We start from the raw sequence: 56,796 nt of genomic DNA on the forward strand, positions 1-56,796 counted from the left end.
CTTCGAAGACCGTGACGCGGTTGTGCTCGGTGGTTCGACCGACAACGAGTTCTGCAAGCTGGCATGGCGCCGTGACCATGCCGACCTGAACAAGCTGCCGCAGTGGTCGTTCGCCGACAATGGTGGCGTGTTTGCCCGCTCGCTGGGTGTGCTCGACACCAACGCCCACGTCGCCCTGCGCGCCACCTTCATCGTCGATCCGGACAATGTGGTTCAGCACGTCACCGTCAATGGCCTGAATGTCGGCCGCTCGCCGCAGGAAACCCTGCGCGTCCTCGATGGCCTGCAAACCGACGAACTGTGCGCCTGCAACCGTCCTCTGGGTGGCGCTACGTTGTAGCTTTAATAGAGCTCTCCGTTTAGCGGAGTATTTGGAGAAGGCGGCGCGGGTATTCCTCCCCGACCTGCGCCGCCTTTTTCATGCATAAAAGGAAAAGACTATGTCCATCGACACCCTGCGCGACCTGATCCCGGCCTATGCCAAGGACCTGTCGCTGAACCTGTCCACCCTGGTCAACGAAACCACGCTGAGCGATCAGCAAAAGTGGGGCACGCTGGTCGCCACCGCCTACGCCGTCGGCATTCCCGAAGTGGTGCAGAACCTGGAAGCCGCCGCGTCGTCTCTGACGCCGGAAGCCCTGACCGCCGCTAAGGCTGCCGCCGCCATCATGGGCATGAACAATGTCTATTATCGCGCCCTGCATCTGATGCATAACAAGGAGTATGAGACCCTGCGCGCCGGCCTGCGGATGAACATCCTGGCCAATCCGGGCGTCGACAAGGTCGATTTCGAGTTGTGGTCGCTGGCGGTATCGGCCGTGAACGGCTGCGGCCTGTGCCTCGACAGCCACGAAAAGGTCCTGCGCTCGCACAATGTCACCAATGTGCAGGTTCAGGCGGCCCTGCGTATCGCGGCAACCGTCAACGCGATCTCGGCGGTCATCCGCGGTGAAAAGGCGAGCAAAGCCTGAAGCCGTACGATCGAAGTTGCGCAGGCCTATTCACTCGGCGACGACACCGTGTATCCATGTGCCCGTAACCGTTCCAAGGCGCCACCCTGACGTAGCAACACAGCCAGCGGCACGACCACCAGGGTCTTGCCGGGTGTCTTCAACGCTGTCTCTACCGCCGTTACCGTGTCGTTGACACTGCGCTCGGCCAGGGCCGCGCCCTTGCCCGAACCGTTCAGGCATTTGACCAGGGCGGACCCCTGATAATTGGCGCGAACGCCTGCCAGATCACCCACCGCCCACGCCGTGGCCGCCCGGGCTGCCCGGTCGATATCGAAGTCGATGTCGTCCAGGGTATAGCCGAGACAGGTCTGTGCCGCCTTATCGCTCATTGCGTTGACGTCCTTGATAATCCGTCCCATGTCGTAGCGGCCGGCTGCCCGTATCGGCACGCCGGCGCGTCGCGCCAGGCGTTTGACGGTGTCGACCGGTTCATCGTCGCTCAGTCCACGCTTTTGCAGAACTTCACGACGCAGTCGCACGCCGGCCCAGACCGGCTTGTCATGCTCGAAATCCTTTACCGACACACCGGCGCGGGCAGCAGCGGCTATGTAGCGCTGGTAAAGGGCCGGTGGCACAACAGCCTTCAGGGTCTTGCCGCCGGCCAAGCCCTTGCGCATCACCAGGCTGGCGGTATCGCCGGCGCCCATCTGGCTGGCGGCCGGGGTGATCAGCGCGCGTGCGCCGTGCAAGGCATTTTCGGTCCGCTTGGTGTTCCAGGCCTGGCGCTTCGGGAAGACGGGGAGGGTGCCCAGTATGACCACCTGGGACTGGCCCTTTTCAATGCGCCACATGGCAGGGCCCGGCGGCAGGCGTCCCTTGACCACCACCTCGGTCCAGTCTTCAGCCTGGGCAGACGCAGCTATTGGGTTGCAGACCAGAAGGCCGATGGCAAGGACAACAGCGAGCCGGGCGAATAAGCCACGCATCATGAAACGTCTCACAGGGAGGGACGCTCAGGCTTACAGATGCTCCGTGACAGTTATTTTACAGCGGCCGCTACGGCGTCACGAGTGTCGATGGCGGAAAAGGTCAGGGGCGCACCCCAGAAGGCCTCGATCAGCGCCGATTGCGATTTCGGGGCGCCGGTGGTGAGAAACACCCGTCCACCAGACATGCCGACGTCATAGTCCGTATGACGCTCGACATAGTCGCCCAGGGCCTTGGCGACGGCTGCCGGCTGATGGATGATCGGCGTGCCGGCCGGCAGGTGCTCGCGAAACAGGTCGGCGACCAGTTCATAATGGGTGCAGCCCAGTATAGCGCGGTCGGGATAGCGACCGATGCGCGTCTTCAGGGCCTCGACATGACCCTTGATCTTGGCCGACAGGGTATCGCGGTCGGCGCCCTGCTCGATCATGTCGGCCAGGCCCGAACAGGCTTCGGTGAAGACGGCCAGATCCTGGCGGCGCTTGTCGATTTCGATCTCGTAGACGCGTGAACGCGCCGTCGCCGCCGTCGAAAATATGCCGATGACGTCGAGCTTCTCGATCTTCGGCCCACGGCGCTCGGCCTCGTGCTCCCACGGCAGGCCGGTCGCCGCCTCGATGGTCGGCACAATAATGCCCAGGACATTGACCGGACGCTTGTAGGTCTTGCGGAACCCGGCCAGCCAGGTCGATTGCAGGCGGCGCAGGGCGACGGCGGAGGCGGTGTTGCAAGCCAGGACGACCAGGGATGCACCGGCTTCGAACAGGGCTTCGCAGCCAGCCCGGGTCAAATCGACAATTTCTTCGCCCGGACGGTCGCCATAGGGGGTGTTCTTCTGGTCGGCGAGATAGATGAAATCGGCGGATGGCAGGCGGTTGACGAGCGCATGATGGATACTGAGACCGCCGACACCCGAATCGAAAACGCCGATGGCCATGAAACTGAGTTCCCTGCTACGAAAGCTTTTAAAGTTGCGAAAGTTACGAAAACTTAATTTGGCCGCTTTGAAAGCGACTTATAGTGTTCCGCAATTACGCCTTTTGCCACCGCCCGTAAACGGGTGAGTGGTGACGGTGGCAACAATTTTCGCGCTCGCGAGCGCCGGAGTTTTCTATGTCCGAATCCACATCTCGTCGTACAGTCCTGGGCCTGATGACCGGGACGGCGATCGCCGCCGTGAGTGTTCCCGCCATGGTCTTTGCGCAATCCCCTGTGAAAGGCGACTACATGATCAAGCCATGGACCGGCCCCTATGGCGGCGTACCGCCTTTCGACAAGGTGAAGATCGAGGATTTCGAGCCCGCCCAGATGGCGGCCATGGACGCGCAGCGCGCCGAGATCAAGGCCATCACCACCAAGCGGTCGGCGCCGACCTTTGCCTCGATCAGCGAAGCCTATGAATATTCCGGGCGCGAATATGACCGGTTCAGCTCGATCTATGGTGTGTGGGATTCCAATCTGTCGAACGAAGCCTTCCAGGCTGTGTCGGGTAAGCTGTCGCCGATGCAGGCGGCCTTCGGCGATGAGATCAAGCAGAATCCCGATCTCTTCCAGCGCATTGAGACCGTCTATAACAACCGCGCCCAGTTCAACCTCAATCCGCAACAGGACCGCCTGTTGTGGAAGCAGTACCGGTCCTTTGTCCGTGCAGGCGCCAAGCTGAACGCCGAGCAAAAGGCGCGCGTCGCCGAGATCAATCAGCAACTGGCCACCCTGTTCGATACCTTCTCGAAGAATCTCAAGCACGACGAGGCGCAGGCGACCATTATCGGCAAGGACGATCTGGCCGGCCTGCCCGACAACTTCGTCACCGCCCTGGCCGCCAAGGCGACCAGCCTGGGCCGTGATGGCGAATATGCCGTCCAGAACACGCGTTCGGCGATGGAACCGTTCCTGACCTACTCGACCAACCGGCCGCTGCGCGAAAAGATCTGGACTGCCTATATCATGCGCGGCGACAATAACGACGCCTGGGACACCAAGCAGATCGGCGCGCAGATCCTGAAGCTGCGGGCCGAGCGCGCCCTGCTGTACGGCTATCCGACCCATGCCCACTGGCGCCTCGAAGTTGCCATGGCCAAGACGCCGGAAAACGCCATGTCGCTGATGGAGGCTGTGTGGGGACCGGCGGTGCAGCGCGTCCACGAAGAAGTGGCCGACATGCAGAAGATTGCGGATGGCGAGGGCGCCGGAATAGTGATCGCACCTTGGGACTATCGCTACTATGCCGAAAAGGTGCGCAAGGCGCGTTACGACCTCGACGAGTCGGAGATCAAGCCGTACCTGCAGCTCGACAATATCCAGGCGGCGATGTTCTATTGCGCCAACAAGATGTACGGCTTCTCGTTCGAACAGGTCAACGATGTGCCGGTCTTCCATCCCGACGTATCGACCTACAAGGTTATGCGCGCCGGCAAGCAGGTCGGCGTGTGGTACTACGACCCCTATGCCCGTGAAGGCAAGTCGTCGGGCGCCTGGGAGACCGAATATCAGTCGCAGGCCCGGTTCGGTGGCGATCGCCTATGCATCGTTTCCAACAACTGCAACTTCATCAAGGCGCAGCCGGGGCAGCCGATCCTGATTTCGTGGGATGACGCCACGACCATGTTCCACGAATTCGGCCATGCGATTCATGCCCTGTCGTCGAACGCCTGGTATGCGTCTCAGGCCGGGACCAATACGGCGCGCGATTTCGTCGAATTCCCGTCGCAGCTCAACGAACACTGGCTGCCGGTGCCGGAAGTGCTGGCCAAGTTCGCCATCCACCATGAGACGGGCCAGTCCATGCCGCAGGCCTTGCAAGACAAGCTGAACGCGGCGTCCAAGTTCAACCAGGGCTTTGACACGGTCGAATACCTGGCCTGCGCCCTGATCGACATGAAGTATCACCTGGCGGGTAATGTCGATGTCGATATCGCGCAGTTCGAAAAGGAGGAACTGGCCAAGCTGGGTATGCCGAAGGAGATCGTCATGCGTCATCGTCCGACGCAGTTTGCCCATATCTTCTCCGGCGACGGCTACAGCGCCGGCTATTACAGCTATCTGTGGTCGGATGCCCTGGTCGCCGATGCCCACGAAAAGTTTGTGTCGGAAGGCGGGCCCTTCGGTCCGGTGGCCCAGCAGTATTTCGACAAGATCATCAGCGTCGGCGATACCATCCCGCAGGACGAGGCCTTCCGCAACTTCATGGGCCGTGACGTCAATCGCGATGCCCTGATGCGCCAGCGCGGCTTTGCCTGAGCCGCGCGCAGCGCATTCCATCATGGCCGTTACCGTTCGAGCGCATGCTGATCAACGCGCTCGAACGTTCGTGCTTTTCTGCTTTTAGTGCTTTTCGTGATCCAAGATTCCACTATCAGTGACGTGAGAACTTCGGCAAAGCGAAAGAGATTTCTGGTCGCGCAACGCAGTGACGGCACGTCTTCGACCGTGGAATTTTGGATCACGAAAAGCACTAAAAGCAGAAAAGCACGAATGGGCGCCTGCTGAACATGTGGCGCGAAGTGGTGTACCTTTTGTCTTGTGGCCGCGGAAATTAATGCCCTTCGGGCGAGAAGTCAGTTCGGCGCATGCCGACTGTATTATTTTTACTGAAAATCCTACAATTACCGGGATTTTCCTCTATATAGCCCAGTTATGAGCCGTCCGTTTCTCAAGATGAACGGGCTCGGCAATGACTTTATCGTCGTCGATGCCCGTGACCGTGATTTCAAGCCCGCACCGGACCAGATCCGCGCGTGGAGCGACCGCGCGTCCGGCATAGGCTTCGACCAGCTGATCAGTATCGAAGGCTCGAACGACGGCGACGCCTTTATGCGGGTATGGAACAGCGACGGTGGTGGGGTCGAAACCTGCGGCAATGCGCTGCGCTGCGTCGCCTGGTATCTCAACCAGGACGCCGCCGACAAGACCCTGAAGATCGATACCCTGGGCGGCTTGACGCGGGCACGGGTGCTGCGCGCCGACGCGAAGACCGGGACGGCCAGCGTCGATATGGGCAAGCCCGGTCTCGACTGGCGCGATATTCCGTTGTCGGAAGAGATGAATACCGCCAGGCTGGAACTGAAGATCGGGCCCTATGATGCGCCGCTGTATCACACGCCGGGCGCCGTCAATATGGGCAACCCGCACTGCGTCTTCTTTGTCGACGATATAGCAACCGTCGACGTCAAGGGCGCCGGCAGCCTGATCGAGCACCATCCCCTGTTCCCTGAAAGCGTCAATGTCGAGTTCGCCCAGATCCTCGACAAGGACAACATCCGCATGCGCGTCTGGGAACGTGGCGCCGGCATTACCCGGGCCTGCGGCACCGGCGCCTGCGCCACCCTGGTGGCCGCATCGCGCCGTGGCCTGACAGGACGCGCGGCGACAGTCCACATGGACGGCGGACCGCTGCATATTGCCTGGGCGGAAAACGATCATGTCATCATGACCGGCCCGGTCGAGGTTGAATTCGCCGGTGAACTGCCCGGAGTGTTGGTGTGAGCGTTGATGTCGTCACCTTCGGCTGCCGCCTGAACAGTTATGAGAGCGAGGTCATCCGCAAGACCGCCGCCGATGACGGGCTCAGCGACGCCATCATTTTCAACACCTGCGCCGTGACGGGCGAGGCGGTGCGCCAGGCGCGCCAGGCCATTCGTCGCGCGCGCAAGGAAAATCCGGACAAGCGACTGATCGTCACCGGCTGCGCCGCCCAGACCGACCCCGACACCTTCGCCGCCATGACAGAGGTCGATTTCATCATCGGCAATGCCGACAAGCAGAAGGCCGGCGCCTATCGCCTGACGCCCGACAGCCCCCGCGTCGTGGTCAATGATGTGTTCAGCGTGCGCGAAACGGCCGGTCACCTGATCGACGGCCTGAAGGACCGGGCGCGCGCCTTTGTCGAGGTGCAGAATGGCTGCGACCATCGCTGTACCTTCTGCATCATCCCCTACGGGCGCGGCAATTCGCGCTCGGCCGCCGCGGGTGATGTGGTGGCCCAGACCCAGCGCCTGGTCGCGGAAGGCTATAACGAGATCGTCCTGACCGGCGTCGACCTGACGTCCTGGGGCACGGACCTGCCCGGCACGCCGCAACTGGGCAACCTGGTCACCCGTATCCTCAAGCTGGTGCCGGACCTGAAGCGCCTGCGCCTGTCGTCGATCGACGCCGCCGAAATCGACGATGTCCTGCTGCGCGCCTTTGCCGAGGAAGAGCGCCTGGCGCCTTATCTGCACCTCAGTCTTCAGCATGGCGACGATTTGATCCTGAAGCGGATGAAGCGCCGCCACCTGCGCGCCGACGCCGTCAGGCTGGTCGAGACCGTACGGACGATCCGCCCGGACATCGCGTTCGGCGCCGATATGATCGCCGGCTTTCCGACGGAAACCGAAGAGCATTTCGACAATGCCGTGTCGCTGGTCGATGCTTGCGACCTGTCCTTCGTCCACGTCTTCCCCTACAGCCCACGTCCGCAAACGCCGGCGGCCAAGATGCCGCAACTGCCACGCACAGTGATCAAGGAGCGCGCCGCCCGCCTGCGCGCCAAGGCGGCCGATGCCCTGCTGCGCCATCTCGACCGCCAGGTCGGTCGGACGCTGAGCTGTGTCGTCGAGAAGCCCGGCTTCGCCCGCGCCGCCGACTTTACCGAGGTCGTCTTCACCGGGGACGCCGCGGTTGGCGGCATCAGCGACATCCAAATCACCGGTCACGACGGTAAACACGTCACGGGTTATGTCGCGGGTTATGACTCTGGCCACCTTGCTATTGCGCCGCAAACCGCGTTACAGCCCGCCTCATGAGTGAAACTCCGAAAAAAGGCTGGTTTCAGCGCCTGACAGACGGTTTGTCGCGGACGTCGCAGAACCTGACGGAACAGGTGGCGCAGGTCTTCGGTCAGAAGGAGGCGCTGGACGATGCGGCGCTGGAGGAACTGGAGGACCTGCTGATCGAAAGCGATCTGGGTCCGCAGATCTCGGCCACCATCGCCGCCAAGATGGCGGCGGCGCGGTTCAATTCGGCCAAGGACCCGAAGGCGGTACGCGAGGCCCTGGCCTCCGCCCTGGCCGACGAACTGGTCAATCACGAAGGCACTTTCGAACCGCTGGGCGGACCCAAGCCCTATATCGTCCTGTTTGTCGGGGTGAATGGCTCGGGCAAGACGACGACGCTCGGCAAGATCGCCGCCTCCCTGACCGCCAGGGGTGCGCGTGTGCTGATCGTCGCCGGCGATACCTTCCGGGCGGCCGCGGTCGAGCAACTGAAGATCTGGGCCGAGCGCGCCAAGGCGGATTTCATGGGCCGCAAGACGGGCGCCGATGCGGCGGGCCTGGCTTTCGATTCGGTGACCAAGGCCAGGGAAGAGGGCTATGACGTCGTCCTGATCGATACGGCCGGCCGTTTGCAGAACAAACAGGCGCTTATGGACGAACTGCTGAAGATCGTCCGTGTCATCAAGCGTATCGATCCGGACGCCCCACATGAGACCCTGCTGGTATTGGATGCCACGGTTGGGCGCAATGCGCTGAGCCAGGAACAGATCTTCGGGCGCCAGGCTTTTGTCTCGGGCCTGGTCATGACCAAGCTTGACGGGACGGCGCGCGGTGGCATCCTGATCCCGATCGCCAAGGCCTCCGACGCGCCCATCAAGCTGATCGGTGTCGGCGAGGACATCGAAGACCTGCATGCCTTCAAGGCACGCGATTTTGCCCGCTCCATGGTGGGACTGGAACCCGAAGCATGACAGACGACAAGCTGCCGCCGGATAACGTGCCAGACACCGTACCGGACAATGTACCGGAGACGGTCATTACGACGGCGATTGAGGCTGACCCCGATGCGGGTTTTGCACCCGGCGAGGTCAAGCAGAATTACGTCAAGATGGTCATCGATTTCGGCGCACCGATCGCCTTCGGCCTGACCTATCTGGCATGTATCAAGCTCTACAAATTTGCCGACCACAACATGCCGTTGCTGATCGCCACGGGGGTTCTGGTCGCGGCATCGGCGCTGGCACTGCTGGCGGGTCTTATCTTTGAAAAGCGCGTCGCGTGGATGCCGCTGATCATCGGCCTGTTCGCCCTGCTGTTCGGCGGCCTGACCCTCTATACCCACGATACGCGCTTCATCAAGATGAAGCTGACCTTCCTCAACCTGGCCTTCGGCATTGCCTTGCTGGGCGGCCTGGTCCTGAAGAAACAGCCCCTGAAAGCCCTGCTGGGCGACGCTCTGCCGCTGAAAGAAAAGGCGTGGCCGACACTGACCTTCTTTTACGGCCTGTTCTTCCTGGCGGTCGGCGTGACCAATGAGATCATCTGGCGGACCCAGCCGGAAGGTTTCTGGGTGGCGTTCAAATCGTCGCTGTTCGTTGTCACCCTGGCCTTTTCGCTTCTGCTGACACCATTCCTGATGAAGAACATGAACCTGCCGGTCAAGGACAAGGCGGCGCCGTAATCCTCCGCATACGGAAGGTTGTCGCAAATCTGCCATATAGTCGTGGCATATAGTCGTCCGCATATATGCAGACAGGCATGATCCATGAAAAAGTCAAAACACCACGACGCACCGGCCCGTTCGGTCCTCGAAGACTCGCCGTCGCACCTCCTGCATCGCGTCCTGCAGATCGCGCTCGACATCTATAATGAAACGGCCGGCGAGAATGCCCTGACTCAGCGCCAGTATGCGGTGCTTCAGGCTCTGGACGGTACGGACGGTTTGAGCCAGACCGACCTGGTCAAGGTGACAGGGATCGACCGTTCGACCCTGGCCGACCTGGTCGCCCGGATGATAACCAAGGACCTGCTGGTCCGTGAACGCTCGGCGACAGATGCCCGCGCCAATCTGGTGCAGTTGGCGCCGGCCGGAAAGACGGCGCTGGACGATATGCAGCCGCGCGTCCTGGCGGCGGACGAAAAGATTCTGAGCCTGCTGTCGCCGCCCAAGCGCGACAGCTTTGTCAAGCTGCTGCGCAAGATTACCAGCGTGCGTGAAGGCGGTGGCGCTGTTGAAACGGTCGCGGCCAAACCGGCGAAGCCCAAGGCTGATAAGGACGACAAGAAGGACGACAAGAAACGGAAGGTCAAGAAGCACAAGGTCAGCGCCAAGAAGCTGAAAAAGCTGCCCATGCCGCCCTTGTCGGAAGGTATATCGGATGCCGCGAAGACCGAAGAACTGGTCCATGCGCCGGTCGTGCCGGAGACCGTCTAGCGACGGATTAAATCACAATATTGAGATAAGAACCCGGACGTTTTAACGCCTGAGCGGGATCAGCCGCCGTCGGTGCTGCCGCGGCGGTGGTAGTGGGCGCCGGGCTGGCGGGCTGAGCCGAACGGGTGGCCTGCGCGATATCGGCGGCCGTGTAGTTGGCTGGAGCTATTTTCGGCTGGGTGATCTGCTGAAAAAAGGCCTTTTGCGCCGTGACGGCGGCGGTGAACCCTCCGGCCTGTGGCGTGGCTTGCGCAGCCGGGCGGGCAGGGGCGGCGGTCTGCGGGTTCAGCATCTGGGCCAGCGAAGGGCGAATCGGCGTTGTCATGCCGATATTTGAGCAAATTCAGGTATGTAAATGGTTAATGCCGATTAAGTTTCCCGGCTTCCCCACAACTTTTACCGGCCATCCGTCCGTAAAAGACAAACGGCCCTCCTTGGGGGGCAAGGAGGGCCGCGCATGCCGCCGGTTTCGAGGGGGGGGATGATCCCGGCGACGAACTTGTCAGCTATTGTATGATGGCATCAATCTGATGACGACTCATTGGCTACGATAGCAGTGAACTCTTAACTAATACTTTACGCGGAAAATGGAAGGGGTCAGCGAAATTTTTTTGCATAGCAATGTAACATTTCGTTGATCATCTTTGCACTGTCCGTGATCAGACGAACAGTTTCGCCCACCGCGGCTTTTCACGGCCCTGCCAGGCGCCGCGATGATAGGCGTCCGAGCCGATCAGCGGCACGACCGTGGTGGCTTCGGCGAAGACCATCTGTTCGTAGGTGGTCGAGACCTTGCCCCACGATGCGGCTTCCTTGAGCGTCGACGACGAACAGGCGCCGTCACGCACGTCGGCAACGGTGATCTGGACGGCGTACTTGTGCACTTCAGCGTCGACGCCGAGGATTTCGGCACAGACCACAGTGTCCTGGGCAAAGTTCTTGGGCACGCCGCCGCCGACCATGAACAGGCCGGTGGTGCCGGCAGCGATCTTGATGTCGGTCAGTTCGCGGAAATCGGCGACAGCATCGATCATCATGTAGGGCTGCTTGGCCGCCATGCGTTCCTTCTGGTGCTTGACCAGGCCGAAGCCGGCGGAGCTGTCGACAAAGGCCGGACAGAAGATCGGCACGCCTTCTTCGTAGGCGGTCTGGATCAGCGAGCCTTCCTTCTTGGCATTGCCTTCCGCCAGCCACTTGCCCATCTCATGGATGAACTCGCGCGAGGAATAGCCGCGCGGGTCGAGGCGGTTGGCGATTTCGAGGATCGTATGGTCGCAGGCCTGCAGTTCTTCTTCGTCGATATAGGTGTCGTAGATGCGGTCGATATAGTTCTCACGCAGGACATTGTCGTCGACGGGACCGGCGGCTTGATAGTGCTTGTAACCAAGCGCCTCGAAGAAATCCATGTCGACGATCGAAGCGCCGGTGGCGATGATGGCGTCGATCATGCCGAACTTCACCATGTCGCGATAGACGTGCATGCAGCCGCCGGCCGAGGTCGAACCGGCCAGGATCAGCCAGGTCGAGCAACCCTTGTCGGCGAGAGCCATGTTGAAGATGTCGGCAGCGCGTGCCGTGTCGCGCGACGAGAACGACATCTTGCGCATCGAGTCGATGATCGGGCGCGCGTCATAGGAGGTGATGTCGACGTGCTCGACGGTTTCCGCGAGCAACTGCGCTTTCATATTGGAAGCGGGGATATTGGAGTGGGGGGTATCAGCGTTCATCTCTTGATCCTTTGGTAGAGAGGAGAAGGTGGACGCCCGTCATTGGCCCTTGATCCCCCAGACGGTGCGATGGGGAGGGAAGCTTTTGCGCGGTCGCTATAGCGGATAGGGGGGCGGCTGGCAATGCCCAATTGCCGCTATGCAGCAAAAGCCGTGCTGTGCGGGTAGCCACGCCTTAGTCACAAAATCGCCAAGGTCTTCCAATATACGTACGCGTATTATTGAGCGCATTTTGGACGAACGCGCCTTATTTATGGATAATTTAGAAAACTGTTTGTAGAAATGAATTAGTTTGATCGCTGATATATTTTATTTTGTGGATTGTTTGCTTGAGTAAATCGTTTTTTTCGTATTTCGGATATCGGTGTTCATTAGCGGATATCGCTTCTCTTTAAGGGTATAACCTTTTGATTTACTTCCGTATCCGCTCGTTTGACTGGGATGATTCCCTGTGCCGAGTGATTAACGGTGGTTGGGAATAGAGGTATGGAAAGCAATACGCTGGATTCCGTTGAAACCTGGCAGTGTGTCGGAGACAGCTTCGACAAGTTTCAGACGATCATCTGCAGCTTTTTCGACTGGAACTGCCAACGCGGTGATGTGGGCGAAAGCCATGGGCCTGACTTCAATTGGCAAATGAACCTGGGCGTCCTGAAATCCCAGGACAGCCGAGGCGCCACGCGCGTTTTGATGGCACGCCTGATGTCGTCGCACGGATTCCTGCAGGTCCAGGCGGGGGTAACCAGCGACGTCGTCATCATCATGCCGGTAAAAGGAACCTTGCGGCTGGAGCGTGACGGACATACCCAGGCCATCGCGCCGGGCGCCGCCACCATCTATCAACCACACAGCCCGACCCGCATCTATCACCAGGCTGACGGCCAGGCCTGCGAGGCCTATATCGTCAAGCTGAACTTCGATTGGGTGCAGCGGTTCCTCTACGAGATTCTGCAATTGCCCGTCGAACCGGATTTGCATCTGGGGCCGGTCGTCGACATGACGGCGCCGAAGGTCAAGGCTTTGGCGCGTTTGATCTCAACCCTGTGTTCTGACGCCTTCACCTTCCAGAGCCGCCATCTGTCTACCTCGCTCCAGCAGCGTCTGGCCGAGGCCTTCGGTCATCTGTTGCTCGAAAGTATCCCGCACCGCTACAGCGAGCGCATGCGTGCGCCCAAGGCCGGGCCGGTGCCCAACTATCTGCGACTGGCGCGCGACTTCATGCACCGTGAGGCGCGCAAGAACCCGACGATGGTGGAGGTGGCCAAGGCGGCCAATATCAGCGTGCGGACGCTGGAGACCAGCTTTCGCAGCCATCTCGACGTGACACCCCATACCTATCTGCGCACGATACGTTTGCAGATGGCGCATCAGGCGCTGAAGGATGCGCGCGAAAGCCGGCCGATCGCCGATATCGCCAACGACCATGGCTTTCCGCACGCCGGCCGGTTCGCGCAATACTATGCCAACCTGTTCGGCGAGGCGCCGTCGGATACACGGCGCAAGGGGCCGGCGAAGTAGGTTTGTTCGAACGTGTTGGGCGGGCGCAAATCAGCGAGTGAGCGTCTTCCACAGTGGAATTTTTCAACGCGGAAAGCGCCGAAAAAGCGGACAAGACGCGGAAATCTCGGGTGCAATCGCTCCCGCGCGACGCGCCTTCTTTTCATGAGCGTTGACACAGGTGTGGCATGAAGGCCCTTCGGGCAAGAAGACCACTCTTCTTTTTTCTGCGCCTGTCCGCTTTTTCGGCGCTTTCCGCGTTGAAAATTACTGTAAATTCAGAATTTTATTGAGATGTGTAGCCGAACGCCGACAGGCTGCCACTACCTACGCCTTGGCCTTGACCCGCTTCTTGCCACGTTTACCGCCCTTGGGACGGTTCAGGCGCACGACCTTGTTGTCTTCGACGTCCATAATCGAACGCGGATTGGTCAGGCTGCGCGGTCCGAGGCCGAACAGGGATGCCATCGGTGCGTCATCGAGGAAGACGGTTTCCGTCTCGCCATAGCCGTTGAAGCGCGTGCCCATGGTGACGCCATAGGCGCCCAGCATGCCAATCTCGACATAGTCGCCCTCATCGACGTCGGCCGGCAGCCAGAACGGTCCGGGCATCGAATCGATGGAGTCGCAGGTCGGGCCGTAGAAGCGGAACGGCTTCGGCGTGTCGCTCTCGGCCTCGTCCTGGCGATGCAGACGGACCGGGAAGGGCCACTTGGCGTGGGTGGCGTCGAACAGGTTGCCGTAGGAGCCATCATTCAGATAGAGCGCGTCGCCCTTGCGCAGTTCGACCTTGGTCAGGACCGAGGTCGACTCGGCGACCAGGGCGCGGCCGGGCTCAGCCCACAGCTGGGTTTCTTCGTGGACCTTCATTTCGTCGAAGGCGCGGTTGATGACGTCCATATATTCCGACAGGGCCGGTGGCACCATGCCGGGATAGACCGACGGGAAACCGCCGCCGACATCGACAACGTCGGCAAAGACGCCGGCACGGACCAGGGCGCGCGAGGCGGAGGCCATGGCGGCAGCATAGGCCGTCGGACGCATGCATTGCGAACCGACATGGAAGGAAACGCCCATCAGGTCCTGGGTCGCCTGGCGCGCCGCGAGCAGCAATGACGGGGCATCATGCGCCTGGACGCCGAACTTGTTGGTCAGCGGCAGGTTAGAGCCTTCGCCCGAGGTCGCCAGGCGGACGATCAGGTTGAGGTCGCGCGCACCGCCGGTGGCGTCGAGAATCTTGCGCAGCTCTTCATGCGTATCGAGGCTGAAGGTGCGGACACCGAAATCGAAATAGGCGCGGGCGATCGAGACACGGCTCTTGACCGGGTGCATGAAGGCCAGGCGTGCGGCCGGCAGGGTCGAGCGGACGAGTTCGACTTCGTTCAGCGACGCGACATCAAAGGAGCGCACACCAGCCGCCCAAAGGGTTTCCAGCACCCACGGCGACGGGTTGGCCTTGACGGCATAAAAGATATCGCCTTTGAAATTGGCCTGAAACCAGTGCGCGGCAGTGGTGACGGGACGACGGCGCACAAGGGCGACGGGGCGTTCCGGTGGCTGCTCACGGACCAGGTCCAGGGCTGATTGGTAGTGATCCACCAGACAAACCCTTAGAGAAAAGACCATGACGCGCTCTGTGCGACATGACCCAAAATGTTAAACCCAGACCGGCGTTAGCAGCGTTACATAGCCTCATGCCAAAAAGTGTGTGCGTGTATTGGGCACTTTTTGGATAGACATGAGGCGACCAACATGAACTCTAGGGGTCCGCCGGAAGAAGCCGCATATATAGAGAAATAGGCTTCCCTGTAAAGAGGCTTGGCATGTATTAATTTTTGCCCGGTCGAATGGGCGAAGTCTTTATTCTAAATCGCAAATCTGTCGAATTTCCGACCCTGCACAAAAGCCGGATTTTCGGGGCTTGCGAGCGGGTTTTTTGTTCTGCATCGCAACAATATTGCTGTAGGTGGCACTTTCCCCCATTGCCCTGTCATCAAATCGTTAATATGACTGTCTAACGGTTATCGTCCGCGTCTGCGGACATCCAGCATGTGTCCGGAATAGCGACCAAGGGTAGGGTCAAGGGTTAAGTATGACGGCGCCGCTTGTCGAAGTGAAATCCATCAGCAAGACCTATACCCGCAAAGCTTCCGCCGCGGGTGGTTCAGCGACTCACAAGGCGCTGGACGGTGTTTCCTTTATAATGACGCGGCCGGAACGCGTGGCTTTGATCGGCCCCTCCGGTTCAGGCAAGTCGACCCTCCTGCGCTCGATTTCCGGTCTGCACACTATCGACCGCGGCGCCGGCACCGTTTCGGTGCTGGGCCAGCCCGTCCAGGTCAATGGTCGTCTGGCGCCCGATGTCCGCGCCACGCGTACGCGCCTTGGCATGATTGCCCAGCAGTTCAACCTGGTCGGCCGCCTGTCGTTGTTCACCAATGTCGCCCTGGGTTTCCTGGGAAAGATTTCCGGCCTGCGCGGTTTTCTGGGCCTGTGGACGCGCGAAGAAAAAAACACGGTGATGAAGGCGCTCGACCATGTCGGCGTCGCCGCCATGGCCGGTCAACGCGCCAACACGCTTTCGGGTGGCCAGCAGCAGCGTGGCGCTATCGCCCGCGCCATCGTCCAGGGGGCGCAGATCATTCTGGCGGATGAGCCGGTGGCCTCGCTCGATCCGGTGACGGCACGCAAGGTGATGAAGCTGCTGGTCGATCTCAACGAAACCGACGGGGTCGGGGTTGTCGTTACCCTGCACCAGGTCGACTATGCCAAGACCTATTGCGATCGGATCCTGGCGCTGAAGGACGGCAAGGTCGTCTATGACGGCCCGAGCTCCGGCCTGGACGACGAAACACTCAGGGACATTTATGGCGCCGAAATCGAAGACGCCTATTGGGGGGAAACCCATGCATAAGTATATCAGGACCGCTGTCGTGGCATTAGCGACACTTACCTTAGGTGTCGCATCGTGCGAGAAAAAGGCCGCTGCGACGGGGCCCCGCAGTGAAATTACGTTCGCTGTACTGGCGGTCGAGAAATCGCAGAATCTCGACAAGCTGTGGGCGCCGATTATCGCCGACATGGAAAAGCAGACGGGGCTGAAGGTGAAGCCCTTCTACAGTTCGTCCTATACAGCGCTGATCGAGGCGATGCGGTTCGATCAAGTCCAGGCAGCCTGGTTTTCCAACGCGTCCGGTCTCGAGGCGGTGAAGCGCGCCAAGGGCGAGGTGTTTGCCCACACAAGCTATCCTGATGGCCAGGAAGGTTATTACAGCATCGTCATCGCACCCAAGGATTCGAAGCTTAACAATGCCGACGACCTGCTGAAGTGCGACAAGAGCCTCAATTTCGGCATGGGTGACGTCAAGTCGACCTCCGGTACCGTGGCCCCCAAGGCCTATCTGTTCCTGCCGCGCAAGGTCGATCCCAATACATGTTTCAAGAATGTGAAATCGGCCTCGCACGGCGTCAATATCGAAGGTGTGGTGGCCGGCGTGCTGGACGCCGCGACCAACAATTCGACGGCTCTTATGGAGCTGAACGACACGCCAGAGGGCAAGGCCAAGCTGGCGAAGATCAAGATCATCTGGCAATCACCGCTTCTGCCGACCGATGTCGTCGAATATCGTTCCGATCTCGATCCGGCGACCAAGGAAAAGCTGCGCAGCTTCTTCCTGTCCTACGGCGTCGGCACGGGGCCTGAGGCCGAGCAGCAGCGCGCCAATCTGCGCGCCGTGCAATGGGGACCGCTGAAGCCTGACGACAACAACCACTTCCTGCCAGAACGCCTGATGGAAGCCAGTGTCGCGCTTCAGGAGGCCCAGCAGTCCGGCGACAAGGCCGCCGAAGCCAAGGCCCAGGCCGAGATCGATGCGGTCAAGGCCGAACAGGCCAAGCTGGCGGCGACCACGGCGCCGCAGGCGCCAGCCGACGCGCCGGCTTCGCAGTAAGGGTATTTCATGGCTGACGCCGCGAACAAAATGATCGATTTGACGCCGCCGACGACCGGCCTGGCGACACGAATGCTGAACTGGCTTTTGCTGTTGGTTGTGGTCGCCTTGCTGGCGGTCAGTTTTCGCGGCGCCCATATCAACGAACTGCACAAGCTGATCGACAATTCGGCCAATACCGGCGATTACCTCAAAGACTATTTGCAGCCGGATTTCGGAACAGCACAGAATTTCAAGAGCCTGGACGGTTTCTGGACCTCGCATCTGTGGGTTTACATCAAGGGCATGTGGCAGACGATCGAGATCGCCCTATGGGCCACCGTCCTGTCGATTGTCCTGGCCGTGCCGCTCAGCTTTCTGTGCTCGCGCAATATTGCGCCGCCCTGGGTGGTCCAGCCGATGCGCGCCCTGATCGCCCTGTTGCGGGCCTTTCCAGATATTGTGCTGGGTACGGCATTTCTGGTGGCGGTGGGCCTCGGACCCTTGGCCGGTGTGCTGGCCCTGACGGTCAGCAATACCGGCACCCTGGCCAAGCTGTTTTCGGAAGCGGTCGAAAATATCGAATCAGCGCCGGTTGAAGGGGTGCGGGCGACGGGCGGCAATCGGCTGCATGAGATCATCTGGGGCGTGATACCCCAGGTGGCGGCTTTGTGGACGTCGTTTGCCCTGTATCGCTTCGAATCCAATGCCCGTTCGGCGACCGTGCTGGGCCTGATCGGCGCCGGCGGTATCGGCCAGCTGCTGTTCGATAACCTCAACAGCTTCGATTATCGCGCGACCTCGGCGATCGCCGTGGTGATTGTGGTGGCTGTGACCTTGATCGACATCCTGTCGCAGCAGATCCGAAAGCGATTGCTGTAAGCGAGACGGGAAGTCATGGGGTCGCGGACCCCATACCCCATAATCGGTTCAGGATTTGACCTCTTGCAGCGCATAAAAATGGGGCCCGTAGCGGTCCCATTTTTATGCGCTATCAGAAGCCCAAACTCGGACACGTTACGGGGTATGGGGCCTGCGGCCCCATGACTTTACTTCTTCTTACCAACACGCCGGCGCGTCAGATGCCGCAGCCGGTTCCACAGCTTGGTCTTGGCCGGTTCCGGATAAGGTTCGAGATTGCGGATAAATTCTTCGGCACAGGCTTGCCACGAGAACTTCTCCGCGTAGGCGCGGACGGCCTTGCGGTCGAGTTTCAGGGCTTCCTGGATCGCTACGGCCAGGTCGTCATTGATCGCGCCGGCGCCTGAGCCCGGAATGATGTCGATCGGACCATGCGCCGGGAAGGCGGCGACCGGGGTCCCCGTCGCCATGGCTTCGGTGATCACCAGCCCGAAGGTGTCGGTCAGGGACGGAAACACAAAGACGTCGGAATCGCAGTAATGGCGCGCCAGTTCGTCACCGAAGCGCGGGCCGGTAAACACGGCCGCGGGGTATTTGGCCTTGAGCTCGTCGACCTGCGGTCCGCCACCGACAATGACCTTGGTGCCCGGCAAATCCAGCTTAAGAAAGGCCTCTATGTTCTTCTCAACCGCCACACGGCCGACATAGGTCATGATCGGTCGCGCCAGGCCGTCATTGATCGGCGCCAGGCCCGGCCGGAAGGTCTGGGTATCGACGCCGCGCGTCCATGGCGAGATGTTGATGAAGCCGCGCGCTTCAAGATCCTTCTGCAAGGTCGGCGTCGCCACCATGACCCGCCCGGAAGGGCGGTGGAACCAGCGCATGAAGGCATAGCCCCAACTGACCGGGATCGGCAGGCGGGCCGAGACATATTCCGGGAACTTGGTGTGATAGCTGGTGGTGAAGGGCAGTTTCCATTCCTGGCACACGCGCCGCGCCGCCAGGCCGACAAAGCCTTCAGTCGCGATATGAATCGCGTCGGGCTCATAGTCCTGGATGATCTCGCGGACTTCTTCGTAACAGCCCAGGGCCAGCTTGACCTCGGGATAGTCCGGCCACGACACGGTCTTGAACTGATTATATTCGATGACGTGGAACTCGTGACCCAGTTTCTCACATTCTTCCATGGTGCGTCTCAGCGTCGTCACCACCCCATTGACCTGGGGTTCCCACGCGTCGGTAGCCAGCAAGATACGCACGTCGAATGTCCTTAAGGGAATTATCGTTCGCACCTCCATGCCCATTTCGCAGGAACTTGGCAAGGGCGTGCGAATTTTGGCTCTTCCCTGATTTTGCTGCGCACAAAATGCCGACTGTGGTAAAATGCATCCGAATAACACCGGTTACGGCTTGCCTAAGTCGGAAAAAGTCTTATTTTTAAAGCGGGGAGCCAGTATTCAGGCCGCCGAAGGATAACGGCGGTGAAAGTGTTCAATGCGCGATCGTGAAAAGACAGAGCAGGTGCGGGATAAGGCTGTTCGGGGGGATTCACCTCCCGCAGTGGCCAAGGACTCGCCTGCCCGCGATACCCCCAAATCACGTCGCACCCGTATCCAGATCCTGGAAACCGCCATGCGGCTGTTTGCCGAACTGGGCTATTTTCGCGCCGGCAACGCCGCCATCGCCGAGGCCTGCGGCCTGACACGCGGCGCCATGCTATACCATTTTCCAACCCGCGAAGCCCTGGTCGAAGCCGCCGCCTGGCATATCCATGCCGCGCGCGAGGCCGCCTTCGAGGTCGAGGCCAAGAAGCTCAAACCCGATCAGGACGCGCTGGACGGCGCCATCGAAGCCTATTGGCGCCTGCTCAGTTCTGTGCCGTTTGCCGCCTTTCTGGCGCTGGAACGCGCCGGGCGCCAGGATCCGGAAGTCGCCAAAGCCATCACACCGGCCCAGGAAGCCTTCGACAAGGCGGCCATGGGACGTGCGACGCCGGGCTTTATCATGGCCGGCGCCGATGCCCGCTTCCAGGCCAGCCGTGACCTGGCCCGTTTCGCCCTGGACGGCATGCATCGCGCCGCCTTGACCTATGACAACGACGCGCGAATCGAAAACCTGCTGACCGTGATCAAACGCGCCGTCCATATGCTTAACCGCAAGGGCGACGTGACCGAGTTGTGGACGGAATAGGTTAAGGGTAACCGACGCGATCGGGCGACGCAGATACGCCCTGACAATCCTCTTCAAGAAAATCCATGCGCCATCTTCTCCGCTCTAAAATCCATAACGCCTATGTCACCGAGGCCAACCTGGCCTATATCGGATCGATCACCATCGACCACACCCTGATGGAGGCCGTCGGTCTGTGGGAAGGCGAACGCGTCATGGTTGTTTCCAACACCTCCGGCGCGCGGCTCGAAACCTACGTCATCAAGGGCGACCCTGATTCGGGAATCATCGCCATCAACGGCGCCGCCGCGCACCTGATCAAAACCGGCGAGCAGGTCATCATCATGGGATTCGAGCTGACCGACGCCCCGATTATCCCCAGTGTCGTGCTGGTTGACAGCAATAATCGACTTGACCGCTACCTGTCGGAAACGCAGGCGCAAACCGTGTCATGATTCTTTCACAGAAATCGTGATCGACGGGAATTTTCATTAACCTTTGGCAAGCCCTTGTGCCTCTTGAAAAAAGCCAGAATTTAAGACCTCATTAACGAAAAAGTTCGCCCAAACAGCGTCTTGGCCGCTTGACGGATTCACCAACTTAATCCCCATATATCGACATGTTGGGCGGCTTAGACACTAGATGTAGTTGTTAATGCGCTTTAACCGTTCGCCATACCGGCGAATATCTGGACGGGTTTTACAAGGGTTTTTGCGACTATGTCATCGAGTGAAGCAGTTAAGCGTGAAGTGTCGGTCCCGTTCAAGGCGAATATGGTGGTGCGCCCCAAGGCACGCCCTGCGTTCAAGCTGCATAAGCATGTAGTCACCGATCCCTCGCGCGACGCCCTCCTGACCGATTTCGGCAAGACGACCCTCGACGACCGCTACCTGATGCCCGGCGAATCCTACCAGGACATGTTTGCCCGCGTCGCCACCACCTATGCCGATGATTCGGAACACGCCCAACGCATCTACGACTATATCTCGCGCCTGTGGTTCATGCCGGCGACCCCGGTCCTGTCGAACGGCGGCGCGTCGCGCGGCCTGCCGATCTCGTGCTTCCTCAATGCCGTCCCCGACAGCCTGGAAGGCATTGTCGGCACATGGAACGAAAACGTCGCCCTGGCCTCGAACGGCGGCGGCATCGGTACCTATTGGGGCCGTGTTCGCTCGATCGGTGAAAAGGTCAAGGGCGCCGGCCAGACTTCCGGCATCATCCCCTTCATCCGCGTTATGGATTCGCTGACCCTGGCCATTTCGCAAGGCTCCCTGCGCCGCGGTTCGGCCGCCGTCTATATCGATTGCTTCCACCCCGAGATCGAAGAGTTCCTCGAAATCCGCAAGCCGTCGGGCGACTTCAATCGCAAGTCCCTGAACCTGCACCACGGAATCGGTATCACCGACGAATTCATGGAAGCCGTCCGCGACGGCACGCCGTTCGGCCTGCGCTCGCCGAAGAACGACGAGGTCGTCCGCTTTATCGATGCGCGTTCGCTGTGGCAGAAGATCCTCGAAATCCGACTGCAAACCGGCGAGCCCTACCTTATCTTCAACGACACCATCAACCGCGCCATGCCGCAGCATCAGCGCGAACTGGGCTTGAAGGTCACGCAGTCGAACCTGTGCTCGGAAATCATGCTGCACACCGGCCCCGACCATCGCGGCAAGGATCGCACCGCCGTCTGCTGCCTGTCGTCGGTCAATGCTGAAACCTTCCTGGAATGGCGCGACCAGCCGGGCTTTGTCGAAGACGTCATGCGCTTCCTCGACAATGTCCTCGAAGACTTCATCCAGTGCGCGCCGTCGTCGATGGACGCCGCCGTCTATTCGGCGATCTGCGAACGCTCGGTCGGCCTGGGCCTGATGGGTTTCCACTCCTTCCTGCAGCGCCAGAACGTCGCCTTCGAATCGGCCATGGCCAAGTCGTGGAACATGCGCCTGTTCAAGCACCTGCGCCGCGAAGCCGACAAGGCGTCGGTCAAGCTGGCCCAGGAACGCGGACCGTGCGCCGATGCCGAAGAGCGTGGCGTCATGGAACGCTTCTCGCACAAGCTGGCCATCGCGCCGACCGCCTCGATCTCGATCATCTGCGGCGGCACCTCGGCCGGCATTGAGCCGATCCCGGCCAATATCTATACCCACAAGACCCTGTCGGGCTCGTTCGCCGTCAAGAATCCGTACCTCGTCGAACTGCTCGAGGAAAAGGGCCTGAACACCTCGGAAGTGTGGGACAAGATCGTCGAGCACGAAGGCTCTGTCCAGCATCTCGACGAACTGTCGGCCGATGAAAAGGACGTGTTCAAGACGGCCTTCGAAATCGACCAGCGCTGGGTGGTTGAGTTGGCCGCCGACCGCACGCCGGAAATCTGCCAGTCGCAATCGCTGAACCTGTTCTTGCCGGGCGATGTCGATAAGTGGGACCTGCACATGCTGCACTGGACGGCGTGGGAGCAGGGCCTGAAATCGCTCTACTATCTGCGTTCCAAGTCGGTCCAGCGCGCCGCCCATGCCGGCAGCGAAGTCAAGGAAGCCGTTGAAAAGATGGCCACCCCGCGCACCGACTATGAGGAATGCCTGGCCTGCCAATAGGGCCGAGTTCGAGCTTCGATATTTCGCTTTACGACCGTTTCATGTTAGGATGGAACGGCCGTAATTCCTTGGACTCAGTCGATGCTCAAAGCCACTGTCGCCTTTAATGATCCCACGCCAGAGGGTGCCGCTTTTCGCTCCCAGCAGGCCATGGTCGACGCTGATATTGCGGGTCTCGCGCGTGATCCAGCGACGGAGAAATTTGTTGACGAAATGAGACGTGAAGGCTTGTCGGTTGAGGAACAGATCGGCCGACTGACCGTGTATTTCCGACAATTCGGTGGCAAATAGGATCGTTAGCCGAGCCGATCCTGTCTCGAATGTTACGACTTTGATCCGGCACAGTATTCCCAAAGTCCTTACTCGCGAATCCGGTTGCTGAATAACCGTCATATCTGTAGATGGGCGCATGGCTGAACGGATTTATCTCTACGACTCGACCTTGCGCGACGGCGCGCAGGCCCAGGGCATCGATTTCTCGGTGGCGGACAAGCAGGCGATTGCCTCAGCACTCGACTCATTCGGCATTGACTATATCGAAGGTGGCTGGCCCGGCGCCAATCCGACCGACGACGCTTTTTTTGCCGCCCCGCCGGCGATGAAATACGCCCGCCTGTCTGCCTTTGGCATGACGCGCCGTTCGGGACGCTCCGCCTCCAACGATCCGGGCTTGCAGGATCTGCTCAACGTCAATACGCCCAGTATCTGCCTGGTCGGCAAGAGCTGGGACTGGCAGGTCGAGACTGCGCTTAAGGTGTCCAAGGCCGAGAACCTGCGCATGATTGCCGACTCCCTGGCCCATGTCGTTGCCAACAAGCGCGAAGCCCATTTTGACGCCGAGCATTTCTTCGATGGCTTCAAGGCCAATCCCGTCTATGCCCTGGAAGTCCTGAAAGCCGCGCATGATGCCGGCGCCGGCTGGCTGATCCTGTGCGACACCAATGGCGGCACCCTGCCGACCGAGGTCAAACGCATTGTCGCCGCGGTCAAAAACGCCCTGCCGGACGTCCATCTCGGAATCCATTGCCACAATGATACCGAACAGGCGGTCGCCAATTCCCTGGCCGCGGTCGAAGAAGGCGTGCGCCAGGTCCAGGGTACGATCAACGGTATCGGCGAACGTTGTGGTAACGCCAATCTGATCGCCATTATCCCGACCCTGATCCTGAAGATGGGTTACGATACAGGCATCACGCCGGAGAAGCTGACGCAAATCGGCCAGTTGTCGCGCCTGGTCGACGACCGTCTCAACCGCACGCCCTTCCGCTACGCCGCCTATGTTGGGTCCAGCGCCTTTGCGCACAAGGGCGGCCTGCACGTCAGCGCCATGACCAAGGACAGCCGATCCTACGAACATATCGACCCGGCCCTGGTCGGCAACAGCCGGCTGGTCCTGGTGTCGGACAAGGCCGGCCGTGCCAATGTCCTGAACCGCCTGCACCAGATGGGCATCGCGGTCGCCGATGACGACGAACATGTCTCCGAACTGGTTCGCGCGGTCAAGGAGCGCGAGGCCCTGGGCTATGCATATGAAGACGCCAGCGCCAGCTTCGAGCTGATGGCGCGCCAGCGTCTGGGTATCCTGCCGCGCTACTACGACCTGCAAAGCTTCCGCACGCTCAACGAAAGCCGCACCGATGCCAAGGGCCGGCACTTCACCCTGTCCGAAGCCACTGTCAAACTGGCGGTGCGCGGTGACGTGATCATGACGGTCGCCGAAGGCAATGGTCCGGTCAATGCCCTGGATGCCGCCCTGCGTAAGGCGCTCTTGCCGCACTATCCGCAGCTCAATGCTATGCACCTCAACGACTACAAGGTGCGCATTCTCACACCTTCCGAAGCCACAGCCGCCTTGACGCGCGTCATGATCGAGAGCCGCGACGACGAAGGTCGGACGTGGAACACCATCGGGGTCAGCCACAATGTCATCGACGCGTCCTACAATGCGCTGTTCGATGCCGTGACCTATCATCTGATGAAGCGCAATGCGCCGGCGGATGCCTCTTGACTTAGGTCCGACAAAGCGGTTGCATTCCGCCTGATGATCTGGCCATTATGGTGAATAGGTCAGACCAATAAGCCGGTAGCAGGCGATCAGGAGGAACCATGACACAGCCCGACGCCGCACGGCGCGAATTCCTGATGGCTGCGGGTCTGGGACCCGCCGCGATGATGGCGGCTATGGCGCCGGCGGCGTCGGCCGCCGAAACCGGCGCCGTTGTGCCGGAAACCCTGCCGGTCCCGATCGAGGAAAAGCCCAAATATCATATCCGCTTTTCGGTCTGCGGCATCAGCCACGACCATATCCACGGCATGATCGCCGCCATCCAGCGCGGTGGTGGCGAACTGGTCTCGGCCTGGGGGCTGGAGCCTGACAAACTGGCGGTTTTCACCAAGCGTTATCCCGACGTGAAGATGGCGGCGACCCAAGATGAGATTATCGGTGATTCTACGATTCAACTGATCCTCAGCTCACACATCGCCAATGAACGCGCCGGCATCGGAGTTCGCGCCATGAAGGCCGGCAAGGACTTCCTGGCCGACAAGCCCGGCATCACCACGCTCGATGACCTGGCTCTGGTTCGCAAGACGATTGCGGAAACCGGCCGCATCTACGGTATTCTGTATTCCGAGCGTCTTGAGGTTCGCGCCGCGGTCCATGCCGGGGAGCTGATCAAGCAGGGCGCCATCGGCAAGGTGATCCAGACCGTCAACCTGGCGCCGCACCAGATCATCCAGGGTGGCGGCGACGCCGGTGGTGGCAGCGGTCGGCCGGAGTGGTTCTGGCACGAAAAGCAGTTCGGCGGCATATTGTGCGACATCGGCTCGCACCAGGTCGACCAGTTCCTCTACTATACCGGTTCGACCCAGGCCGAAATCGTCGCCTCGCAGGTCGCCAATTTGCGCCACCCGGACAAGCCGGAATTCCAGGACTTCGGCGATATGATGCTGCGCGGCGACCAGGGTTTCGGCTATGTTCGCCTCGACTGGTTCACGCCAAAGGGCCTCGGTACCTGGGGCGATGGCCGGCTGTTTATCCTCGGCACCGAAGGCTATATGGAGCTGCGCAAATACACCAATGTCGCCGTCTCGAAACAGGGCAACAACCTGTTCGTCGTCGACGGCAAGAGCGCGCGGTACATCGACTGTTCCAATGGTCCGCTGCCGTTCGGTCCGCAGTTCGTCGCCGATATCGTCAACCGTACCCAAACCGCCCAGGACCAGACTCAGGCCCTGCTGGCCGCTGAGCTATCCATTAAAGCTCAACTGAACGCTAAACGCATTATGGGAGGCTGATATGAAAACGACCAAACGCGATCTGCTGAAGGCTGGCCTGGCGACCGCCGTCGTAGCGGGCTTTCCGGCCATCGTTCCGTCTTCGGTGTTCGGCCAGTATGCACCGTCCAAGCGCATCAATATCGCTGCCATCGGCAATGGCCGCATTTCGCGGGGTCACGATATGCCGGGCGTCATGCAGTACGACCGGGCGCGGCTGATGGCGGTGTGCGATATCGACGCTCACCGTCTCGAGGAAGCCAAACAGCTGGTCAACAGCACCTATGCCGAGAAGACCGGCAAGCCCTATGATGGCGTGACCACCTATTCGAATTACCATGATGTCCTGGCAAACAAGGACATCGACGCGGTCATTGTCTCGACGCCCGATCACTGGCACGCCATCATCGCCACCCACGCCGTCCAGACCGGCAAGGATGTCTATCTGCAGAAGCCGGCGTCCCTGACCATCGCCGAAGGCCGAACCCTCAGCAACGCCGTCCAGGCTTCGGGGCGCATCCTGCAGATCGGCAGCCAGCAGCGGTCGACGGCGCAGTTCCGTTATGCCGCCGAACTGGTGCGCAATGGCCGCATCGGCGACCTGCAACGGGTGGAGATTGGCCTGCCGGGTGATCCGGCGGGTGGCGATCCGACGCCCCAGCCGATTCCGGACGGGCTGAACTACGATATGTGGCTGGGCAGTACGCCCTATGTGCCCTATACGCTGGATCGTGTTCATCCGCGTATCGGCTACGATCGGCCGGGCTGGTTGCGCCTGCGGCAGTTCGGTGCCGGCATGATTACCGGCTGGGGCTCGCACCACGTCGACAGCGCCCACTGGGGCATGAACACCGAATATACCGGTCCGGTCGAGGTATGGGGCGATGCCGAATATCCGACGGCGGGCCTGTGGGACGTCCATGGCAAGTTCAAGACCGAGGCCCTGTATGCCAACGGCGTGCAGATGAGCATTAGTGGCGACTATACCAACGGCATCAAATATTACGGCTCGAACGGATGGATCTTCGTGTCGCGCGGCAATGAGCAGGTGACCAAGTCCGATCCGGTGGCCAAGCTCAACGACGCGACGGCTCTGGCGGCGTCGGACCCGAAGATCATCAAATCGGTCATCGGGCCCGACGAGATTCACCTGTACGAAAGCAAGGAGCAGCACGGCAACTGGCTGGATTGCATCGTCAGCCGCAAGCAGCCGATCTCGCCGGCCGAACTGGGCCATCGCGCCTGTTCGACCTGCCTGGTCCACGATATCGCCATGATGCTGAAGCGCAAGGTCCATTGGGATCCCGTGCACGAGCGTTTCCACGATGACGATGCGGCCAATGCCATGCTGTCGCGGCCGATGCGCGCCCCCTATAGCTTCGCCTGAGGAGCCTGGAATGATCACGAAGCGCGATATTGTCGTGGCGGTGACAGCGGTGACCGTAACGCTTGGAGTCATCGGCGCCACATCCTTTGCCCAGACCCATCCGCCGACGGGCCCTATCCTGGGACCCATGACCTTCGACTGGGACAAGATGGCGGTGGCCAAGACCGATGTCGGCGAGGTGCGCTCGCTATACCGCGGGCCGACGGCGACCCTGGATGAGCTGGAAATGCACATCACGACGCTTAATCCGGGCACGACGTCCCATCCACCGCATCAGCACCTCAATGAAGAGCTGGTGATTATCCGCGAGGGTACAGTCGAGACCCTGTCGGACGGCAAGTGGATCCGGTTGGGACCGGGCTCTGTCATCTTCAATGCGTCGAACAGCCTGCACGGCCTGCGCAATGTCGGGACGACACCGGCGACGTACCATGTGGTGAACTGGAGCCCGAATAAGGCAGGGCAGAAAGAATAAGTCGCGGGGTCGCGGACCCCGCACCCCATAACCCTTGAGGGCGTGGCCTCTTATAAGCGCATAAAAAATGGGACCCAGAGCGGTCCCATTTTTTATGCGCTATAGAAAGATCAAACTCTGATGGTTACGGGGTGTGGGGCCCGAGGCCCCACGACCTTTACTTCTGCGCTTCCTTCTGCGCCGCTTCCGCGCCGCCCTTCTTGTTCGCCGCCTGCAGGTCGATGACCTTCAGCGCCGCCGGTCCCAGAATGACCACGAACAGCACCGGCAGGAAGAAGACGATCATCGGCACGGTCAGCTGGGCGGGCAGGGCCGCTGCCTTCTTTTCGGCCGCCGACAGACGCATCTCGCGATTTTCCTTGGCCATGACGCGCAGCGCGGTGCCCAGCGGCGTGCCGTATTTTTCCGCCTGGATCATAGCCGTACAGACCGACTTGATACCCGGGTGGCCGGTCCGTTTCGATAGGCCCTCATAGGCGTTGCGGCGTTCCGGCAGGTAGGACAGTTCGGCGACCAGCAAAGACAGCTCTTCGGCCAGCTCGATCGACGTTCCGCCGATTTCACCGCTGACCTTTTGCAGCGCGGTTTCGATCGACATACCCGCCTCGACGCAGATCAGCAGCAGGTCCAGCGCGTCCGGAAAGGCCTGGACGATCGACATGCGGCGCTTCGAGGCCTTGTTGGAGATATAGATGTTGGGCGCGTAATAGCCGGCGACGAACGCCCCGACCGAGACCAGGACCTTCATCTGCAGGTGCTGGAAGTGGCCGATATCGACGACAAACACTTCGAACGCCCCGAAAGCGCCCAGGACGAACGGCATCAGCATGCGGAAGAAGTAGAAGGTCGACACCGGCTTGGGGCCACGATAACCGGCCATGGCCAGGTTCTCGACCACCTTGGGGTCTTCCAGCAGTTTTTTCAGGTTGAAGCGCTCGACGATATTGCGCGCCATGCCCTCGTCCTTGTGACGCAGGCCGCCAGACGCGTCCTTGACAATCGTCGCCCGCGACTGGCGGCGCAGTTCGTCGCGGCGCAGCGCCACGGCTTTCATGCGCTTTTCCAGCTGATCGCCCGAGGTCAGGCTCTTGCTCAGGGTGATAATGGTGAAAAACACCAGGGCGGCGACAGCCAGCGCAATCAGGTTGCTGGGCGTCATGATGAAGGCGGCAAAATCGGTCATCTGTGCCTGCCTAAAATTTGAAGTTGATCATCTTGCGCATCATGAAGATGCCCAGCGCCATCCAGAAGGCGCCGCCGGCCAGCATCATCTGGCCGCGCGGATCGACGAACATGCCGCCGATATATTCCGGCCGCGTGATCGAGATCATGATGCCGACGCCCGGCGGCAGGACACCGATGATCGAGGCCGAGGCAATGGCTTCCGACGACAGCGCCTTGATCTTCTCGCGCATCATCTTCCGGGCGCGCAGAACGCTCGACAGGTTGTTCAGCGCTTCGGCGAGGTTACCGCCGGTCTTGGCCTGGATGGCGATAACGATGGTGAAGAAGCGCAGTTCCGGTGACGGTACGCGCTCGCTCATCTTTTCCAGGGCGCCTTCCAGCGACATGCCGACACCGACGTTTTCGACGGCACGCTGGAATTCCGGACCCAGGGGCAGATGGCATTCCTTGGCAATGATCTTCAGCCCGTCATGGACCGGCAGGCCCGACTTGATGCCGCGGACCAGAATGTCCATGGCGTTGGGGAATTCTTCGGTAAACTTTTTCATCCTGCCGCCGGCCATGAAACCCAGGACCCAGCGCGGCAGGCCATACGAGGCCGCGAACGCCGCGCCGGCAGCGACCGCCAGGCGGATCAGCAGGTCCATCTTGCCCAGGACAAGCAATGGAACGAAAAAGGCGACAGCGCCCAGTATGGCGCTGAAAATCCAGAAGCGGGTGACATTGGGCGTCAGGCCGGCGTGCAGCATCCGCGAGCGCAGCGTCAAACGCGCCTTGCGTTCGCGCTTTTCCGCTTCCTTGAGCTGCTCTGTGATCTGCTTGCGGCGTTCTTCGGGGGTCTTGGCCGCCGACTTGGCGTTGCGCTTGGTGCGCATATTGCTGCCGAGCCCGATCGTCTGGGCGCGTTTGGTCAAGGTGGCGGAGGAATTTCCACCGCCGCCGTTGGTAATGACAAAACCAACGCTGGCAATGATCACGAAGCCAAGAACAGCGATAACAAGGGTCATAATCATGGCTGTATACCCTTACTCGGAAGCATCGAGAGCTTCGGCCAATTCGCGCTCAAGGCCGTAATATTTGGCGCGGTCCCAGAAGCGAGGACGGCCGATGCCGGTCGACCGGTGGCGGCCGATGATCTTGCCCTGCTTGTCTTCACCCTCGATTTCGTAAAGGAACAGGTCCTGGGTGACGATGACATCGCCTTCCAGGCCCAGCACCTCGGTGACGTGGGTGATGCGGCGCGAACCGTCGCGCAGGCGGGCGGCCTGGATGATCAGGTCGATGGAGCCGACGATCATTTCCCGGATGGTCCGCGAGGGCAGGCCGTAGCCGCCCATGGTGATCATCGATTCGAGACGCGACACGGCTTCGCGCGGGGAGTTGGCGTGCAGCGTGCCCATGGAACCGTCGTGGCCGGTGTTCATGGCCTGGAGGAGGTCGAACGCCTCCGGGCCCCGGACTTCGCCGACGATGATGCGTTCAGGACGCATCCGCAGACAGTTCTTGACCAGATCGCGCATGCTGATCGTGCCCTGGCCTTCAAGGTTCGGCGGCCGTGTTTCCAGGCGCACCACGTGCGGCTGCTGCAGTTGCAGTTCGGCGGCGTCTTCGCAGGTCACGACGCGTTCGGTCGGATCGATGAAGGCCGTCATGGTGTTGAGCAGGGTCGTCTTGCCGGAACCGGTACCGCCGGAGATCAGGACGTTGCAGCGCGAGGCGCCGATGACGCCCAGGACGCGCGCCCCTTCCGGACTGATGGAGCCGAACTCCACCAGGTTGCGCATGGTCAGCTTGTCTTTTTTGAACTTCCGGATGGTGAGCGTCGGGCCGTCCAGCGCCAAAGGCGGCGCAATGACGTTGACCCGGGAACCGTCGGGGAGACGGGCGTCGCAGATCGGCGAACTTTCGTCGACACGGCGGCCGACCTGGCTGACGATACGCTGACAGATGTTCATCAGCTGCTGATTGTCGCGGAAACGGACATTGGTCAGCTGGACCTTGCCGCCGACTTCGATAAAGACCCGCTGGGCGCCATTGACCATGATGTCGGCGATGTCGTCGCGCGCCAGCAGGGGCTCAAGAGGTCCGTAACCCAGGACGTCGTTGATAATGTCCTGGACCAGGTTGTCCTGTTCAGCGACCGACATCGAGACGTTCTTGATCGCCACCAGTTCGGCGACGATATCGCGGATTTCCTCCGACGCCGCCTTGTGATCCAGCTGGGCGAGCTGGCTCAGGTCGATCGTGTTGAGCAGGGCGTTGAAGATCGCCGTCTTGGTGGCATGGTAATAGTCGGACTGCTCGCGGACGATCTCGGTGACCGCCTGCGCCTTGTGCATCTGATCCAGGCCCTGCTGCAGCTTGGGCTTGGCGGCGGCGCCCGCCTTGGCGTCACCGCCGGCGGCGCGCTTTTCCTGGTTCAGTTCAGGCAGGGGCGCTCCCCCGGCCGAAGCTTCCTTGCGCGGCCGGTTTTCCTGGATCTGGGGACGCGTGGCAATGTCCGAAGCGCTGGTCGCGGCCGGTGGCGGCGCACCGCCGCCGACCTTGCTCAGGGCCTGCGGACGGGCCTCGACGGGCGCAGCCGGTGCCGGCTTCGCCACGACGCGGTTGGTACCGGCATTGCCTGTGGGGGATGCCCCCCCATGTTCGCTCGGACGTTTGCCAAACACTGCGTTTTGCTCACTTCTTGAAGAGGTTGCCGAGGAAGGATGAAGAGGCCTTCTTGGCCTTGACCTCCGGCGCACGGCCGGTGACCGACGCGGTAAGGTGACCCAGGGCCTCGGCTGCCTTGGTGGCCGGTCCGACTTCGGCAATCATCTGGCCGTTGTTGGAAGCCTGGCCGAACAGCTTGGCATCGAACGGAATAAGGGCACAGGGTTCGACGCCCAGGGCGGCCGTGAAGTCCTTGACCGGAATTTCCGGACGGCCCGGCATGTCCATCTGGTTGAGGACCAGACGCGGGGCCGCGTCATTGGGTCGGCTGTGCTTGAGCAGGTCTATGATGTTCTTGGCATTGCGCAGGCTTGCCAGATCGGGCGTGGCGACAATGATCACGTCATCGGCGGCGATCAGGTTCTGGCGCAGCCACGGCGTCCAGACGTGCGGCAGGTCCATGACGATGAAGGGCGCGACCGAACGGATCTTGCGCGTGACCTCGTCATAGGCGTCGGCATCGGCCGTATAGTCCTGGTCCAAAGCGGCCGGCGACGAGAACAACGACAGCCGTTCCGTGCACTTGGTCAGCATGCGGTCCAGCAGAACCGAGTCAACGCGGTCGGGTTCGTTCAGCGCATCGGCCAAGCCGTGCAGCGGGTCCTGGTTGAAATCGAGTCCGGCGGTGCCGAAAGGCAGGTCGTAGTCGACAATGACCGTATTGGCCGACATCGCTTCGGACAGGTTATAGGCGAAGTTGTGGGCGATCGACGATGAACCGGCGCCGCCGCGGGCGCCGACAAAGGCGATGGTCCGCCCGACGAACGGGGTTTCCGGATCGTTGTACAGGCCGGCAATGGTCTTGATCAAAGCCAGCGGCTGGACCGGCGAGACCATGTATTCCGACACGCCCTGGCGGATCAGTTCGCGGTACAGCGAGATGTCATTATGGGCGCCGATAACGACGACCTTGGTGCTGGCGTCGCATACCTCGGCCAACTGGCCCAGCTGGTCCAGCAGGTCGCGGCCGCGCGCCGGGCTTTCGACGAAGATCAGCGACGGAGTCGGTTCGTGGCGATAGGTGTCGATCGCCTCAAAGATACCGCCGCGCTTGACCGTGCACTGGGCGCGGCTCATGCGACGATCGATGGCCGCTGTGTCGCAGGCCTGGACCGAGGCTTCGCTGTCGGCAAAGAAGTGGATGGCGATGCGCGGAATGGCGATGGCGCCGATATCGTCCTGCTGCCCGGCCATGACACCTTGCGCCGTCTGCGGTTCGCGCAGGCCCAGGGTCGACGAGAAGGCCTGGCGCTGAACCGGTGAAGGATTGCGGTCCTGCGGGTTGTAGTCGTCGTCGAACGGGTCGGCGCCGGCTTGCGGGGCATAGCGTTCGGACTCGCCCAGATCAAAGTCGTCCGACGCGTCCAGCTTGGCGCGGTAATCCACGAACTCGTCATCGAGATCGTCGAGATTGTCGAACGGATCGGCGTGGCCGGAAAGTTTCGCCTGGGGCATGGGGTTCGTCTCTCTGAGTCCGTTTATGGCTAAGTCCGTTTTCCTGGGTCCGTCATCCGGCCAGGATCAGGCATAGCCAATTTTACTTGATAGCTTGCGATATGGCGCCGTTGCTCTGGTCGTCCTTGGTCGCCGAGGTGACTTCGCCTTTGCGGTATTTGTCGAGAATCACCGACTTGCGCGAGGCGTCGGTCGAGGTGGCGGTGGCCGGGCCGTTGAGATCGCGCGGATCGGCGATCTGGGCGGCCAGGTTCGACGTCACGGCACAGCCGAAATTCTTGTACGGCGTATTGTTGCGCGTCGCCGCCAGGTTTTCCCAGCTCTGGTTGCAGGCATAGGTACGCGCCCGGTAGTTGACGATATTGACCGTGATGATATCGGCGGGTTGGTCCTGGACGCTGAAGGTGCTGACCGAGTCCCCGGGAACATCGCGGCCGACCAGATAGCCGGCGACCGACTGACCGGCCGCCATGGCGTTGGGATCGCCGCTGGTGATGATCTGGATATCGGCCGGCTCACCGCTGGTCCAGGATGCCCGCGAGGCGACCTGATCCAGCGCACGGGCCTGGTTGGCCGAGATGCCGGTTGGATTGATGCGCAGGTTGATGGCGTCGACCTGAGCCTGGGCCGTCAGGGCGTATTGCTCCGTCGGCGTGACCGGGTCCGGCCGGTCCATACGGGCCTGCGAACCGGTGGTCGCACAGGCGGACAACGAGGCCGCAGCCAGCAGGGCCGAGGTCAGCAGCGCGAATCGGGGTGTGAAAACCTGGGTCATGGCGTTTCCTATTCGATCACATAGCCGATGGGGGCCGAGTAGGGCCCGGTCGGCGCGGCTACGGGGCTGCCGGAGGTTTCGGCGCCGGCGGCGATCACCTTGTTGATGCGGCCCAGGAAGACGTCGGCGGCGTCGCTGCCGGGCTCCAGGTTGTCGGCCGGGGTCTGCATCTGGTCGGGATGGGTCGGATCGACAATGTACGGCGTCACGATGACGACCAGCTCTGTCTCGTCATTGAGGAAGTCACGCGAACGGAACAGGGCGCCCAGGACCGGCAGCGAGGTCAGGCCCGGCAGAGAGTCGATCGACTGCTTGTACTTGGATTGCAGCAGTCCGGCGATCATCAGTGACGAGCCCGACTGCATTTCGACCGTCGTTTCGGCGCGCCGGACGCTCAGCGCCGGGATGGTGAAGTTGCTGTTCAGGGCAAAGGAACCGGTATTGGTCAGTTCCGACACTTCGGTCGACAGCTTCATCGAGATGCGACCGCCCGACAGAACGACCGGGGTGAAGCCCAGGCCGACACCGAAGGGCTTGAATTCGACGGTGATGCGGCCCTGGCTGTCCTGGGCCACCGGGACGGGGAATTCGCCGCCGGCCAGGAACTTGGCGGCTTCACCCGACACGGCGGTCAGGTTGGGCTCGGCCAGGGTGCGGATCAGGCCGACGCGTTCGAAGGCCTGCAGACAGGACAGATTGTTCATGCCGCGCAGTCTGTCGAAAGTCGAGGTAAATGCGTCGGTCAGGGTGCCGGTCACGCCGGTATTCGGATCATTGATCGGTGTCGTGATCGAATCATCAACTGTGGTCGTCGTCTTGACCGTATTGTTCTGATTGTAGCACATGCCCTTTCCACCCTGGAAAGTGCCGGTGGCGCCATAGGAATTGGCGCGGCCGAAGGCATAGGATTGCGTGCCGTTATTATAGACGACGTCGGTCGCCAGCCCCAGTTGCTTGATCACCGAACGCTCGACCTCGACGATCCGCACCTTCAGCGTGACCTGGTCCTTGCCGGCAATGCTCATCAGGTTGATGACGTCTTCGGGCTTGGCGGCGTAGCTGGCTGCCAGATGCAGGATCTGGTCGGCCTGGCCGTCCGACTGCGCCAGACCGGACAGGATGATGCGACCGTTCAGGCTCTGGACGTCGACATGGCTGTTGGGGAACAGGCGGTGGACCGTGTCACCCAGCTCGTCGGTCGCCGCTTCGACGCGGATCGACAGGTTGAGGATCTGGCGGCCCATGCCGTCAAAGAAGATGGCGTCGCTCTGTCCGCCTTCCACGCCTAGCACAAAGATGCGACGCGGCGTACGCAGCACGGCGTCGGCCACGGCCGGGTTGGAGACGAAGACGTCGGCGGCGTCGACCGGCAGGTCGATGACGGCTGAACGGCCCTTGGGCAGCCGCAGGACCTGCGTCTTGACCGGAGCGGACTGGGTCTGCACGGTCATGCCGCCTCCGGCATTGCCATTTCCGGACAGCGACCGGTAGGGCACGGGTTCCGCGTGGGCGGCGACCGTGAGAAGGGCGCCCAGGGCGGTGGCGGTTGTCACCGCCGGCAGCGCCTTAACGAAGGACTTCATGAAAGAGCTCATCGGGATACCGTCACCTCTGTGGCTTGGCCATTACGATAGACGCGGACCGGCTGGTCATCATTGCTGCCGGTGGGCGCCATGGTCACCGCGCCCGAAGGTCCGGCGGCGTCAGCGTAGGAACGCAACATCAGCGACAGGGTGCCGGAAGCCTTGGCCAGGGTCACAACCTGACCGTCCTGGGGCGTAACCTCGAGGGTCGCCGTGGCGCCGATGACGCTTTGCTTGTCTTTTTCGGTGGTTACCTGCTGGTCGATGGCCAGCACGCGGATATTGCGCAGAACGGGCTGGACACTGTCGATCGTCCCGCCGCCGCCGCCCTGGCGCTGAAGCTGGTGCGTGACCAGGATGTCGACGCGGTCGCCTGGCAGGATGAAGCCGCCGGCCGTATTGTCGACGCTGACTGGAACGGCGAGGGCGCGCATGCCGGGTTGCAGCATGACGGCCATGAAGCCACCTTCATCAGCGCGGACGATCTTGGCATCGATGATCGGTTCATTGGCCAGGATGTCCTCGCGGGCGACGCCGCCGACATAGGCTTCCTTGCTGGCCGAGGGTGCAACCTTGTCAGCAACGGCCTGGACGACATCACCGGCCTTGCCGGCGACACCGGTCTTGGCTTCCTTGGTCACGACGGGCGCGGCGGGTGCGCCTTCAGCGCCGGCGGCAGCACCATCGGCCGTAGCTGCGGCGGTCACCGAGGCGGGCATGCCGCCATCGACAATATAGGCAGGGTTGAGCGAGTTGACCGGCCAGTCCTGCCAGGTCAGGTCGGCTTCCGTGATGCGTGTGCCGGCCTTGATCTCATGAACGGCAATCAGGACGCGGGCCATCTGTTGCGCCGGCGGTGCTTCAACGGAGGCCTTGGCTTCATGCGAGCCCTTGCCCGAAATCATGCCGCGGACCAGAAAGGCGAGGAGTATGGCGGCGACGGCCGCGACTCCCATTACGACGTAGCGTGACGTCTTCATGCCCGGAACTTCCCTTTTATCGTGACCGGCGCGCAATAGCGCAGCCAGGTCGGCTTGCTTGCAGATTGGGGAAAGCTTGGCTTAAGGTTAGTTAACACTCACCTAAAGAAACCAGAACGCGTGTCGTTTTCCTGAAAAACGGCGCATTTTTTGCTGGGGTGTGCCGAAATGACCCACGCGATGGTTAATCAATCCTGCTAAACGTGCATCAGCAAGGCCAAGATATCGCCCTTCGGCATGGCCAGCAATCCACCGGCGCAGATGGCCAGGCCGTACGGAATTTTGCCTTTCGGATCGAAATGCTGTGCCACCCAGGGCGGCAATTTCGACGCTACGCCCCAGAAGAATTTGCGCATAACCACCAGGCCCAGTGTGAGGGCGCCGCCGGCCAGGGCGGTATAGATCAGCATCGCGACCCAACCGTTGAAGTCGAACCACAGAGACACGGCGGCGATCAGCTTGGCGTCGCCACCACCCATGAATCCAAAGAAAAACAGGGCGACGCCGAGGATAAATCCGATCATGCCCATGACGAGGTGGCCTGGAATATCGCTGCGGTGCATCAGGTCGAAAATCGACGTTCCCTGATCAAACAGAGGCAGTCCGACCAATAACGCAGCCGGCAGGAATGCCAGGGCCAGGATGATGTTCGTCCGGTTGGGAATGGTCATGCTATGGGCGTCGTTGTCCGCCGCCCAGACCAGGCAGGCCGGATAGATCGAAGCGAAGAGCAGGGGTATGCCAATGGGGGGAAGTTGCACGGACGGTATCTCGCATGTGGTAAATGCGTCCGGCGGCGGCCGGTCGCGATGGCGGCCACCGGGCTCCGCGCCGATCGTTTCGCGGCACTTCGGGGTGGTCCTTCAGGGGACCATGTTATTGTAAAGAAACAGGCTTAAAATATGCTTACGGCACCCAGCTTAAATCGCCGGCCGGGCCGGAAATTGAAGATTATCGATTGGTGACTTCTTCGGTGGCGTCGCGGATTTTTTCGTACATGGAGGTCATCGAGTCGCCAAAGGCCGCTATCGCCGATACTATACCAAGGAACAGCAGTGACGCGATCAGCCCGTATTCTATGGCTGTGGCCCCGCTCTCATCCTGTAAAAATCGCCGCAACATGGCTTGGGGTGTCTTTCGGAATGAAAAGAGGCCGCAGATAACTGCTTATCTGCGGCCCCAGATGCCGGCCTGGACCGGTAATACTTTAGTTCGAAGTCTTGACTTACGCGTTGGCGGTGTCGAGTTCGTCCGAGACCTTTTGGAAGGTGTCTTGCAGCGAGCCGGACAGCGTGCCGAGGATCGAGATCAGGGCAACGGCGATCAAGGCGGCGATCAGGCCATATTCAATGGCGGTGGCGCCGGATTCGTCCTTGGCAAAGCGATTGAAGAACTTGGTCATGTGGTTTCTCCTGGGTAAAAAAATGTAAAGCAGTTGATCCATTCATCGTATCGGGGGACCGGTTGAGTGGCTCAAATGCTCCCGAACACGAGATCAATTTAGCGTCGTTTGATTAAATCCAAGTAAATAACGAAGCATATTTGAAATTTTTCTATAGTTAATATTGCTTTACTGTAAATTTGAATTAACCTTAATTACAATTAAGGAAGTTTATGATTGAATTAAAACGAAAATATTCTTATTAATATTGTGTTTAGTAAATTTAAAGATTTCTTATATACCTTCTTTCATAACCGGGCGCTCACGTCCGCCCCTATATTATAGCTGTCAGGCGGCCGCATTCGGCCGCAGTCATCGACCTGAACAGAGGCCGCACATATGAAAAAGATAATTTCGGTAACGCTTTTGACGGCGCTGGGCGTCTTTACAGCGTCCCTGGTCCCTGGTCTGGCTGTGGCCGGGCAGAGAGTCGCGGTGGAAAAGAACCATACACTGCGGGTTACGCTGTCGGCCTCGGCCGGGTCGGTCGTGGTCGGCAATCCGGATATTGCCGACGTCACGGTCATCGACTCGCGCACCATATATATTGTCGGCAAGGGGTTCGGCAGCAGCGCTGTCAATGTCACCGGCCGCGATGGCCGCTCCCTGTTCGACGGTGAGGTCACCGTGACCGCTCCGCAACGCGGCGCCATTACCGTCTACAAGGGCCTGACACCGTCCCTGCTGGTCTGTTCCAATGTCTGTGTCGCCGAAGACGTGACGGCGACCACGGCTGCGGGCGCCGCGGCACCGAACGTTGTCTCGTTTGCGCCCGCTCCGGCACCGGCCGTTTCCGGCCCTGCCGCCATGGCCGCCCAATAGAGCCTATATAGAGCTCAAGCGCCGTCGCACGGGCGCCCCCGATGGCTCGCGCAAACGTGCGCGGCGGGCGGTCGCCCTTGCCAAGTTGCAAAGTCGCAACTTGGAAACGAAAAGACTGCAAGGCGTGCCGCTCGACGGCACGCCTTTTGCAAATCCACCGGCAGGTGGCGTTTCGGAACACTCTGTTATTTCCATGAGGGCCTTAACGGACTGTTGACCGCGCACGTGTAAGACTTGGCCTGCAATATCTGGATTGAGATGAGCAAGAACACCAAACCGCACGAGGGTATCCCTTCTGTTACGCCTTTCCTGAAAGGGTTTGCCCGCAGCCGTGACGGCGCGGCCGCGGTGGAATTTGCCCTGGTCGCCGGCCCTCTGGTTTTCCTTATCTGTGCCTGTATCGAACTGGCCATGGTGATCCTGTTGTCGGTCACGCTCGACAATGCCACCGACGTGGCGTCCCGCCAGATCCGCACCGGCCTGACCACCTCGGCCAATACGTCCGTGACCGCCTTCAAGCAAAAGATCTGCGACAATATGGGCTGGCTGTCCGCCAGCTGCATGGGCAGCCTGAAGGTCGACGTCACCACCTACAGTAATTTTGCCGATGTTCCGACGACCGATCTGCTCAAGAACGGCGCTTTCGATACCGCCAATTTCAAATACAATATCGGCGGCGCTTCCAAGATCCAACTGGTCCGCGCCTATTACGAGTGGCCTCTGATCACACCGTTCCTCAATGCCGGCCTGACGACGCTGAGCAACCAGGATGCGGTGATCACGGCCAAGGTCGTCTTCCGGAATGAGCCCTTCTGATGTTACGTCGCCTCGCCCGCCTGATCTCGCTGAAAGCTTTCCTCAAGGATGAGAGGGGCGTGTCGGCCATCGAATTCGCCATGGTGGCGCCGCTTCTGATCATGGCCTATCTCGGCCTGGCGGAACTGACCCTTGGCATGATGGCGTCGCGCCGCACCTCTCACCTGGCTGCCACGATCGGCGACCTGGCCGCGCAATCGGAAAGCCTGTCGGATAGCAATATCACCGACCTGTGGGCCATCGGCACATCGATGCTGCAACCTTTCAGCACGACGCCGCTCAAGATGCGCCTGACCGAAGTGACCATGAACACCTCCAACAAGGCGGTGGTGGTCTGGTCGAAGGGCAAGGGTTTGAGCGACCTGACGGCAGGTACGGTCATAACGGCGATCACGACCTCGCAGATATCGCAGGGCGAATATCTGATGATGACGGAAGTGCAGTATCAATACACGTCGCCGTTCGGTGATTTCATGCCCGAACTGTTCCCCGATCAGAGAAATTTCAAGGAAGTCTTCTATCACCATCCGCGTAATGGCGCGGCTGTGACGAAAACTTAAGCTTCCAATACCCGTTTGATCAAGGACAGCTTGGTCTCCGTCTCGATGCGCTCGGCCACGGGTTCGCTGTCGGCGACAATGCCCCCGCCGGCCGCCGCGCGGAAATGCCACCGCCCACTGTCGTCATGCTCGAAGGCCAGGGTGCGGATCAGGACGCTGGAATCCATGGCGCCGCCGGCATCGACGAAAAACAACGATCCGCAATAGGGACCGCGCGCCGCCTCCATTTCGCTGATCACCTTCATGGCCTGGACTTTTGGCGCGCCACTGATCGAGCCGGGCGGGAAGGTCGCGGCCAGGACGTCGGCCGCCGTCCGGCCTTCCGCCAGTTGCGCCGTCACGGTCGAGACCAGATGGTGGACATTGGTGTAGGATTCCAACGCGTTCAGGGAGGTCACCGCAACGCTGCCGATTTGCGCCACCTTGGACAGGTCATGGCGCATCAGGTCGACAATCATAAGGTTTTCTGCCCGGTCCTTGGCGCTGGCCAACAATTCCTCGCCCAGAACAGCATCGGACTCGGGCGTGGCACCGCGCGGACGCGTTCCCTTGATGGGCCGGGTTTCCAGCCGACCGTCACCATCGAGACGGATAAAGCGTTCGGGGCTGTTGGAAACCATGGCGCGAGCGTCCAGCCGCAGAAATCCGCCAAACGGCGCCGCGCCCTGGGTATGCAAAGCCTGCATCACCTGTCCCGGTTCGACCCCGGGGCGCAGGCGGCCCGTCCAGCCGCGTGCCAGATTGGCCTGAAACAGGTCACCGGCATGGATCTGACGCACCAGGGCGGCGACCTTGTCCTCATGCACTTCATCGGGCGTTTCCAGATCGAGCCGCCCATCGGCCAGACGCGGTGGGGGCGTGCTCTCGGGTGTTGCGTTCCACTGCGCCGCGATCGCGTCGCAGGCCGCTTGCGCCGCCGACATCGTTTCCCCGCGGCCGACGGCCAGCAGGCTCCGGGTGTGGTGATCAAAGACCAGAACTGCCGGACACAGCATGACCACGAGCTCCGGCCAGGTGGTCCGGCCTTCGATGCGGAATGGGCGCCGTTTCATCCTTTCCAGCCGCAAACCCAGTTCGAAGGAGGCCTGGCCTACCAGACCGCCGGTAAAGGGCGGCAGGTCCGGCCGGTAGTCATCGTGATGGACAAAAGCCGTGGCGTCCTTAAACATGTCGCCGGCGTCGACCGCATCGGCGTAGTCGAGGACGGCGACGGCCTGCGGCGCGGTGATCAGATAACTGTAGCGGCCGAGCTTTCCGCCATCGGACAGGAAGCCGGCGCAGCGGGGTTGCTGCATCCAGCCAGCCAGCCTGTCACGCGGGCTCACATAAGGCAGTGCGGCCGTCACAATATGTTGAAGCCTGGGCAAAAACCGCAACATTCACAGCAACTTGATTCGATTGGAAGGGTTAAGGGACTATGCTGATATCAGGATTTGATCGGGCGCGACAAGGCCCGGTGACGTGTTGATAACGTCGCATGGCCCCCCACTCGACCGGAACCTATGGATGGAGGTCCATTGATCGCACTGGAGCGGATAGCCTGAGGTCGTGAGCAGACCCGCCGGGTTATCCGCTTCTTTTTTAGTGAGTGAGCGATCGATTCCAAACTGCAATTGCAGTTTGGCAAGGGCGACTGCCCGTCGCGCACGTTTGCGCGAGCCATGCGGCTTGAGCTCTATCTAAACGGCGGCTCGTCGAAGGCGCGCAATTTGCGGCTATGCAGGCGGGACCCGAAGTCGCGCAGGATGTTCATCGCCTCGATACCGATATCGATATGTTCGCGAATGGCGCGTTCGTAAAAGTGGTTGGCCTGGCCGGGCAGCTTCAATTCGCCATGCAACGGCTTGTCCGACACACACAGCAGTGTGCCATAGGGGACGCGGAAGCGGTAACCCTGGGCAGCCAGGGTGGCGCTTTCCATGTCGATGGCCACAGCACGCGATTGCGAAAAACGCAGGGCGCTTGACGTATAGCGCAGTTCCCAGTTGCGGTCGTCGGTGGTGACCACGGTGCCGGTGCGCAATCGCTTTTTCAGCGCGTCGCCGTCTTCGCCGGTAATCCGGACGGCCGCCTGGGTCAGGGCCTGCTGGACTTCGGCGATCGGCGGGATAGGGATTTCGCGCGGCAGGACGTCATCCATAATATGGTCGTCGCGCAAATAGGCGTGGGCCAGGACATAGTCGCCGATGCTTTGCGAAGGCCGCAGGCCGCCGCAATGGCCGATCATCAGCCAGACGTGCGGGCGCAGGACCGCCAGGTGGTCGGTGATGTTCTTGGCATTGGATGGGCCGACACCGATATTGACCAGGGTAATGCCCTGACGGCCCTCGGCGATGAGGTGATAGGCCGGCATCTGGTGCTTGCGCCACGGCGAATTGGCGATCAGCTCTTCCGGATTGGGCGTATCCTTGGTGATGGTGATATTGCCGCAGCACGACAGGGCCGTATAGGGGCTGTCGGGGCGCCGCAGTTGTTCCAGGGCGTGGGCGACGAATACATCGACATAGCGATTGTAGTTCGTCATCAGGATAAAGCTTTGGGTATGCTCAGCCGGCGTGCCGGTATAGTGGCGCAGACGGGCCAGGGAAAAATCGGTACGCAGGCCGTCGAACAGGGCCAGCGGCCGGTTGCCGTCATGGTCGCGCATATCGAGCCCGTCGGCGACTTCATTGCCGATCAGAGCCAGTTCGGTCGCCGGGAAATGGCGCATCAGGTCCAGGGCCGACACACTGTTCAGATCCAGCCCGGCGCCGTCCAACACATAGGGATAGGGAATCTCCTGGTCCGACAGGCTGACCGAGCATTCGGCGCCGTAGTCGCGGATCAGCAGGCTGAGCTGTTCTTCGATATGGTCGCCGAACAGGTCGGGACGGGTGATCGAGGAAGCATAGCTGCCCGGCCGCGAAAAGCGGGCAAAGGCGCGGTTGACCTGGGGGTGGCGGCTGTTGAGGACCAGCAGTTCGTCGGCTTCGTCGAGGTGGGTGCCTTTCCACACGACGGTCAGTTTCGGATAACAGTACCGGCCTTCGGCGCGGAGTGTTTTCGATGGCCGCGTCTTGTTCTCGAGATAGGCGTGCAGGTCTTGCTGCAGGGCGGCGACGGCCTGGGCGTAGAGGGTCTTTAGTTGCCCGACGATGGCGGATGCGGAATTCAACATCGCATCCTCTTTTTTCACATGTTTGTTCATGCACGAAGCGTAACAGCGTCACGCCGCTTCGCCAAGGCCACGCGCGTCACTTTTTGCAACCGATTCCTTGCCATTACGGGGCAGGCGGATGATTTTCTGATGACGTGATCAGGCGATATTTTAATTTCGCGGGGAGACGCAGTAAGAAGAGCAAGAAACCCCACCACCACCCTGCGCCAATGCTTCGCTCCACTTCGCAATGTCTTGGGCGGTCCCCCTCCCCAAATTTCTTCGAAATTCAGGGACGTAAAAGAAGATGCTTTTTTCTTATACATCCCTGGCCCGAAGGGACGGGGAGGGGACCACACGAGGAAATGCGTAGCGTAGCGAAGCATTGACGAGATGTGTGCCTGCCGGCGAGGCTGGTGGGGTTTCTTGCTTTCTTAGGGCCTAAACCCCCATCGCCATCGGCTTGAGACCCAGTTCGCGCATCAGGTGGGCATCGGTTCCCGGCTGCGGATTGGGTGTGGTCAGCAGTGTGTCGCCGACGAAGATCGAATTGGCGCCGGCCAGGAAACACAGGGCCTGCAATTCCTCGCTCATCTCGGTGCGGCCGGCCGACAGGCGGACCATGGAGCGCGGGAACATGATGCGCGCAGCGGCGATGGTGCGGACAAATTCGAGACCGGAAATGCCGCCGTCAGGGCCGACCTTGTCGCCCAGCGGCGTGCCGGCAATGGCGACCAGGTTGTTGATCGGGATCGATTCCGGCGGATGATCCAGGGCAGCCAGCTGATGCAGGAAGGACATCCGGTCGGCGCGGCTTTCGCCCATGCCGACAATGCCGCCGCAGCACGTCTTCATGCCGGCGTCGGCCACGGCCTGCAGCGTATCAAGGCGGTCCTGATAGGTCCGCGTGGTGACGACGCTGGCGTAATATTCCGGCGAGGTATCGAGATTGTGGTTGTAATAGTCGAGCCCCGCGTCTTTCAGGGCCACCGCCTGGTCGGGCCGCAACATGCCGAGCGTCGCACAGGTCTCCAGCCCAAGTGCCTTGACGCCGCCGATCATCTCGGCCAGGGCCGGGACATCGCGGTCCTTCAGGTCGCGCCACGCCGCACCCATGCAAAAACGCTGGGCGCCGCCGTCCCTGGCCTTGCGCGCTTCGCTCAGGACGGACTCGACGGCCATCAGGCGCGAGGCCTTCAGGCCGGTATCGAAATGCGCCGATTGTGAACAGTAGCCGCAGTTTTCCGCGCAACCGCCCGTCTTGATGGACAGAAGCTGCGACAGCTGGACTTCATTGGGGTCGAAGTTTTCGCGGTGAACGGTTGCGGCCCGAAAGACCAGCTCCATAAAGGGCAGGTCGAACAGCTCGGTGATTTCGTCCATGTCCCACATATCTCGTCCTCCGTCGGACGGCTTATGCCCGCACGGCGCCGATCAGGCAATCAGGAATTGGGGTGGGACGGCATCGGTCAGCCACACACCGTTGTCGGCACGGAAAAAACTGTGGCCCTGGGCCTGCATGGCGGTGGCGTCGACGCGGAAAATAAACGGTTTGCCGTGACGCTGGCCGACCTTGACGGCGGTGTCTTCGTCCAGGGACAGGTGAACCTGCTGGCGCTTTTGCGGCTTCAGGCCTTCGGCGCGAATGGCGTCGACAAAGCGCGTCGCTGTGCCATGGAACAGGATGTCGGGCGGCGTTACCGGCGCCAGGCCCAACTCGACCTCGACCGAATGGCCCTGGGCGGCGCGGATCCGCGTCTCGTCAGGTGACAGCGTAAAACGCTTCTTGTCATTATTGGCGACCACGCGGTGCAGGTCGCTGAAGGAAATGTTTTTACCCTTCGCGGCGGACTTGGCCAGCAGATCGGCCACCGAGGTCCAGCCTTGCTTGTCCAATTCAAGACGAAGGGTCTGTGGTTTGTGGCGCAGGACCAGGCTGAGGAATTTGCTTATCTCTATATCGTTCATGGCCGCGCCAATAGCACGGCCCAGCGGTTTTTTATGCACATCTGAAACGAACCGCATCGTTTTTGCAGCGGTAGTGACCTTAGGCTCACAGTTATGTACGAATCCGGTGAACGCTCGATCGACTATGTCAAACAGGCGCGCAGCCACGGTTTGCGCTATGTCACGGATATCAAACCCGGCATTACGCGCCGCAAACGCGGCAAGCATTTTATCTATCTCGACCCGAAGGGCGAGCCCATCCGCGATGAAGAAGAGATCGCCCGCATCCGCCGCCTGGCCATTCCGCCGGCCTATCGTGACGTGTGGATCTGCCCCAATGCCAATGGCCATATCCAGGCGACCGGCATCGATGCCCGCGGCCGCAAGCAGTATCGCTATCACCCCGAATGGCGGTCGTGGCGCGATACAAGCAAGTTCAGCCATATCCTCAATTTCGGCGATGCCTTGCCGGCCCTGCGCGCCACGGTGTCCGAACACATGGCGCAACGTGGCCTGGGGCGCGACAAGGTGCTGGCCACCGTTGTCGCCCTGCTGGACAAGACGCTCATTCGTGTCGGCAATGCCGAATATTCACGCCAGAACAAGTCGTTCGGCCTGACCACCTTGCGCGACGATCACGTCGACATTTCGGGCACGACCGTCCGTTTTCGCTTCATGGGCAAGTCAGGAAAGGAATGGAACCTGTCGCTCAACGATCGCCGCATTGCGCGCGTGGTCAAGGCCTGCGCCGACATCGAAGGCCAGGAACTGTTCAAATATGTCGATGACGGCGGTGTGGTGCGCGACGTCACCTCGGGTGACGTTAATGCCTATTTGCGCGAGGTCACCGGCCAGCCCTTTACGGCCAAGGATTTCCGCACCTGGGCGGCGACCACCCTGGCGGCGGTGGCCTTGCAGGACTTCGAGCCCTGCGACAGCGATCGCCAGATCAAGCGCAATGTCCGTGAGGCTATCGAGGCGGTGGCGAAAAAGCTGGGTAATACGCCGACCATTTGCCGCAAGTGTTATGTCCACCCGGAAATCGTCAAGGCCTATGCCGACGGCCGGATGGGCGACATCGCCCTGACGCCGGAGATGAGCCTTCAGGACGCCGAAGCCTGCGTCCTGAAGTACCTGAAGCGAAAACTAGCTCATTAAGCCCGGCAGAAACGGCTGACCTGTTATCGCCAGGCCGAAAGTGTAGACAGCGAGGGCTGTGCCGATAACTGCAGCCATCACTATCGCGAACCAGCGCACGGGTGCCGGCCAGGTAGCGATCGCGGCGGCCAAGAGCGGCAGTCCCTGTTCCATATGGACGCCGAAGAAATGCGGTACGCGCAGGTCGCCGCCCAGGCGATTCCAGCCGAAGATCGGGAAGTGCCCGCCTTCTATGCCAATCGCATGACCATCCTGCGAGCCCATATATATGCCGGCGCCTCCCCCCAGCACGAAGGACAGAACCAGGCCCGTGACAACGGCGAAGCGATAATCCGGACGCAGGTTGGCGACGGGTCGGCGGGCGATTTCCCACGCCAGCGGCAGGAAAGTCGATACGCCCAGCACGGCCAGAATTCCCATCAAGGTATACATGACAGAGAAAAACCGGGTTGACGTGTTGAAGTGCGAAGCCAGGCCATGGGCGGCCTGCCAGGCGATCCAGGCGTCTTCGAGGCAGCCGAAGACGAGCAGCATCCACACCACATACAGCATGGCCGGGCGGTTGCGATTTTCGGGCCGGACATAGCCGAAGAACCAGGCCGTGGTCAGATAAAGAACGGCGACCGAGAAGAAGAACTTGGTCGGCTTGACCCAGACTTCGACGCCGTCGAGTTGACGCGGATCGATGGACTGGAGCACCAGGCCTGCCGCGGTGAGGGCCAGCATGAGCCATCCGAATACGGCCAGCAGGGGTTGGCGATGATAGAGTATGCGCAGGAGAGACATGACTCAAGCCCCTTTTGACTGGGTACGAAAGGCGCGCAGGGCGAGATAGAGCAGGTAGCCGGCCGGGCCGAACAGGAAGGTCAGGACCAGGCAGGGGATGACGAGCAAACGCCAAACCTTGCGGGCTAAAGCGTCTTCGACGATCCACACGCCGACGAACAGGTCGAAGGCGAGGTAGTGCAGCCAGCCGGCGGTCAGGGCGTTGTCGTTCATGAACAGGGCGCGGACCTGGGCGATCGAGCCGAAGCCGCCGTCGTGGAAGGCGTCACGGCCCAAGGCGATCAAGGTAATATAGGCGATGGCCAGCAGGCCCGGAATGATGAAGCGCACGACCGTCACGACGGGCCCGCGTGCCGGCGCGACAAACAACGCCACCAGCAGGCCAAGCCATCCGGTCATGGCCAGCAGATTGCCAAGGGAAAACAGATGAGACGCCATCATAACCTCCGCTTTGCGATTTGAATTAAACAGTGTATAGATGGAATAGACTGCAATTTCGACACCGTCAAGATAGAATTTGAACGCTGTATAGATTATGCCTGACGACCTGCCTGAAAAATCGCGCTATCACCACGGCGACCTGCGCCATGCCCTGATTGTCGCCGCCGAGTCGATCCTGTTGGAACGCGGGGTCGAAGGCTTTTCCCTGCGTGAAGCCGCGCGGCGCGCCGGCGTGTCTCCGGGAGCGCCCGCCCACCATTTCGGTGATGCGCGCGGCCTTTTGACCGTCATCGCCACCCTGGGATTCGAAAACCTGAGTGCAGCGCTCGACGCGGCCAATCAGGCGGCCGGCCCCGATCGCCGCGACAGGCTGGTAGCTCAGGGCAGGGCCTATGTTGGTTTTGCCATGGCGCAGCCGGCGCGCTTCGACTTGATGTGGCGGCAGGACCTGTTCAATCCCAACGATCCGGCGCATCAGGCGGCGGCGGCCCGTGCCTATGCCCTGCTGCATGAGATGGTGACGGGAGAGAGCTGGGCGATGCCGTGCCCGGACGAACCCTACCACCCCGATCCGCGCGTCATTGCGGCCTGGTCGACGGTCCATGGCTTTGCCTGCCTGGCGCGGCAGAACAGCTTTGACCCCAAGGCGCCAGGCCTGCTGGACGGCGTCCTGGCCTGCCTTAACATATGATATAAAGATATGTTTATATCTTTATTGCGTCCGGAAGCTCGGATAGGTATAACCGGTTAAATCTCAAGAACCGGAATCCGATCATGACAGACTATATCGTACGCGACCTCTCGCTTGCCGCCTGGGGCCGCAAGGAAATCGACATCGCCGAGGGCGAAATGCCGGGCCTGATGGCCACCCGCGCCGAATTCGGCAAGGACAAGCCGCTAAAAGGAGCGCGCATCGCCGGTTCGCTGCACATGACCATCCAGACGGCCGTGCTGATCGAAACCCTGCAGGCGCTGGGCGCCGAGGTCCGCTGGGCGTCGTGCAACATCTTTTCGACCCAGGACCACGCCGCCGCCGCCATCGCCGCGGTCGGCACACCGGTTTTCGCCATCAAGGGCGAAACCCTGGAAGAATACTGGGACTACGCCCACAAGATCTTCGAATGGCACGACGGCGGCTACCCCAACCTGATCCTCGATGACGGCGGCGACGCTACCCTGCTGTGCGTTCTGGGCCCCAAGGCGGAAAAGGACATCTCCTTGCTGTCCAACCCGACCAATGAGGAAGAAGAAGCGCTGTACAAGGTGATGAAGCGCTATATCGCCGAAAAGCCCGGCTTCTATTCGGCGATCGCCGCCAGCATCACCGGCGTGTCGGAAGAAACCACGACCGGCGTCCACCGCCTGTACGCCATGGCGCAAAAGGGCGAGCTGCCCTTCCCGGCGATCAATGTCAACGACTCGGTCACCAAGTCGAAGTTCGACAACCTGTATGGCTGCCGGGAATCGCTGGTCGACGCCATCCGCCGCGCCACCGACGTCATGCTGGCCGGCAAGGTCGCGGTCGTCCTGGGCTATGGCGATGTCGGCAAGGGTTCGGCCGCATCTCTGCGCAACGGCGGCGCCCGCGTCATCGTCACCGAAGTCGATCCGATCTGCGCCCTGCAGGCGGCGATGGAAGGTTATGAAGTCCGCACGATGGAAGAGGTCGCCTCGGTCGGCGATATCTTCTGTACTGCAACGGGCAACAAGGACGTCCTGCGCCTCGAACATATGCGCGAGATGAAGCACAATGCTATCGTGTGCAACATCGGCCACTTCGACTCGGAAATCCAGATCGCGTCCTTGCGTAACTTCAAGTGGGACGAGATCAAGCCGCAGGTCCACCATGTCGAATTCCCGGACGGCAAGAAGATCATCGTCCTGTCGGAAGGCCGCCTGGTCAATCTGGGCAATGCGACGGGTCACCCGTCCTTCGTCATGTCGGCCTCGTTCACCAACCAGACCCTGGCGCAACTCGAACTGTGGGTGAACGGCAAGTCATACGAGAACAAGGTCTATACCCTGCCGAAGCGCCTCGACGAAAAGGTCGCCATGCTGCATCTGGCCAAGCTGGGCGTGAAGCTGACCGTGCTGGCCCAGGACCAGGCCGACTATATCGGCGTGCCGGTCGAAGGCCCGTTCAAGCCGGATCATTACCGGTACTAAGCCTCATCCCAAAGTCCCTCGCCTATGGCTCGGTGTACTTTGCGATGGAATTGAAGCGGCGCTTCCGAAAGGGAGCGCCGTTTTTCTTGGTGAATGTCCGTGATAGTCTTAATCTTCCTCTTCCCGTTTACGGGGAGAGGGTGGCGCGAAGCGCCGGGTGAGGGGCATTCCACTACAGAAGCTACCACTCGGTCAGTTGCCCGCGGTTGCCACGGGAAAGTTCTTGCGCTGGATGGTCCATTCCGGATCCGAGCAGATACCGCAGGCGTCCCCGACAAAATAGGCCTCTGCCGACTTATCACCGCGCAGCTGCCATTCCAGCCAGGCGCTTGCGACCTTGGCCGACGATCCGCCATTGGGCTTCAGGAAGTCACCGCCATGCGTGGCGCTATTGTTGGCGACCATGACCGGCACATGATTGATGCGCTGGAAATCGTCCATGCCGTTATTATAGGCGATATCCTTGGGCCCACCCAGGATATAGAGGACCGGCGTATGCAGCGTGTTTAGCGTCGCCTTGGTAACATTCAGCGCCGACAGGAAGTTCGCGCCGTCGGGAAAGGTGCCGCTGTTGTCGATGATCACAGCCTTGACGCGGGGATCGCCAGCCAGGGCCAGGGCTTGAATACCGCCACAGCTAAAGCCGGAAACAGCGATTTTTTGCGGATCGATCTTGCCGTAGTAGGGACTGCCGGGGCGTGCGTTTTCAGCCAAGGCCCATTCCAGGCCGGCCTTGACGTCGGCGCTGGTGGTCTGCAGCTGGAACTGCGGTGCGTCCGCCGCGCGCGGTGGCGCCGGAGTCGAGCCGGGGCCGGAATAGATGCCACCCGGGGCAATAACCACATAGCCATGCGACGCGACCTCGGCCAGATGCAAGCGCGAACTGGCGCCGTCATTCGAGCAGGCGCCATTGCCCCAGGCGACGATGCCGAGCTGGCCCGCGGCGACTTTGGACAGGTCTTTGGGTCGATAAACCACGTGATTAGCAAGGCCGGCGTCCTGTTCCTTCGTCGCCGGAAAGGCGCCGGTGCCTTCGGTGTCAGGCGTTGCTGCATAGGCCGCCTGATCGGCATCGGACTTCGCCTTTTCTTCGGGGGTTTGCTGCGGGAAGGCCGGCGGCCCCGGTGGCGGCGCATTCTGGGCGATGGTGGCGCTGCCCATGGTCAGGGACAGAGACAGGATGGCAATGGCGGCTATGGCACGGGCGCGTTTCATGATTCCCTCGATCTATCGCTTCAGGCGATTATGTCAGACAAAATAGCAGGGGAGCCCACGCGCGTCATCAAAAAAGCAAGGGAGATCGGCGGGACGCGGCCGTCAAGGCGGAGTTTAAGGTTGGGAAATCCTTCACCCTTCAACGAAATTACTGCTACTCAGGCGATGGCCGTTTGATATTACGCGGCTATTGGTTAGACATAATGTGAGATGCTCTGGACTGGCAAAGATGTCGAAGCTTGAACTCTATACGGTCCTTGTCGAATGCGAAGGCGGGAGTTACGTCTCCCAGTTTATGGCCGCGGATGAGACGGCCGCACTGCTTTGCTGGTGCGATGCGTTTATGAAAGGCGAGGGCGTCCCGAAAAATTTGAGCCGCCTGCCGAACGCTGTCCGTAAGGAATTAAGCGGTTGGCATAAGCCCGAGTCGTTGATGGGCGTGTCGCATGCGGGGTGTCTTACTGTGACCTATCGGTCAAAATTCACACTGTTCAATATCGTCAAGACAGTCGGTAATTTCGACAGTCCATTACCAACTGCCGAATTCCCCAACGAATTCCTCCGTTAGGTGCGGAAGGAGCTCATTTTCTGCTTTTACCGGCTGCAAGAAGAAGGACGCGAAAAAAGTGTCGTATGACGTTTTTCCATGTGGGCGTTTGCTTTGCAGCCGGAAATCAGGCTAGCGTTAGAAAGGCGGTTTTGATTTTTTATAGGCTTTTTGCATGCCCGAAGGTAAAAATGCGCGTGTCATACTTATTGACGAACCAACTTCTCAAGATTTCTTTCATGGCAAGGGTCATGAGCGAACGGCTCAAGCCTTAGCCGCGGCAATTAGAAATTTTGAATCAAACGACAGAGCAATAGGCCTCGATGGACCTTGGGGGAGTGGTAAATCTAGCGTCGTTGCGATAGCGCAGAAAGCACTGAATACTGTAAAAAGCACAACAACATTTCATTTTTTTACATTTGATATATGGAGTTCTCAAGGCTCTTCCTTTCGTCGCTCTTTTTTGGAGCATTTCGTTGGTTGGGCAAAGCAAAAATTTCCTAAAAAATCCGCGAAACTTGAGAAAATAGATAATGATATCCGCGGTAAAACAAAGGTAATAAATTCATCGAATAAATCTGTACTTGATTGGTATGGAATAATTATTCTTATGTTTATTCCAATTCTACCAATATACTATTTTTGGGCAAAGTCGTTCTACGATAAGGCGCTCGGGTTTCTGACTTTCATGTCATCGCCGCCGATGGTCCTTTTTTATGCATTTGTAAGTCTCACGCTTATTCGCGCTCTGTGGCGGCTTACATCCTACTTGAAGCGTGAGAATGATAGCGGTGAACGCAATTCGTCGAATAGAATTGGCCGACTGTTTCAGTTGGCGCTGTCCCAGACCTTGTTAATTAGCACAAAAAGCTACGAAGATCAGACCGTAACCGAGCACATTCGGGAAGTTGATCCCAACGACTTTGAATTTCAGGCAACCCTGAGGCGTATATTGGCGGTGATTCAAGATGACAAGAGTAAGATCGTGGTGGTTCTAGACAACATAGATCGCCTACCTAAAGACGAAATTGACGATTACTGGGCATTGGTCCGCTCTGTTTTCTCGCGTGGTGGCGCGACTGGCATGCCTAGGGCGGTGGAAACTATCAGGGCGATTGTGCCATACGACCGGCATTTAGTCGGGGCATCTAATTTGCCTGTCAGCGATGACAAAATCGGTACCGGGCTCCGTTCAATCAAGAGTCGAGAAATTTTTTCAAAGACTTTTGACGAAATACTGATAGTATCACCTCCCGTTATGTCAAACTCTCGTGAGTTTTTTCAAGAAAAAATACAAAAAGCGCTGCCAAATTTCAGAGATGAGGAAAGTCTAGTAAGGGTATATCTTATATTTAATCAAATTGTTATTAATGAAAATGGAAAAGTTACACCACGTCAAGTTCTATCATTTATAAATGAACTATCTGGTATATATGTATTACATGAAGGTTGTATAAATTTGCCAACCATTGCTGTTTTTATTGCCTACCAAGATGAACTGGAACTGAATCCGACGAAACTTACCGAAAAAGGATTTATATCCGATCGCCTCAGGACAATTGCTTCCGATGTGGAGTTGGAGCGAAATCTGGCTGCATTGATATTTAACGTTGAGCCTAACCTAGCGTTCCAGATTCTTTTGGATGACCAAATTCGTTCGGCTTCGATTGGCCCCACATCAGGGCCCCTAAGCAAGCTGGCTAGTTCGCCCGGATTTGATTTGCGGGTAGGAGATGTAATCGCCACGGGTGTCCGCGAATGGCAAGGGGCTGGTGATTTTGGCAAGGTCATAAGCAACTATTCTGCCCTTGCGGGAAACGCTGCTCTGGTGGTCACAGGACAGTATTTTGACGCGTTAGTCATGGCTTTTTTCAAAATGAATTTGATAAGCTCTACCGAGAGCGAATATCGCCCCTATCTAAAAATATTTGAAATTACCCGGCAAGCACAAATGGCCGAGGTAGCAGAGCATTTCATTTGGTGTGTCTTTAACCAGCTACGAGGCAAGCCCGATCATGAGATTAAAGATGGTCAGAATTTGGCCAAGGCTATACTGGCCGTTCAAGAGGCGATTTCGCGGGACGGAAGCTTCTCTCCGGATGTAAAATTTCTTCCTGAATTTCCAACGGAACTTCAGGTGACACCGATCGTGTTCGGGGTCGGACAAATGACATACCAAACAGCGGTCACGTTCAAATCACTAGGTATACAAACACTAGGTCTAGCGGAAGACAGCCCCTACTTGGCCGACTTAGCGGCAAAAGCTCCGCATGAATCGCTTGGGGCCCTTTCTGAGTTTCGGGATGCTGGCTTATTGGAACTCTCCCAATGGATACAAGTAGGTAACGCGCTACTGGAAAAACTAATTGAGGAAAATGGAGAAGGCCAACAAGTTTCTGCTCTATTGCTTATTCTCAAGGAAGTTTGGGTGACCACGGAAAATAGACGGTCGGAACTTAACGTAAAAGCCGCAGTGGATAATACAAATCTGCACAACAATCTCCATGCCGCGTTTAGCGACGGGATTTCGGAAATCGCGTTCGATGTTGCGCTCGTGATATTTGGTCAAGAGATGATTGCAAATGGATATGATGCCAGGAATTCCGATGAATATGGGAATGGCTATAAATGGTTTTCACAAATCATTTTTGGGCACACATCCGTTGCAGAAGGTACCTATTCAGATGTCGCCGATTTAGTTATCCGGTCGAATTTGAGCGGTCTTTGGACGGAAATGGGAGAAACGCGTCAACCGAATGACTTCTTGTCAGGCGTTGTACGACAGCTATACGTCGGTACTAAAGTCCCCATACTAACCTTTAATGTTTTTATCGCCTGTTATGATTATTTGCGGGCTGTGTTGGGGGGCGATATCTCTAAAGCAATCGAAAATCTGAGTGCTGGCGCCGCTTCAGAAAAATTCAAGTTTGTCAATTTTGAAAACCTTCCCCTATCGTTGATTTCGGATAGCTATCTGTATGGTGGTGTTGCCTGGCGCGGTCTGCACACACAAATGGATGACCTGTTAAACTGCGTGACAGATGCAAAATGGAGCGAAGAGCTAGATAGCCCCGGAGTCATTTCTCAGGTCCTAGGAGAAAAACTGCATTCCTCTGGATTTCAAATTGGGACAACAATATTTCGAGCGACTTTAGAGAACTTCGTTATCGATGTTCTTAACGGGAAAAAGCAGCCCGGCAGTTTCAACTACGACCTATTTTTCGATGCTGTGGATAAGAATTTCTATCCGGACATGTATCGCAAGATACGAGATGCCCTTACTACAGTCTCAGGGGAATCTTTATCCATAGCTCAGGCTCGGTTCCCCAAATTTTTGAATGCAGTCGTTTCAGGAGGTGATCGAATTTCGAAGGGCGAGAAGGACAGCATAATTCGGAATTTGCTAGCCCCTGCTTTGGAGGGCAGGAACACGCAGGTGCTAGATTATTTTGTGACTGTGGGAAGCTCGAAGGTACGCGATTATATTAAGGGCGCAAATGACAGCACTCAGAAGAGAATTGAAGGGGCTGAGACTGCTTTCCACAGGTCGCATGGAGACTACGATTATGCGCAGAGCATTGCAGACCTCCTTCATGGGAAGAGAAAGGCTCGTACGTTGCTTGGTAGTTTATTGGGTCTAGGAACTCGTGAAGATTTATAATTGCCGAGAGGAGAGGGAACAACGTCATTACCGTCGGACATCGACCAGCGTAACGTAACGATCCAGACCGTTGACTACGGTCCTTAGGACGGGATTTTCGGTGACAGCTTATTGCATCATTTCTGCTTCAGGCCAAATGGTCTTCAATCGCGCGTAGCGCAACGGCCCGGGCCGTCGCCTCCGGCTCTCCGGACGTCGATAGGCCCTCATGCGACACTGCATCACCGGATTGGTCGCTACTCAGCTCGTTCTCGCCGGTCTGATGGAGCGGACAGACTTACAGGGAAGAATTGAAGAGACGGGCCGCTCCGCAAGGCGTTAGTAAGGCTTTGAAAAATCTGTGTTAATCTACTAAATCTGCGTAATCTGTGGTCCACTACTCACACTGGTGTAGCCGGTGTCTTGGGTCGAGGTGACCCCTCCGGCGCTTCGCGCCACCTCCCCGTCGTCGCTTCGCTCGATAGGGAGGAGGGGGCAAGTTCGGCCAAGCAGCGCGGAGGTTACTTTCATGACAGCTTATCAATTGCGTTATCAATTGGTTCGACGTCTGCCAAATGCCGAAACGCGCCCACCTCTCGCCTTTTGACATCGACGGCGGCTATTATGTCCGTCTGTCTACGACCTTTTGAGTTCTGAGTCCCATGCCCAACCTGATTATCCTCGACGGCGGCACCGGTCGCGAACTGGCACGAATCGGCGCCCCCTTTGCCCAGCCGGAATGGTCAGCCCTGGCGCTGATCGAAGCGCCGCATTTCGTCACGCAGGTACACGATACCTACATTAACGCCGGCGCCGACGTCATTACCACCAACAGCTACGCCGTCGTGCCCTTCCATATCGGCGAGGACCGCTTCCAGGCGCGCGGCGCCGAACTGGCCGGGCTGGCCGGGCAACTGGCGCGCCAAGCCGCCGACAAAGCGGGACGCGCGGTGGTCGTGGCCGGTTCTTTGCCGCCGGTCTGCGGCTCCTATCGTGCCGACCTGTTTCGTTCCGAAGAAGCGCGCGGTATCCTCGATGTCTTGGTCGCTGCCTTGCGGCCCTTCATCGACCACTGGCAGGCTGAAACCCTGAGCGCCATCGCCGAAGCCGAGCTTATCCGTGACGTCATCGGCGTGGACGGCAAACCGCTATGGCTGTCCTTTACCTTGCAGGACGAGACGTTCGCCGACGTACCGCGCCTGCGTTCGGGCGAGACTGTTGAAGAGGCTGTCCGCGCCGCAGTGCGCCTGGGGGCCTCTGCCGTGCTGTTCAACTGCAGCCAGCCCGAGGTCATGCGTGATGCCGTGGCGGTGGCGAAGGCGACGCTCGGCGATAGTCCGCTCCGCGTCGGTGTCTATGCCAATGCCTTCCCGCCGCAGCGCGCCGATGCCG

The 56,796-nt window shown here is 59.8% G+C and carries 52 protein-coding genes (2 of these 52 only partly in view); 29 read left to right on the forward strand and 23 right to left on the reverse strand.

Annotated elements, in window-relative coordinates:
- Both AC1DXO_RS05425 and ahpD read left to right on the forward strand, forming a co-directional pair.
- A protein-coding gene (locus tag AC1DXO_RS05425; RefSeq protein WP_476977077.1) for a peroxiredoxin crosses the window boundary here: on the forward strand, positions 1 to 340 show its 3' portion. 209 nt of this gene lie to the left of the window's left edge; the window shows 340 of its 549 coding nt (coding positions 210-549); its start codon lies beyond the left edge, outside the window; it ends in the stop codon at positions 338 to 340.
- 100 nt (positions 341 to 440) lie between these two features.
- A complete protein-coding gene (ahpD, locus tag AC1DXO_RS05430; RefSeq protein WP_476977078.1) occupies positions 441 to 971 on the forward strand; it encodes an alkylhydroperoxidase, AhpD family in 531 nt (176 codons plus the stop codon).
- A gap of 26 nt (positions 972 to 997) precedes the next feature.
- Here ahpD and AC1DXO_RS05435 read toward each other — a convergent pair whose 3' ends face one another.
- The gene (locus AC1DXO_RS05435; protein WP_476977079.1) at positions 998 to 1,942 is read right to left on the reverse strand and encodes a TraB/GumN family protein; all 945 of its coding nucleotides are present in this window, start codon (positions 1,940 to 1,942) and stop codon (positions 998 to 1,000) included.
- A 50-nt stretch (positions 1,943 to 1,992) separates the two neighbouring features.
- Positions 1,993 to 2,877: a glutamate racemase gene (locus AC1DXO_RS05440; RefSeq protein WP_476977080.1), complete on the reverse strand. Its 885-nt coding sequence runs from the start codon at positions 2,875 to 2,877 to the stop codon at positions 1,993 to 1,995.
- Positions 2,878 to 3,053: 176 nt separating this feature from the next.
- Between AC1DXO_RS05440 and AC1DXO_RS05445 the strand changes: the two genes are divergently transcribed.
- From AC1DXO_RS05445 to AC1DXO_RS05470, 6 genes are all read left to right on the forward strand, one after another.
- Positions 3,054 to 5,180 carry a M3 family metallopeptidase gene (locus tag AC1DXO_RS05445; protein ID WP_476977081.1) on the forward strand — a complete coding sequence of 709 codons (2,127 nt, stop codon included), beginning with the start codon at positions 3,054 to 3,056 and terminating at the stop codon, positions 5,178 to 5,180.
- Between the two features lie 396 nt (positions 5,181 to 5,576).
- Entirely contained in the window at positions 5,577 to 6,425 is an 849-nt protein-coding gene (gene dapF / locus AC1DXO_RS05450; RefSeq protein WP_476977082.1) for a diaminopimelate epimerase, read from the forward strand.
- Complete coding sequence (mtaB, locus tag AC1DXO_RS05455) at positions 6,422 to 7,723, forward strand: tRNA (N(6)-L-threonylcarbamoyladenosine(37)-C(2))-methylthiotransferase MtaB (RefSeq protein WP_476977083.1); 1,302 nt, start codon at positions 6,422 to 6,424, stop codon at positions 7,721 to 7,723. Before dapF ends, mtaB begins: the two co-directional genes overlap by 4 nt.
- Positions 7,720 to 8,664: a signal recognition particle-docking protein FtsY gene (gene ftsY / locus AC1DXO_RS05460; RefSeq protein WP_476977084.1), complete on the forward strand. Its 945-nt coding sequence runs from the start codon at positions 7,720 to 7,722 to the stop codon at positions 8,662 to 8,664. Before mtaB ends, ftsY begins: the two co-directional genes overlap by 4 nt.
- A complete protein-coding gene (locus tag AC1DXO_RS05465; RefSeq protein WP_476977085.1) occupies positions 8,661 to 9,374 on the forward strand; it encodes an inner membrane-spanning protein YciB in 714 nt (237 codons plus the stop codon). The genes ftsY and AC1DXO_RS05465 overlap by 4 nt, the downstream gene beginning before the upstream one ends.
- A gap of 84 nt (positions 9,375 to 9,458) precedes the next feature.
- Positions 9,459 to 10,127: a MarR family winged helix-turn-helix transcriptional regulator gene (locus AC1DXO_RS05470; protein WP_476977086.1), complete on the forward strand. Its 669-nt coding sequence runs from the start codon at positions 9,459 to 9,461 to the stop codon at positions 10,125 to 10,127.
- A 7-nt stretch (positions 10,128 to 10,134) separates the two neighbouring features.
- Here AC1DXO_RS05470 and AC1DXO_RS05475 read toward each other — a convergent pair whose 3' ends face one another.
- A complete protein-coding gene (locus AC1DXO_RS05475; RefSeq protein WP_476977087.1) occupies positions 10,135 to 10,452 on the reverse strand; it encodes a hypothetical protein in 318 nt (105 codons plus the stop codon).
- Positions 10,453 to 10,786: 334 nt separating this feature from the next.
- Positions 10,787 to 11,854 carry a 1,9-bis(guanidino)-5-aza-nonane synthase gene (locus AC1DXO_RS05480; protein WP_476977088.1) on the reverse strand — a complete coding sequence of 356 codons (1,068 nt, stop codon included), beginning with the start codon at positions 11,852 to 11,854 and terminating at the stop codon, positions 10,787 to 10,789.
- Positions 11,855 to 12,340: 486 nt separating this feature from the next.
- Between AC1DXO_RS05480 and AC1DXO_RS05485 the strand changes: the two genes are divergently transcribed.
- Complete coding sequence (locus AC1DXO_RS05485) at positions 12,341 to 13,372, forward strand: AraC family transcriptional regulator (RefSeq protein WP_476977089.1); 1,032 nt, start codon at positions 12,341 to 12,343, stop codon at positions 13,370 to 13,372.
- 306 nt (positions 13,373 to 13,678) lie between these two features.
- Here the strand turns inward: AC1DXO_RS05485 and AC1DXO_RS05490 are convergent, their stop codons facing one another.
- Positions 13,679 to 14,950: a type III PLP-dependent enzyme gene (locus AC1DXO_RS05490; protein ID WP_476977090.1), complete on the reverse strand. Its 1,272-nt coding sequence runs from the start codon at positions 14,948 to 14,950 to the stop codon at positions 13,679 to 13,681.
- Between the two features lie 493 nt (positions 14,951 to 15,443).
- On the opposite strand from AC1DXO_RS05490, the gene AC1DXO_RS05495 reads away from it, so the two are divergent.
- Genes AC1DXO_RS05495 through phnE form a run of 3 tightly spaced genes read left to right on the forward strand, consistent with a single transcriptional unit; the run spans position 15,444 to position 18,162 of the window.
- Complete coding sequence (locus AC1DXO_RS05495; protein WP_476977091.1) at positions 15,444 to 16,265, forward strand: phosphonate ABC transporter ATP-binding protein; 822 nt, start codon at positions 15,444 to 15,446, stop codon at positions 16,263 to 16,265.
- On the forward strand, positions 16,258 to 17,301 hold the full coding sequence (phnD, locus tag AC1DXO_RS05500; protein WP_476977092.1) for a phosphate/phosphite/phosphonate ABC transporter substrate-binding protein: 1,044 nt from the start codon (positions 16,258 to 16,260) through the stop codon (positions 17,299 to 17,301). Before AC1DXO_RS05495 ends, phnD begins: the two co-directional genes overlap by 8 nt.
- 9 nt (positions 17,302 to 17,310) lie before the next feature.
- The gene (gene phnE, locus AC1DXO_RS05505) at positions 17,311 to 18,162 is read left to right on the forward strand and encodes a phosphonate ABC transporter, permease protein PhnE (RefSeq protein WP_476977093.1); all 852 of its coding nucleotides are present in this window, start codon (positions 17,311 to 17,313) and stop codon (positions 18,160 to 18,162) included.
- A gap of 167 nt (positions 18,163 to 18,329) precedes the next feature.
- Here phnE and AC1DXO_RS05510 read toward each other — a convergent pair whose 3' ends face one another.
- Entirely contained in the window at positions 18,330 to 19,400 is a 1,071-nt protein-coding gene (locus tag AC1DXO_RS05510) for a glycosyltransferase family 4 protein (RefSeq protein ID WP_476977094.1), read from the reverse strand.
- Positions 19,401 to 19,635: 235 nt separating this feature from the next.
- Here AC1DXO_RS05510 and AC1DXO_RS05515 point away from each other — a divergent pair, with 235 nt between their 5' ends.
- The 8 genes from AC1DXO_RS05515 (at position 19,636) to AC1DXO_RS05550 (ending at position 28,039) form a co-directional block, all read left to right on the forward strand.
- Positions 19,636 to 20,331: a TetR/AcrR family transcriptional regulator gene (locus tag AC1DXO_RS05515; RefSeq protein WP_476977095.1), complete on the forward strand. Its 696-nt coding sequence runs from the start codon at positions 19,636 to 19,638 to the stop codon at positions 20,329 to 20,331.
- A 65-nt stretch (positions 20,332 to 20,396) separates the two neighbouring features.
- On the forward strand, positions 20,397 to 20,765 hold the full coding sequence (gene panD / locus AC1DXO_RS05520; protein WP_476977096.1) for an aspartate 1-decarboxylase: 369 nt from the start codon (positions 20,397 to 20,399) through the stop codon (positions 20,763 to 20,765).
- Positions 20,766 to 21,083: 318 nt separating this feature from the next.
- The gene (locus AC1DXO_RS05525) at positions 21,084 to 22,901 is read left to right on the forward strand and encodes a ribonucleoside-diphosphate reductase subunit alpha (RefSeq protein ID WP_476977229.1); all 1,818 of its coding nucleotides are present in this window, start codon (positions 21,084 to 21,086) and stop codon (positions 22,899 to 22,901) included.
- A gap of 81 nt (positions 22,902 to 22,982) precedes the next feature.
- Complete coding sequence (locus AC1DXO_RS05530; protein ID WP_476977097.1) at positions 22,983 to 23,192, forward strand: hypothetical protein; 210 nt, start codon at positions 22,983 to 22,985, stop codon at positions 23,190 to 23,192.
- 118 nt (positions 23,193 to 23,310) lie between these two features.
- The gene (gene cimA / locus AC1DXO_RS05535) at positions 23,311 to 24,909 is read left to right on the forward strand and encodes a citramalate synthase (protein ID WP_476977098.1); all 1,599 of its coding nucleotides are present in this window, start codon (positions 23,311 to 23,313) and stop codon (positions 24,907 to 24,909) included.
- A gap of 98 nt (positions 24,910 to 25,007) precedes the next feature.
- Positions 25,008 to 26,198 (forward strand): Gfo/Idh/MocA family protein, encoded by a 1,191-nt coding sequence (locus tag AC1DXO_RS05540; RefSeq protein WP_476977099.1) that lies wholly within the window; start codon positions 25,008 to 25,010, stop codon positions 26,196 to 26,198.
- Between the two features lies 1 nt (position 26,199).
- Entirely contained in the window at positions 26,200 to 27,564 is a 1,365-nt protein-coding gene (locus tag AC1DXO_RS05545; RefSeq protein ID WP_476977100.1) for a Gfo/Idh/MocA family oxidoreductase, read from the forward strand.
- 10 nt (positions 27,565 to 27,574) lie between these two features.
- Positions 27,575 to 28,039 (forward strand): cupin domain-containing protein, encoded by a 465-nt coding sequence (locus AC1DXO_RS05550; RefSeq protein WP_476977101.1) that lies wholly within the window; start codon positions 27,575 to 27,577, stop codon positions 28,037 to 28,039.
- 157 nt (positions 28,040 to 28,196) lie between these two features.
- Here the strand turns inward: AC1DXO_RS05550 and AC1DXO_RS05555 are convergent, their stop codons facing one another.
- From AC1DXO_RS05555 to AC1DXO_RS05600, 10 genes are all read right to left on the reverse strand, one after another.
- A complete protein-coding gene (locus AC1DXO_RS05555) occupies positions 28,197 to 29,222 on the reverse strand; it encodes a type II secretion system F family protein (RefSeq protein WP_476977102.1) in 1,026 nt (341 codons plus the stop codon).
- A gap of 10 nt (positions 29,223 to 29,232) precedes the next feature.
- Positions 29,233 to 30,237 (reverse strand): type II secretion system F family protein, encoded by a 1,005-nt coding sequence (locus AC1DXO_RS05560; protein WP_476977103.1) that lies wholly within the window; start codon positions 30,235 to 30,237, stop codon positions 29,233 to 29,235.
- 12 nt (positions 30,238 to 30,249) lie between these two features.
- Positions 30,250 to 31,776 carry a CpaF family protein gene (locus tag AC1DXO_RS05565; protein WP_476977230.1) on the reverse strand — a complete coding sequence of 509 codons (1,527 nt, stop codon included), beginning with the start codon at positions 31,774 to 31,776 and terminating at the stop codon, positions 30,250 to 30,252.
- A 127-nt stretch (positions 31,777 to 31,903) separates the two neighbouring features.
- Positions 31,904 to 33,391 (reverse strand): CpaE/TadZ family protein, encoded by a 1,488-nt coding sequence (locus tag AC1DXO_RS05570; RefSeq protein WP_476977104.1) that lies wholly within the window; start codon positions 33,389 to 33,391, stop codon positions 31,904 to 31,906.
- A gap of 82 nt (positions 33,392 to 33,473) precedes the next feature.
- Positions 33,474 to 34,166, reverse strand: a complete 693-nt coding sequence (locus AC1DXO_RS05575; RefSeq protein ID WP_476977105.1) for a CpaD family pilus assembly lipoprotein — start codon at positions 34,164 to 34,166, stop codon at positions 33,474 to 33,476.
- An 8-nt stretch (positions 34,167 to 34,174) separates the two neighbouring features.
- On the reverse strand, positions 34,175 to 35,749 hold the full coding sequence (locus AC1DXO_RS05580; RefSeq protein ID WP_476977106.1) for a type II and III secretion system protein family protein: 1,575 nt from the start codon (positions 35,747 to 35,749) through the stop codon (positions 34,175 to 34,177).
- Positions 35,750 to 35,757: 8 nt separating this feature from the next.
- A complete protein-coding gene (gene cpaB / locus AC1DXO_RS05585; RefSeq protein ID WP_476977107.1) occupies positions 35,758 to 36,729 on the reverse strand; it encodes a Flp pilus assembly protein CpaB in 972 nt (323 codons plus the stop codon).
- A gap of 197 nt (positions 36,730 to 36,926) precedes the next feature.
- Positions 36,927 to 37,490, reverse strand: coding sequence for an A24 family peptidase (locus AC1DXO_RS05590; RefSeq protein ID WP_476977108.1), 564 nt, complete (start codon positions 37,488 to 37,490; stop codon positions 36,927 to 36,929).
- Between the two features lie 190 nt (positions 37,491 to 37,680).
- Positions 37,681 to 37,851, reverse strand: coding sequence for a Flp family type IVb pilin (locus AC1DXO_RS05595; RefSeq protein ID WP_476977109.1), 171 nt, complete (start codon positions 37,849 to 37,851; stop codon positions 37,681 to 37,683).
- 103 nt (positions 37,852 to 37,954) lie between these two features.
- Positions 37,955 to 38,131 (reverse strand): Flp family type IVb pilin, encoded by a 177-nt coding sequence (locus AC1DXO_RS05600; RefSeq protein ID WP_476977110.1) that lies wholly within the window; start codon positions 38,129 to 38,131, stop codon positions 37,955 to 37,957.
- A 378-nt stretch (positions 38,132 to 38,509) separates the two neighbouring features.
- Between AC1DXO_RS05600 and AC1DXO_RS05605 the strand changes: the two genes are divergently transcribed.
- From AC1DXO_RS05605 to AC1DXO_RS05615, 3 genes are all read left to right on the forward strand, one after another.
- Complete coding sequence (locus tag AC1DXO_RS05605; RefSeq protein WP_476977111.1) at positions 38,510 to 38,992, forward strand: pilus assembly protein N-terminal domain-containing protein; 483 nt, start codon at positions 38,510 to 38,512, stop codon at positions 38,990 to 38,992.
- Positions 38,993 to 39,250: 258 nt separating this feature from the next.
- A complete protein-coding gene (locus AC1DXO_RS05610; RefSeq protein ID WP_476977112.1) occupies positions 39,251 to 39,808 on the forward strand; it encodes a TadE/TadG family type IV pilus assembly protein in 558 nt (185 codons plus the stop codon).
- On the forward strand, positions 39,808 to 40,368 hold the full coding sequence (locus AC1DXO_RS05615; RefSeq protein WP_476977113.1) for a TadE/TadG family type IV pilus assembly protein: 561 nt from the start codon (positions 39,808 to 39,810) through the stop codon (positions 40,366 to 40,368). The genes AC1DXO_RS05610 and AC1DXO_RS05615 overlap by 1 nt, the downstream gene beginning before the upstream one ends.
- Here AC1DXO_RS05615 and AC1DXO_RS05620 read toward each other — a convergent pair.
- The 4 genes from AC1DXO_RS05620 to AC1DXO_RS05635 form a co-directional block, all read right to left on the reverse strand.
- A complete protein-coding gene (locus AC1DXO_RS05620; RefSeq protein ID WP_476977114.1) occupies positions 40,365 to 41,663 on the reverse strand; it encodes an anthranilate synthase component I family protein in 1,299 nt (432 codons plus the stop codon). The genes AC1DXO_RS05615 and AC1DXO_RS05620 overlap by 4 nt on opposite strands.
- 380 nt (positions 41,664 to 42,043) lie before the next feature.
- A complete protein-coding gene (locus AC1DXO_RS05625) occupies positions 42,044 to 43,555 on the reverse strand; it encodes an AMP nucleosidase (protein ID WP_476977115.1) in 1,512 nt (503 codons plus the stop codon).
- A gap of 390 nt (positions 43,556 to 43,945) precedes the next feature.
- On the reverse strand, positions 43,946 to 44,896 hold the full coding sequence (bioB, locus tag AC1DXO_RS05630; RefSeq protein WP_476977116.1) for a biotin synthase BioB: 951 nt from the start codon (positions 44,894 to 44,896) through the stop codon (positions 43,946 to 43,948).
- Positions 44,897 to 44,938: 42 nt separating this feature from the next.
- Positions 44,939 to 45,472 carry an RNA 2'-phosphotransferase gene (locus AC1DXO_RS05635; protein ID WP_476977117.1) on the reverse strand — a complete coding sequence of 178 codons (534 nt, stop codon included), beginning with the start codon at positions 45,470 to 45,472 and terminating at the stop codon, positions 44,939 to 44,941.
- A gap of 93 nt (positions 45,473 to 45,565) precedes the next feature.
- Here AC1DXO_RS05635 and AC1DXO_RS05640 point away from each other — a divergent pair, with 93 nt between their 5' ends.
- Positions 45,566 to 46,609 (forward strand): DNA topoisomerase IB, encoded by a 1,044-nt coding sequence (locus AC1DXO_RS05640; protein ID WP_476977118.1) that lies wholly within the window; start codon positions 45,566 to 45,568, stop codon positions 46,607 to 46,609.
- On the opposite strand, the gene AC1DXO_RS05645 is transcribed toward AC1DXO_RS05640, so the two are convergent.
- Together AC1DXO_RS05645 and AC1DXO_RS05650 are read right to left on the reverse strand one after the other, a co-directional pair.
- On the reverse strand, positions 46,598 to 47,395 hold the full coding sequence (locus tag AC1DXO_RS05645) for a hypothetical protein (protein WP_476977119.1): 798 nt from the start codon (positions 47,393 to 47,395) through the stop codon (positions 46,598 to 46,600). The genes AC1DXO_RS05640 and AC1DXO_RS05645 overlap by 12 nt on opposite strands.
- Positions 47,396 to 47,398: 3 nt before the next feature.
- Positions 47,399 to 47,833, reverse strand: coding sequence for an ABA4-like family protein (locus AC1DXO_RS05650; protein ID WP_476977120.1), 435 nt, complete (start codon positions 47,831 to 47,833; stop codon positions 47,399 to 47,401).
- A 97-nt stretch (positions 47,834 to 47,930) separates the two neighbouring features.
- Between AC1DXO_RS05650 and AC1DXO_RS05655 the strand changes: the two genes are divergently transcribed.
- Positions 47,931 to 48,527: a TetR/AcrR family transcriptional regulator gene (locus AC1DXO_RS05655; RefSeq protein WP_476977121.1), complete on the forward strand. Its 597-nt coding sequence runs from the start codon at positions 47,931 to 47,933 to the stop codon at positions 48,525 to 48,527.
- An 83-nt stretch (positions 48,528 to 48,610) separates the two neighbouring features.
- Positions 48,611 to 50,002 carry an adenosylhomocysteinase gene (gene ahcY, locus AC1DXO_RS05660; RefSeq protein WP_476977122.1) on the forward strand — a complete coding sequence of 464 codons (1,392 nt, stop codon included), beginning with the start codon at positions 48,611 to 48,613 and terminating at the stop codon, positions 50,000 to 50,002.
- A gap of 192 nt (positions 50,003 to 50,194) precedes the next feature.
- Here the strand turns inward: ahcY and AC1DXO_RS05665 are convergent, their stop codons facing one another.
- The gene (locus AC1DXO_RS05665; RefSeq protein ID WP_476977123.1) at positions 50,195 to 51,217 is read right to left on the reverse strand and encodes a dienelactone hydrolase family protein; all 1,023 of its coding nucleotides are present in this window, start codon (positions 51,215 to 51,217) and stop codon (positions 50,195 to 50,197) included.
- A 229-nt stretch (positions 51,218 to 51,446) separates the two neighbouring features.
- Between AC1DXO_RS05665 and AC1DXO_RS05670 the strand changes: the two genes are divergently transcribed.
- The 3 genes from AC1DXO_RS05670 to AC1DXO_RS05680 all read left to right on the forward strand — a co-directional run.
- A complete protein-coding gene (locus tag AC1DXO_RS05670) occupies positions 51,447 to 51,785 on the forward strand; it encodes a hypothetical protein (protein ID WP_476977124.1) in 339 nt (112 codons plus the stop codon).
- A gap of 154 nt (positions 51,786 to 51,939) precedes the next feature.
- Positions 51,940 to 55,425 carry a P-loop NTPase fold protein gene (locus AC1DXO_RS05675; protein WP_476977125.1) on the forward strand — a complete coding sequence of 1,162 codons (3,486 nt, stop codon included), beginning with the start codon at positions 51,940 to 51,942 and terminating at the stop codon, positions 55,423 to 55,425.
- A gap of 641 nt (positions 55,426 to 56,066) precedes the next feature.
- Positions 56,067 to 56,796: the 5' portion of a homocysteine S-methyltransferase family protein gene (locus AC1DXO_RS05680; protein WP_476977126.1), read on the forward strand. 167 nt of this gene lie beyond the right edge of the window; only the first 730 of its 897 coding nucleotides appear in the window; its start codon is at positions 56,067 to 56,069; its stop codon lies off the right edge, out of view.

Source organism: Asticcacaulis sp. P2_C5 (assembly GCF_056404555.1).

What these genes read in the sequence shown, in the direction of transcription:
- ahpD (WP_476977078.1), top strand. Translation starts at nt 441, where the DNA reads ATGTCCATCGACACCCTGCGCGACCTGATCCCGGCCTATGCCAAGGAC.
- AC1DXO_RS05435 (WP_476977079.1), bottom strand. Translation starts at nt 1,942, where the DNA reads ATGATGCGTGGCTTATTCGCCCGGCTCGCTGTTGTCCTTGCCATCGGC.
- AC1DXO_RS05440 (WP_476977080.1), bottom strand. Translation starts at nt 2,877, where the DNA reads ATGGCCATCGGCGTTTTCGATTCGGGTGTCGGCGGTCTCAGTATCCAT.
- AC1DXO_RS05445 (WP_476977081.1), top strand. Translation starts at nt 3,054, where the DNA reads ATGTCCGAATCCACATCTCGTCGTACAGTCCTGGGCCTGATGACCGGG.
- dapF (WP_476977082.1), top strand. Translation starts at nt 5,577, where the DNA reads ATGAGCCGTCCGTTTCTCAAGATGAACGGGCTCGGCAATGACTTTATC.
- ftsY (WP_476977084.1), top strand. Translation starts at nt 7,720, where the DNA reads ATGAGTGAAACTCCGAAAAAAGGCTGGTTTCAGCGCCTGACAGACGGT.
- AC1DXO_RS05465 (WP_476977085.1), top strand. Translation starts at nt 8,661, where the DNA reads ATGACAGACGACAAGCTGCCGCCGGATAACGTGCCAGACACCGTACCG.
- AC1DXO_RS05470 (WP_476977086.1), top strand. Translation starts at nt 9,459, where the DNA reads ATGAAAAAGTCAAAACACCACGACGCACCGGCCCGTTCGGTCCTCGAA.
- AC1DXO_RS05475 (WP_476977087.1), bottom strand. Translation starts at nt 10,452, where the DNA reads ATGACAACGCCGATTCGCCCTTCGCTGGCCCAGATGCTGAACCCGCAG.
- AC1DXO_RS05480 (WP_476977088.1), bottom strand. Translation starts at nt 11,854, where the DNA reads ATGAACGCTGATACCCCCCACTCCAATATCCCCGCTTCCAATATGAAA.
- AC1DXO_RS05485 (WP_476977089.1), top strand. Translation starts at nt 12,341, where the DNA reads ATGGAAAGCAATACGCTGGATTCCGTTGAAACCTGGCAGTGTGTCGGA.
- AC1DXO_RS05495 (WP_476977091.1), top strand. Translation starts at nt 15,444, where the DNA reads ATGACGGCGCCGCTTGTCGAAGTGAAATCCATCAGCAAGACCTATACC.
- phnD (WP_476977092.1), top strand. Translation starts at nt 16,258, where the DNA reads ATGCATAAGTATATCAGGACCGCTGTCGTGGCATTAGCGACACTTACC.
- phnE (WP_476977093.1), top strand. Translation starts at nt 17,311, where the DNA reads ATGGCTGACGCCGCGAACAAAATGATCGATTTGACGCCGCCGACGACC.
- AC1DXO_RS05515 (WP_476977095.1), top strand. Translation starts at nt 19,636, where the DNA reads ATGCGCGATCGTGAAAAGACAGAGCAGGTGCGGGATAAGGCTGTTCGG.
- panD (WP_476977096.1), top strand. Translation starts at nt 20,397, where the DNA reads ATGCGCCATCTTCTCCGCTCTAAAATCCATAACGCCTATGTCACCGAG.
- AC1DXO_RS05525 (WP_476977229.1), top strand. Translation starts at nt 21,084, where the DNA reads ATGGTGGTGCGCCCCAAGGCACGCCCTGCGTTCAAGCTGCATAAGCAT.
- AC1DXO_RS05530 (WP_476977097.1), top strand. Translation starts at nt 22,983, where the DNA reads ATGCTCAAAGCCACTGTCGCCTTTAATGATCCCACGCCAGAGGGTGCC.
- cimA (WP_476977098.1), top strand. Translation starts at nt 23,311, where the DNA reads ATGGCTGAACGGATTTATCTCTACGACTCGACCTTGCGCGACGGCGCG.
- AC1DXO_RS05540 (WP_476977099.1), top strand. Translation starts at nt 25,008, where the DNA reads ATGACACAGCCCGACGCCGCACGGCGCGAATTCCTGATGGCTGCGGGT.
- AC1DXO_RS05545 (WP_476977100.1), top strand. Translation starts at nt 26,200, where the DNA reads ATGAAAACGACCAAACGCGATCTGCTGAAGGCTGGCCTGGCGACCGCC.
- AC1DXO_RS05550 (WP_476977101.1), top strand. Translation starts at nt 27,575, where the DNA reads ATGATCACGAAGCGCGATATTGTCGTGGCGGTGACAGCGGTGACCGTA.
- AC1DXO_RS05555 (WP_476977102.1), bottom strand. Translation starts at nt 29,222, where the DNA reads ATGACCGATTTTGCCGCCTTCATCATGACGCCCAGCAACCTGATTGCG.
- AC1DXO_RS05560 (WP_476977103.1), bottom strand. Translation starts at nt 30,237, where the DNA reads ATGATTATGACCCTTGTTATCGCTGTTCTTGGCTTCGTGATCATTGCC.
- AC1DXO_RS05570 (WP_476977104.1), bottom strand. Translation starts at nt 33,391, where the DNA reads ATGCCCCAGGCGAAACTTTCCGGCCACGCCGATCCGTTCGACAATCTC.
- AC1DXO_RS05575 (WP_476977105.1), bottom strand. Translation starts at nt 34,166, where the DNA reads ATGACCCAGGTTTTCACACCCCGATTCGCGCTGCTGACCTCGGCCCTG.
- AC1DXO_RS05580 (WP_476977106.1), bottom strand. Translation starts at nt 35,749, where the DNA reads ATGAAGTCCTTCGTTAAGGCGCTGCCGGCGGTGACAACCGCCACCGCC.
- cpaB (WP_476977107.1), bottom strand. Translation starts at nt 36,729, where the DNA reads ATGAAGACGTCACGCTACGTCGTAATGGGAGTCGCGGCCGTCGCCGCC.
- AC1DXO_RS05595 (WP_476977109.1), bottom strand. Translation starts at nt 37,851, where the DNA reads ATGTTGCGGCGATTTTTACAGGATGAGAGCGGGGCCACAGCCATAGAA.
- AC1DXO_RS05600 (WP_476977110.1), bottom strand. Translation starts at nt 38,131, where the DNA reads ATGACCAAGTTCTTCAATCGCTTTGCCAAGGACGAATCCGGCGCCACC.
- AC1DXO_RS05605 (WP_476977111.1), top strand. Translation starts at nt 38,510, where the DNA reads ATGAAAAAGATAATTTCGGTAACGCTTTTGACGGCGCTGGGCGTCTTT.
- AC1DXO_RS05610 (WP_476977112.1), top strand. Translation starts at nt 39,251, where the DNA reads ATGAGCAAGAACACCAAACCGCACGAGGGTATCCCTTCTGTTACGCCT.
- AC1DXO_RS05615 (WP_476977113.1), top strand. Translation starts at nt 39,808, where the DNA reads ATGTTACGTCGCCTCGCCCGCCTGATCTCGCTGAAAGCTTTCCTCAAG.
- AC1DXO_RS05620 (WP_476977114.1), bottom strand. Translation starts at nt 41,663, where the DNA reads ATGCAGCAACCCCGCTGCGCCGGCTTCCTGTCCGATGGCGGAAAGCTC.
- AC1DXO_RS05625 (WP_476977115.1), bottom strand. Translation starts at nt 43,555, where the DNA reads ATGAACAAACATGTGAAAAAAGAGGATGCGATGTTGAATTCCGCATCC.
- bioB (WP_476977116.1), bottom strand. Translation starts at nt 44,896, where the DNA reads ATGTGGGACATGGACGAAATCACCGAGCTGTTCGACCTGCCCTTTATG.
- AC1DXO_RS05635 (WP_476977117.1), bottom strand. Translation starts at nt 45,472, where the DNA reads ATGAACGATATAGAGATAAGCAAATTCCTCAGCCTGGTCCTGCGCCAC.
- AC1DXO_RS05640 (WP_476977118.1), top strand. Translation starts at nt 45,566, where the DNA reads ATGTACGAATCCGGTGAACGCTCGATCGACTATGTCAAACAGGCGCGC.
- AC1DXO_RS05645 (WP_476977119.1), bottom strand. Translation starts at nt 47,395, where the DNA reads ATGTCTCTCCTGCGCATACTCTATCATCGCCAACCCCTGCTGGCCGTA.
- AC1DXO_RS05650 (WP_476977120.1), bottom strand. Translation starts at nt 47,833, where the DNA reads ATGGCGTCTCATCTGTTTTCCCTTGGCAATCTGCTGGCCATGACCGGA.
- AC1DXO_RS05655 (WP_476977121.1), top strand. Translation starts at nt 47,931, where the DNA reads ATGCCTGACGACCTGCCTGAAAAATCGCGCTATCACCACGGCGACCTG.
- ahcY (WP_476977122.1), top strand. Translation starts at nt 48,611, where the DNA reads ATGACAGACTATATCGTACGCGACCTCTCGCTTGCCGCCTGGGGCCGC.
- AC1DXO_RS05665 (WP_476977123.1), bottom strand. Translation starts at nt 51,217, where the DNA reads ATGAAACGCGCCCGTGCCATAGCCGCCATTGCCATCCTGTCTCTGTCC.
- AC1DXO_RS05670 (WP_476977124.1), top strand. Translation starts at nt 51,447, where the DNA reads ATGTCGAAGCTTGAACTCTATACGGTCCTTGTCGAATGCGAAGGCGGG.
- AC1DXO_RS05675 (WP_476977125.1), top strand. Translation starts at nt 51,940, where the DNA reads ATGCCCGAAGGTAAAAATGCGCGTGTCATACTTATTGACGAACCAACT.